This window comes from Vibrio rumoiensis 1S-45, from assembly GCF_000286955.2.
Classification (GTDB): Bacteria; Pseudomonadota; Gammaproteobacteria; order Enterobacterales; family Vibrionaceae; genus Vibrio; species Vibrio rumoiensis_A.
On record NZ_AJYK02000096.1, the window covers coordinates 1 to 52,127 of the forward strand.

50 protein-coding genes and 1 pseudogene are annotated in these 52,127 nt (G+C 40.1%); 33 read left to right on the forward strand and 18 right to left on the reverse strand.

All coding sequences use genetic code 11. The features are described from left to right. Positions 1–109: 109 nt before the first annotated feature. Positions 110–385, forward strand: coding sequence for a helix-turn-helix domain-containing protein (locus tag A1QC_RS13370; protein ID WP_017025266.1), 276 nt, complete (start codon positions 110–112; stop codon positions 383–385). Continuing rightward, positions 378–1,619 carry a type II toxin-antitoxin system HipA family toxin gene (locus A1QC_RS13375; protein WP_017025267.1) on the forward strand — a complete coding sequence of 414 codons (1,242 nt, stop codon included), beginning with the start codon at positions 378–380 and terminating at the stop codon, positions 1,617–1,619. Before A1QC_RS13370 ends, A1QC_RS13375 begins: the two co-directional genes overlap by 8 nt. 126 nt (positions 1,620–1,745) lie before the next feature. Here A1QC_RS13375 and A1QC_RS15785 read toward each other — a convergent pair whose 3' ends face one another. The 7 genes from A1QC_RS15785 to rbsD form a co-directional block, all read right to left on the reverse strand. After that, positions 1,746–1,931, reverse strand: coding sequence for a tyrosine-type recombinase/integrase (locus tag A1QC_RS15785; protein ID WP_141706021.1), 186 nt, complete (start codon positions 1,929–1,931; stop codon positions 1,746–1,748). A 108-nt stretch (positions 1,932–2,039) separates the two neighbouring features. Beyond that, the gene (locus A1QC_RS13380) at positions 2,040–3,044 is read right to left on the reverse strand and encodes a substrate-binding domain-containing protein (protein WP_017025268.1); all 1,005 of its coding nucleotides are present in this window, start codon (positions 3,042–3,044) and stop codon (positions 2,040–2,042) included. A 26-nt stretch (positions 3,045–3,070) separates the two neighbouring features. Continuing rightward, positions 3,071–4,018: a ribokinase gene (gene rbsK / locus A1QC_RS13385; protein ID WP_017025269.1), complete on the reverse strand. Its 948-nt coding sequence runs from the start codon at positions 4,016–4,018 to the stop codon at positions 3,071–3,073. A gap of 166 nt (positions 4,019–4,184) precedes the next feature. Next, positions 4,185–5,063, reverse strand: a complete 879-nt coding sequence (rbsB, locus tag A1QC_RS13390; protein WP_026025838.1) for a ribose ABC transporter substrate-binding protein RbsB — start codon at positions 5,061–5,063, stop codon at positions 4,185–4,187. 73 nt (positions 5,064–5,136) lie between these two features. Continuing rightward, the gene (gene rbsC / locus A1QC_RS13395; RefSeq protein WP_017025271.1) at positions 5,137–6,156 is read right to left on the reverse strand and encodes a ribose ABC transporter permease; all 1,020 of its coding nucleotides are present in this window, start codon (positions 6,154–6,156) and stop codon (positions 5,137–5,139) included. Further along, positions 6,153–7,658 carry a ribose ABC transporter ATP-binding protein RbsA gene (rbsA, locus tag A1QC_RS13400; RefSeq protein WP_017025272.1) on the reverse strand — a complete coding sequence of 502 codons (1,506 nt, stop codon included), beginning with the start codon at positions 7,656–7,658 and terminating at the stop codon, positions 6,153–6,155. Before rbsA ends, rbsC begins: the two co-directional genes overlap by 4 nt. A 13-nt stretch (positions 7,659–7,671) precedes the next feature. Next, positions 7,672–8,091 carry a D-ribose pyranase gene (gene rbsD, locus A1QC_RS13405; RefSeq protein ID WP_017025273.1) on the reverse strand — a complete coding sequence of 140 codons (420 nt, stop codon included), beginning with the start codon at positions 8,089–8,091 and terminating at the stop codon, positions 7,672–7,674. A gap of 273 nt (positions 8,092–8,364) precedes the next feature. On the opposite strand from rbsD, the gene A1QC_RS13410 reads away from it, so the two are divergent. The 3 genes from A1QC_RS13410 to A1QC_RS13420 all read left to right on the forward strand — a co-directional run bounded on the left by A1QC_RS13410 (position 8,365) and on the right by A1QC_RS13420 (position 11,054). Beyond that, positions 8,365–9,315, forward strand: a complete 951-nt coding sequence (locus A1QC_RS13410) for a histone deacetylase family protein (protein ID WP_017025274.1) — start codon at positions 8,365–8,367, stop codon at positions 9,313–9,315. Beyond that, the gene (locus tag A1QC_RS13415; RefSeq protein ID WP_017025275.1) at positions 9,302–9,820 is read left to right on the forward strand and encodes an NUDIX domain-containing protein; all 519 of its coding nucleotides are present in this window, start codon (positions 9,302–9,304) and stop codon (positions 9,818–9,820) included. Before A1QC_RS13410 ends, A1QC_RS13415 begins: the two co-directional genes overlap by 14 nt. A gap of 73 nt (positions 9,821–9,893) precedes the next feature. Then, complete coding sequence (locus tag A1QC_RS13420; RefSeq protein ID WP_017025276.1) at positions 9,894–11,054, forward strand: BamA/TamA family outer membrane protein; 1,161 nt, start codon at positions 9,894–9,896, stop codon at positions 11,052–11,054. Between the two features lie 3 nt (positions 11,055–11,057). Here the strand turns inward: A1QC_RS13420 and A1QC_RS13425 are convergent, their stop codons facing one another. The 4 genes from A1QC_RS13425 to tesA form a co-directional block, all read right to left on the reverse strand. After that, positions 11,058–11,570, reverse strand: coding sequence for a M48 metallopeptidase family protein (locus A1QC_RS13425; protein ID WP_017025277.1), 513 nt, complete (start codon positions 11,568–11,570; stop codon positions 11,058–11,060). A gap of 92 nt (positions 11,571–11,662) precedes the next feature. Continuing rightward, on the reverse strand, positions 11,663–13,312 hold the full coding sequence (locus A1QC_RS13430) for an ABC-ATPase domain-containing protein (RefSeq protein ID WP_017025278.1): 1,650 nt from the start codon (positions 13,310–13,312) through the stop codon (positions 11,663–11,665). A gap of 399 nt (positions 13,313–13,711) precedes the next feature. Continuing rightward, a complete protein-coding gene (gene fabV / locus A1QC_RS13435; protein ID WP_017025279.1) occupies positions 13,712–14,908 on the reverse strand; it encodes an enoyl-ACP reductase FabV in 1,197 nt (398 codons plus the stop codon). A gap of 223 nt (positions 14,909–15,131) precedes the next feature. Continuing rightward, positions 15,132–15,746 (reverse strand): multifunctional acyl-CoA thioesterase I/protease I/lysophospholipase L1, encoded by a 615-nt coding sequence (gene tesA / locus A1QC_RS13440; protein ID WP_017025281.1) that lies wholly within the window; start codon positions 15,744–15,746, stop codon positions 15,132–15,134. A gap of 67 nt (positions 15,747–15,813) precedes the next feature. On the opposite strand from tesA, the gene A1QC_RS13445 reads away from it, so the two are divergent. The 3 genes from A1QC_RS13445 (at position 15,814) to A1QC_RS13455 (ending at position 20,883) form a co-directional block, all read left to right on the forward strand. Then, a complete protein-coding gene (locus tag A1QC_RS13445; protein ID WP_026025840.1) occupies positions 15,814–16,512 on the forward strand; it encodes an ABC transporter ATP-binding protein in 699 nt (232 codons plus the stop codon). Continuing rightward, positions 16,509–18,959: an ABC transporter permease gene (locus A1QC_RS13450; protein ID WP_017025283.1), complete on the forward strand. Its 2,451-nt coding sequence runs from the start codon at positions 16,509–16,511 to the stop codon at positions 18,957–18,959. Before A1QC_RS13445 ends, A1QC_RS13450 begins: the two co-directional genes overlap by 4 nt. Before the next feature lie 445 nt (positions 18,960–19,404). Next, positions 19,405–20,883 carry an NAD(P)-binding protein gene (locus A1QC_RS13455; protein ID WP_017025284.1) on the forward strand — a complete coding sequence of 493 codons (1,479 nt, stop codon included), beginning with the start codon at positions 19,405–19,407 and terminating at the stop codon, positions 20,881–20,883. Positions 20,884–20,904: 21 nt separating this feature from the next. On the opposite strand, the gene A1QC_RS13460 is transcribed toward A1QC_RS13455, so the two are convergent. Further along, positions 20,905–21,816: an endonuclease/exonuclease/phosphatase family protein gene (locus tag A1QC_RS13460; protein ID WP_017025285.1), complete on the reverse strand. Its 912-nt coding sequence runs from the start codon at positions 21,814–21,816 to the stop codon at positions 20,905–20,907. 331 nt (positions 21,817–22,147) lie between these two features. Between A1QC_RS13460 and nrdD the strand changes: the two are divergent. The 16 genes and pseudogenes from nrdD (at position 22,148) to A1QC_RS13535 (ending at position 38,098) form a co-directional block, all read left to right on the forward strand. Beyond that, a pseudogene (nrdD, locus tag A1QC_RS13465) lies at positions 22,148–24,285 on the forward strand (anaerobic ribonucleoside-triphosphate reductase). A gap of 64 nt (positions 24,286–24,349) precedes the next feature. Further along, positions 24,350–24,814 carry an anaerobic ribonucleoside-triphosphate reductase-activating protein gene (gene nrdG, locus A1QC_RS13470; protein ID WP_017025287.1) on the forward strand — a complete coding sequence of 155 codons (465 nt, stop codon included), beginning with the start codon at positions 24,350–24,352 and terminating at the stop codon, positions 24,812–24,814. A gap of 119 nt (positions 24,815–24,933) precedes the next feature. Beyond that, the gene (locus A1QC_RS13475) at positions 24,934–26,118 is read left to right on the forward strand and encodes an amino acid aminotransferase (RefSeq protein ID WP_017025288.1); all 1,185 of its coding nucleotides are present in this window, start codon (positions 24,934–24,936) and stop codon (positions 26,116–26,118) included. Positions 26,119–26,193: 75 nt separating this feature from the next. Further along, on the forward strand, positions 26,194–26,925 hold the full coding sequence (locus tag A1QC_RS13480; RefSeq protein ID WP_017025289.1) for an ATP-dependent zinc protease family protein: 732 nt from the start codon (positions 26,194–26,196) through the stop codon (positions 26,923–26,925). Positions 26,926–27,077: 152 nt separating this feature from the next. Beyond that, on the forward strand, positions 27,078–27,461 hold the full coding sequence (gloA2, locus tag A1QC_RS13485; RefSeq protein WP_017025290.1) for an SMU1112c/YaeR family gloxylase I-like metalloprotein: 384 nt from the start codon (positions 27,078–27,080) through the stop codon (positions 27,459–27,461). A 74-nt stretch (positions 27,462–27,535) separates the two neighbouring features. Beyond that, entirely contained in the window at positions 27,536–29,050 is a 1,515-nt protein-coding gene (locus A1QC_RS13490; protein WP_017025291.1) for a cobyric acid synthase, read from the forward strand. A gap of 12 nt (positions 29,051–29,062) precedes the next feature. Beyond that, on the forward strand, positions 29,063–29,830 hold the full coding sequence (gene modA / locus A1QC_RS13495) for a molybdate ABC transporter substrate-binding protein (protein ID WP_017025292.1): 768 nt from the start codon (positions 29,063–29,065) through the stop codon (positions 29,828–29,830). Positions 29,831–29,854: 24 nt separating this feature from the next. After that, the gene (modB, locus tag A1QC_RS13500; protein WP_017025293.1) at positions 29,855–30,574 is read left to right on the forward strand and encodes a molybdate ABC transporter permease subunit; all 720 of its coding nucleotides are present in this window, start codon (positions 29,855–29,857) and stop codon (positions 30,572–30,574) included. After that, positions 30,571–31,668, forward strand: a complete 1,098-nt coding sequence (modC, locus tag A1QC_RS13505; RefSeq protein ID WP_017025294.1) for a molybdenum ABC transporter ATP-binding protein ModC — start codon at positions 30,571–30,573, stop codon at positions 31,666–31,668. Before modB ends, modC begins: the two co-directional genes overlap by 4 nt. 179 nt (positions 31,669–31,847) lie before the next feature. Beyond that, positions 31,848–32,009, forward strand: a complete 162-nt coding sequence (locus A1QC_RS15560) for a hypothetical protein (RefSeq protein ID WP_017025295.1) — start codon at positions 31,848–31,850, stop codon at positions 32,007–32,009. Continuing rightward, positions 32,002–32,847, forward strand: coding sequence for an HAD-IIB family hydrolase (locus A1QC_RS13510; protein ID WP_017025296.1), 846 nt, complete (start codon positions 32,002–32,004; stop codon positions 32,845–32,847). Before A1QC_RS15560 ends, A1QC_RS13510 begins: the two co-directional genes overlap by 8 nt. Before the next feature lie 114 nt (positions 32,848–32,961). Next, positions 32,962–34,248 carry a glycosyl transferase gene (locus A1QC_RS13515; protein ID WP_017025297.1) on the forward strand — a complete coding sequence of 429 codons (1,287 nt, stop codon included), beginning with the start codon at positions 32,962–32,964 and terminating at the stop codon, positions 34,246–34,248. Next, positions 34,245–36,053 carry an alpha-amylase family glycosyl hydrolase gene (locus A1QC_RS13520; RefSeq protein WP_017025298.1) on the forward strand — a complete coding sequence of 603 codons (1,809 nt, stop codon included), beginning with the start codon at positions 34,245–34,247 and terminating at the stop codon, positions 36,051–36,053. The genes A1QC_RS13515 and A1QC_RS13520 overlap by 4 nt, the downstream gene beginning before the upstream one ends. Positions 36,054–36,198: 145 nt before the next feature. Beyond that, a complete protein-coding gene (mog, locus tag A1QC_RS13525) occupies positions 36,199–36,732 on the forward strand; it encodes a molybdopterin adenylyltransferase (protein WP_017025299.1) in 534 nt (177 codons plus the stop codon). 365 nt (positions 36,733–37,097) lie between these two features. Continuing rightward, on the forward strand, positions 37,098–37,469 hold the full coding sequence (locus A1QC_RS13530) for a hypothetical protein (protein WP_017025300.1): 372 nt from the start codon (positions 37,098–37,100) through the stop codon (positions 37,467–37,469). Positions 37,470–37,591: 122 nt separating this feature from the next. Continuing rightward, positions 37,592–38,098 carry a GNAT family N-acetyltransferase gene (locus A1QC_RS13535; protein WP_017025301.1) on the forward strand — a complete coding sequence of 169 codons (507 nt, stop codon included), beginning with the start codon at positions 37,592–37,594 and terminating at the stop codon, positions 38,096–38,098. Between the two features lie 75 nt (positions 38,099–38,173). Here the strand turns inward: A1QC_RS13535 and A1QC_RS13540 are convergent, their stop codons facing one another. The 3 genes from A1QC_RS13540 to A1QC_RS13550 form a co-directional block, all read right to left on the reverse strand. After that, positions 38,174–38,719: a nucleotidyltransferase family protein gene (locus tag A1QC_RS13540; RefSeq protein WP_017025302.1), complete on the reverse strand. Its 546-nt coding sequence runs from the start codon at positions 38,717–38,719 to the stop codon at positions 38,174–38,176. A 126-nt stretch (positions 38,720–38,845) separates the two neighbouring features. Beyond that, entirely contained in the window at positions 38,846–39,322 is a 477-nt protein-coding gene (locus A1QC_RS13545) for a DUF3069 domain-containing protein (RefSeq protein ID WP_017025303.1), read from the reverse strand. 74 nt (positions 39,323–39,396) lie between these two features. After that, positions 39,397–40,848 carry a protein adenylyltransferase SelO gene (locus tag A1QC_RS13550; protein ID WP_017025304.1) on the reverse strand — a complete coding sequence of 484 codons (1,452 nt, stop codon included), beginning with the start codon at positions 40,846–40,848 and terminating at the stop codon, positions 39,397–39,399. A gap of 189 nt (positions 40,849–41,037) precedes the next feature. On the opposite strand from A1QC_RS13550, the gene A1QC_RS13555 reads away from it, so the two are divergent. From A1QC_RS13555 to A1QC_RS15395, 8 genes are all read left to right on the forward strand, one after another. Next, positions 41,038–42,015, forward strand: a complete 978-nt coding sequence (locus tag A1QC_RS13555) for a Solitary outer membrane autotransporter beta-barrel domain (protein WP_017025305.1) — start codon at positions 41,038–41,040, stop codon at positions 42,013–42,015. A 207-nt stretch (positions 42,016–42,222) separates the two neighbouring features. Further along, positions 42,223–42,495: an HlyU family transcriptional regulator gene (locus A1QC_RS13560; RefSeq protein ID WP_017025306.1), complete on the forward strand. Its 273-nt coding sequence runs from the start codon at positions 42,223–42,225 to the stop codon at positions 42,493–42,495. 238 nt (positions 42,496–42,733) lie between these two features. Continuing rightward, entirely contained in the window at positions 42,734–44,287 is a 1,554-nt protein-coding gene (gene pntA, locus A1QC_RS13565; RefSeq protein ID WP_017025307.1) for a Re/Si-specific NAD(P)(+) transhydrogenase subunit alpha, read from the forward strand. A gap of 9 nt (positions 44,288–44,296) precedes the next feature. Beyond that, complete coding sequence (gene pntB / locus A1QC_RS13570; RefSeq protein ID WP_017025308.1) at positions 44,297–45,676, forward strand: Re/Si-specific NAD(P)(+) transhydrogenase subunit beta; 1,380 nt, start codon at positions 44,297–44,299, stop codon at positions 45,674–45,676. Positions 45,677–45,954: 278 nt separating this feature from the next. Then, entirely contained in the window at positions 45,955–47,400 is a 1,446-nt protein-coding gene (gene vxrA, locus A1QC_RS13575) for a sensor histidine kinase VxrA (protein WP_017025309.1), read from the forward strand. Beyond that, positions 47,375–48,031: a response regulator transcription factor VxrB gene (vxrB, locus tag A1QC_RS13580; RefSeq protein WP_017025310.1), complete on the forward strand. Its 657-nt coding sequence runs from the start codon at positions 47,375–47,377 to the stop codon at positions 48,029–48,031. The genes vxrA and vxrB overlap by 26 nt, the downstream gene beginning before the upstream one ends. A gap of 1 nt (position 48,032) precedes the next feature. Further along, on the forward strand, positions 48,033–48,902 hold the full coding sequence (locus A1QC_RS13585; RefSeq protein WP_017025311.1) for a DUF2861 family protein: 870 nt from the start codon (positions 48,033–48,035) through the stop codon (positions 48,900–48,902). 12 nt (positions 48,903–48,914) lie between these two features. After that, a complete protein-coding gene (locus tag A1QC_RS15395; RefSeq protein WP_017025312.1) occupies positions 48,915–49,073 on the forward strand; it encodes a YoaH family protein in 159 nt (52 codons plus the stop codon). A 77-nt stretch (positions 49,074–49,150) separates the two neighbouring features. Here A1QC_RS15395 and A1QC_RS15565 read toward each other — a convergent pair whose 3' ends face one another. Then, positions 49,151–49,327, reverse strand: coding sequence for a hypothetical protein (locus A1QC_RS15565; RefSeq protein WP_017025313.1), 177 nt, complete (start codon positions 49,325–49,327; stop codon positions 49,151–49,153). A 102-nt stretch (positions 49,328–49,429) separates the two neighbouring features. Next, positions 49,430–50,293, reverse strand: a complete 864-nt coding sequence (gene hdfR, locus A1QC_RS13590; RefSeq protein WP_017025314.1) for an HTH-type transcriptional regulator HdfR — start codon at positions 50,291–50,293, stop codon at positions 49,430–49,432. A gap of 173 nt (positions 50,294–50,466) precedes the next feature. On the opposite strand from hdfR, the gene maoP reads away from it, so the two are divergent. Continuing rightward, complete coding sequence (gene maoP, locus A1QC_RS13595; protein ID WP_017025315.1) at positions 50,467–50,814, forward strand: DUF413 domain-containing protein; 348 nt, start codon at positions 50,467–50,469, stop codon at positions 50,812–50,814. Positions 50,815–51,192: 378 nt separating this feature from the next. Here maoP and A1QC_RS13600 read toward each other — a convergent pair whose 3' ends face one another. Beyond that, a complete protein-coding gene (locus tag A1QC_RS13600) occupies positions 51,193–51,951 on the reverse strand; it encodes a DsbA family protein (RefSeq protein WP_017025316.1) in 759 nt (252 codons plus the stop codon). Positions 51,952–52,127: the final 176 nt, after the last annotated feature.

Consider the following 52,127-nt stretch of genomic DNA (forward strand, 5'->3'; position numbering starts at 1 on the left):
TGTTTTAATAAATCAATGACTACAATTACTCATTTTTTGCTACAATAGTGACATTAATTTCGATTTTTGTGCTATTATCGTTACAGTAGTAGCAACTTTTGAGGCATCTATGTTATCTCTTTATACCGCTTATGATCTGCAAATGGAGCTCAAAGAGTTTATTAAATCCGCTCGGAAAAAAGATAAACTCAGTGTTCAGAAGCTGGCTGATCTCTCTGGCGTGCCTTATGCGACGATCCGAAAGTTTGAGTCAACTGGCAATATTTCATTACGTCAATTCCTCATGCTTTATGAGACAGTCGGTGACTTGAAAAAAGTCAAAGAGCTGACAAAGCCGTCTGAGCCTGAATTTAAATCAATAGAGGATGTGCTCAAACATGCTTAAATCAGCCTTGACCGTAAAACGAACGCTTAGTACTGGTGAAAAGGTACTTGTCGGCAAGCTCGTTGAAAATAGTAAGCAAAGCTTTTTTCAATTTGATGAGGCTTATTTAGGTACTCATTCAAGTTCTCTGGCTCCGTTCAATTTAGAGGCGGATACAAGTCTGCAAGTTGCCCCTAAAGAACCGCATTACGGTATTCATGGCGTTTTTGGAGACAGTCTTCCTGATGGTTGGGGCCTTTATCTTATGGATCGTGTATTTAGACAGAATGGCCATAATCCTAAGGAAGTCACTGCCTTAGAGCGCTTAGCTTATCTAGGTGACAGATGTATGGGGGCGTTGAGTTACGAGCCTGAATTAAATTTACTTGATGAGTCCAAAGAGTCGATTGATATCATTACCCTTGGCCGAGCTGCAATTGAAGAGTTTGAAGGCACCGAGTCTGCTTTGCTTGAGCATTTGATGAATACAGGGGGATCGGGTGGTGCAAGGCCGAAAATGAACGTAACGCGTTTATCAAATGGGCAATATTCCACATTAAATGAGGCACAAGGAACCAAGCTTATCGTAAAGCTGACATCTGAAAAGTTTGACTTGAAGCACTCAGAGTCATTAGTCGAATATTGTTACATGAAAATGGCACGTAATGTCGGTATTGAGGTTTCTAACTTTGATTTAATTGATGCGGGTAATGGACGATTTTGGCTAGAGCAGGAACGATTTGATTGCACTGAGCAAGGCGGTCGAATTCATATGATTTCTGCGTGTGGGCTATTAGATGCACCTTTTCGAGAGCCTTCTTTGGACTATGTGGATTTAATTAAAGCTACGCGTATCATGTGTAGTGTCACTGAGTCACAGAAGCTCATTAAGCGCTGCATATTTAACTACCTGACGGTCAACCAAGATGATCACAGTAAGAACTTCAGCTTCCTTGCTAGTGATACTGATAACTGGTCACTATCACCTTTTTACGACATTGTTTACAGTCCAAGCCCCTACAAAGAGCATATGACGGCATTTGGTGGATATGGTCGAACCCCAAAGAATGTGCTAGACCAGTTAGCTGCTCAATCTGGGTTGTCTTCGAAGAAAGAGATTATGGTGATGGCTGAAGAAATATTCGAAACAACACGCTTGTTTAGTCATGAAGCTAAACATCTAGGCCTATCACCAAATCTAATCAAGGAGATTGATAAAGATATGGTAGAAAAGTTTAATGCGCTGCAAGTATAGAGTGGGATCCTTCTTAACATCGGAATTTGTGACCTTTAAGATCTTTATATTGAAAAGCTTCTTATTTAATCCTACTACAATGGTTGGTTACCCTGTAACTTTTGTGATGTAATCACTCCACCAGCATTAATTCTTTCCTTTGTTCAAAAAATCTGTCCGTAAATAACTTGCTCTTGTTTCATTTTGATCTAAGTGAGACAAATAAGCTTTTATCTGAAGCGAATCAAATCCTTGTTCATGTAACGCTGTTGCAGCAATGGATCGTAGGCCGTGAGCTACAAGTTGATCTTTGAAATTTAAACTTCGCTTCAGTGCTGCATTGGCAGTAAATACGCTGAGTTAGCCAAAGCTGATTTCATTGAACCGATTAAAGCGTTGATGGAAAATCATTTCTAATGTCAGGAGGCATCAAAGATAAACTCAGCCTTGAGCAATCACTGAATGGCGTATCACTAATGTGGGCTCAAGTTGGATCACTTGTTGCGGTGCTTGTGGCTTTTCAAGGCGAGCGAGTAGTGTATCGACAGCTGTTTTGCCGAGTTGATGCTTCGGTTGGTGGATGGTGGTTAGGGAAGGGGTGATATATTTCGCTAAATGAATGTCATCGTAACCAATAACCGAAAGATCACTTGGGATTGTTAAGCCATCTTCTGTCGCAGCATTAATTAACCCCATTGCCATCATATCGTTGCAAACAAAGAGTGCCGTAGGTAGCGTACCATTGGTTTTTAACGTTTGATAAGCGTCATAACCCCCATCACACTCAAAGTTACCTTCAATGATCCAATCATTATTTACATCGATCTTGGCATCTTGTAGTGCCTGTATAAATCCATTAAAACGAGATGAGGCTTGATTTCGGTGGAGTGGGCCTGTGATACAGCCAATATTGGTATGGCCATTATCAATTAAATATTGAGTTGCGAGATAACCACCTTTGTATGAGTTATCTTGAATTTTATCACTGGCATACGCCATTGGCCCCCAATCCATTACTACAACCGGTAATTCTGGATAACGTTCAAAAATCTCAATTTTCTCGCCTTCTAACGTGGAACACATCAGCATTAGGCCATCCACTCGTTTTTGTAAAAGCGTATCAATAGAAGCTTTCATACGCTCACTGTCGCCTTCGGTATTACATAAAATGAGGTTATAACCTTTTTCATAGCAACGACGTTCAACCCCTTTTAGTACTTCACCAAAAAAAGGATTGGTGGAGGTTGTTACTAACATTCCTACCGTTTTGGTGCATTTCATTTTTAAGCTACGAGCAAGAGCAGAAGGGGCATAGTTAAGATCGGTGGCGGCTTGTTTAACGCGCTTTTCAATATCTTCGCTAACGAATCGCGATTGATTAAAAACATGGCTTACCGTCGAAGTTGATACTTGGGCTAATCGCGCTACATCTTTCATGGTGGCCATGTTTCTTTATTCCTTTTTAGGTGCGGTTAATTGGCTTGTGATGCTAAAAAGGCATCGGTTTGCTGTCTGGTTGGTATCGAGGTTTGTGCGCCAAATTGAGTGACCGATAATGCTGCTGCAGCGTGAGCAAAAACAGTGGCTTGTTTGATTGCCATACCTTCTATTAACCCTGTGACTAATGCGCCATTAAATGTATCGCCTGCGGCGGTGGTGTCAACGGCTTTTACTCTAAAGCCTTGAATAAGTTCACCATGTGAGTTTTGACTAAGCCAAACGCCTTTCGCACCAAGTGTGATCATTACGATGGCAATACCTTTGCTGTGCAATTGATCCGCAGCAAGTTGAGCGGTTTTTTCATCAATCACATGAATACCAGTAAGCACTTCGGCTTCTGTTTCATTTGGAGTAATGATATCGACTTGTGAAAGTAAAGAATCAGGTAAAGCTTGAGCAGGAGCCGGATTTAAAATTACTTTACTATTTGAAACGTGTTTTTGACCGGTTGGGCTTGTTTTTGCTAATTGAATGGCAGCTTCAATGCCCGCAAGAGGTGTTTCAAGTTGTAGCAGTAAATATTCACATGCTTGAATGTCTAGTTGGTGTTGAGACACTAACTCTGCAGTTACGTGGTTATTGGCTTCCGGGGATAAACAAATACTATTTTCGCCATCATCGGAGACCTGGATCATAGCGATCCCAGTCGGTGTGTTCTCGGTAATATGGACATATTCAGTATTGATACCATCTTGTTTGAATTGCTTAATGATATTATGGCCAAAGCTATCGGAACCCACACAAGCAATAAAACCGATATCGGCCCCTAAACGTGCAGCGGCAACGGCTTGATTTGCACCTTTACCACCTGCAATAACTTGGTAGTTTCGCCCCATTAAGGTTTCACCAGGACGAGGAAAATAGGGGACTTGCAGCACATGATCCGCATTGACACTGCCTAAAACCATCAGTTTGTTCATTGATAAATCCTTAGTTGATGAGTGCAGAATAGTGATGACATTATTGCTGTATAAACCACAAATTAATTTATAAGTTGATTTACATAGCGATAATACATTATGGAAATTATGGTGAGAGTAAATGGAACTCTCACCATGTGAATATTACTTAGCGAATCACTAAATATTATTTAATGATGACTTTTAATGGTACCGGGATGTTCTTTTCAACGGTTTGACCTTTCAATACTTTGTCTGCCGTTTCTACTCCTAATGCACCAATCAAAGCTGGTTGTTGTGCAATGGTGGCACCTAACATGCCACGTTTAACAGCTGCAATACCGTCGTCAGTACCATCGAAGCCAACAATCAATACATCTTTACCAGAAGCTTGAACAGCACGTAACGCACCTAATGCCATTTCATCATTTTGAGCAAATACCGCTTGTACGTCACCGTTTGCAGCAAGCAGGTTTTCCATCACGTTTAAACCTTTGGTTCTGTCGAAATCGGCAGGTTGGCTAGCAAGAAGCTCAAGGTGTGAGCCTTTAACTGCATTCATAAAGCCTTCGCCACGCTCACGAGCTGCAGAAGTACCGGCAATACCTTCTAATTGAATGACTTTGGCTTTTTCGCCTACTTTTTCAATGATGTATTTACCCGCCATTTCACCACCCGCTACATTATCAGACGCGATATGGCTAACCACTTCACCACGGCTTGCACCACGGTCTAAAGTTAGTACGGGAATCTTGGCACGGTTTGCAATGCGAATTGCATTAGAAACTGCGTCAGAATCAGTCGGGTTAATCAAAATGGCTTTTACACCACGAACCGATAAATCTTCTACATTGGAAAGTTCTTTACTTGGGTCATTTTGTGAATCTAAAACAATCAGTTTATAACCAAGCTCTTTTGCTTTGTCCTCTGCACCATCTTTCATGCTCACAAAGAATGGGTTATTAAGGGTCGATACAACGATCGCCATGGTATCTTGTGCTTGAGCGGCAACCGATATCGTACTGGCTAACATGGCAGCAGAAAGTAAATTAGTGAGTTTTTTCATTTTCATGTTGTTATTCCTTTAATGTAGGGGGGAGCCTATCAACTGGCCCTTGTTAGTTATTACTTTATTTAAATTACTTATTTTTGTTGTCGACCATTACTGCTAATAAGATCACGACCGCTTTGGCGATCATTTGGTAATAAGAGGAAACGTCTAATAGGTTCAATGCATTGTTTAAGAAACCAATGATCAGCGCACCGATTAAGGTGCCCATGATGCGCCCACGACCACCCATTAAACTGGTTCCGCCCACGACAACTGCAGCAATGGCATCAAGCTCGTATCCCATACCGGCGGTTGGTTGAGCGGAAGAAAGGCGAGAAGTCACAATAATACCGGCTAGGGCAGATAACAGACCACAGATTGCATAGACACCAATTTTTACTCTATCGACATTAATGCCAGATAAACGTGTGGCTGATTCATTGCCACCAAGTGCATAAATGTAGCGTCCAAAACGCGTATGATTTAGCAGGTACCAAACTGCTGCAAAAACAAATACCATAAGCCAAACTGGAACTGGAATACCAAGTGTGTAACCAGTGCCAAACCATGCAAAGTTGTCGGCTACATCAGTAAACCCAGTTGAAATAGGGCGACCATCGGTGTAAACCATAGTGACACCACGTAATAGTGTCATGGTCACTAGGGTTGCAATGAATGCTTGAACTTTGCCTTTAGCAATAATAAGGCCACTAATACCACCTAAAATGGCACCAGCAAGTAAAGCGGTAGGTACGGCAATCAGTACTGGAACTTCCATGGCAATTAAGCTAGCGGCAAATGCGCCACATAAAGCCAAGACAGAGCCGACACTTAAGTCGATTCCAGCGGTTAGGATAACTAATGTCATACCTACAGCAATAATGGCGCTGACGGAGGTTTGTCTTAATATATTGAGTATGTTGTCTACAGTGAAGAAATTCGGGTTTAAAAAAGACACCACCATAATTAAGAAAATTAAGGCAATCAGTGATTTTTGTTCAATTAGCCATTCTTTACTTATGAATGGTTTCTTCTTATTTTCAGGTGACTTCTTCTCTGGTGAAAGGTTTTCTGAAGCGTCTGGTTGCTTGATTGTTTTACTGCTCATGCGACATCCTTACTGATATTTTTACCGACTGCACAAGCCAGTAGTAATTCTTGATTTGCTTGTTTGGCACCAAATTCGCCACTGATTTTACCTTCATGCATTACAAAAATTCGGTCGCTCATGCCAAGTACTTCTGGCATTTCAGAAGACACCAAAATAATACTCATGCCTTCAGCTTTAAATTTATTGATCAACTGATAAATTTCTTTTTTCGCACCAACATCAACCCCACGAGTGGGTTCATCTAAAATCAGGACATTAGGACGAGTCATTAACCCTTTCGCAATAGCAACTTTCTGTTGGTTACCGCCAGATAAATTGCCAATGAGTTGTTCGCGGGTAGGGGTTTTGATATTGAATAATTCGATAAAATCATCCACCGCCATTACTTCACTTTTATGTTGAATTTGGGCTCCTTGACTAAAGTGCTTTAGGGCTGATAGGGTCATGTTATCTTTAACGGATAACCCTAAAATTAAGCCGTCACCTTTGCGGTCTTCTGAGATATAAGCAATGCCATTGGCAAGGCCTTCTTGAGGCGTTTTTGAATGGATGGATTCACCTTCAAGCAGAACATCACCACTTTGATAAGGTAGAGCCCCATAAATCATTTTCATTAGTTCTGTTCTGCCAGCACCCATTAAGCCTGAAACACCAACAATTTCACCGCGCTTTACATGAAAGCTCACACTGTGAATACCTTTTCCGGTTAGGTTTTTTACTTCAAGGCGAGTATCACCAGATTGAACCGCAATTCTTGGGTATTGTTCTTCCAGCTTTCGGCCAACCATCATTTCTATTAAGGTATCTTCATTAGTGCTTTTCACCGTGCATTCACCAATGAATTTCCCATCACGTAAGACCGTAATATCATCACAAATTTCAAAGATCTCTTTTAAACGGTGTGAGATATAAACAATGCCACAACCTTGGTCGCGCAATTCGTTGATTACCTTAAATAAGAATTCGGTTTCTTTATCGGTTAATGCATCGGTTGGTTCATCCATGATGATGACTTTCGATTCAAAAGAGAGTGCTTTGGCAATCTCGACCATTTGCTGTTCACCTAGGCTAAGCTCGCCTAATAGCGTATTGGATGGTCGTTTAACATTTAAACGGGCCAGCAATTTATCTGCTTTTTCATGCATTTTATCCCAGAGGATCCGCCCAAATCGATTGGTGATTTCGCGGCCTAAAAAGATATTTTCAGCAATACTAATCTCAGGAATGAGGTTAAGTTCTTGGTGAATAATACTGATCCCAGCTTGCTGAGAATCACGTGGTCCTTTAAATGCAGCAGGTTGACCTTGGTAATGAATCTGGCCCGCATCCATAGAATAAATACCAGTTAACACTTTCATTAAAGTTGATTTACCGGCGCCATTTTCACCCATCAATGCCATTACGCGGCCTGGGTAGACATTTAAACTGGCTTGATCAAGTGCTTTTACACCTGGAAAGGCTTTTTCAATGCGCTGAAGTTCTAATATGGCTTGTGTCATAACAGCTTCCTTTTTAAAAGGTCACGCCGGTTTGAAAGATAACATTGGCATATGGAGTACATTCACCAGTACGAATGATGGCTTTGCTTTGATGCGTTCGTAATTTGAAGTCTTCGTGTGAAAGATAAGTAATAGATAAGGTTTTACCTGTTTGCAATTCTTCCGATTTTAAACATTCAAGTAATGCTTGATGATGTACCGGGCTGACTTGTTCAAACTCATTGGCAATGATGACGCCTTCAATTTGAGATTCTTTCAGTAACACGTCAACGGTTTGTATAAAGCTTGGTACACCGTGGGTAAGTGCAAGATCAATCCGTTTAACTAAAGAGGGGACAGGCAAACCTGCATCACAAATAGTGATCTCATCAGTGTGGCCTAATGTTGCTACCAAATACGAAAGATCAGAATGTAGCAAAGGGCTTTTTTTCATAATGGTACAACCTATATTAGAAATAAATCCGACTTCATCGAAACGTTTCGATAGATAATAGTAACAAAAATGAAGAATGCATTCTTGTAGTGAATAAATTGTGAAATGGATCATCGAAACGTTTCGATTGGGAGTTATGTGAGTGATCAAACTCACAGGGATAAAGAAGACAAAACAAGAGTGAGGCTGTATTTTTATTATTAAGCTGATAGCATCCATCTATCTCGATAAGCCATGCCTGTGCTTTAAATGTTAAGAGTACCAACCCGTATTATGATCCCACTTATTTATCATCCCATTTACTCTGCTTTGGAATTACCAGCTAAACATCGTTATCCAATCAACAAATATCGACTTTTGTACCAAGAGATTGTTTCGGCTATTCAAGTGAATGAAACTTGGCAAGAACAATTGAAATTTATTAAGCCTAGTGCGATTGTTATTGAGCAAGTTAAAGCGGTGCATGATTCGGATTACGTGGATGCTTTAATACAAGGCAATTTGCCCGCGGCTAAAATGCGACGTATTGGTTTCCCCTGGAGTGAGGCATTAATGGAGCGAACCTTGATGTCGTCAGGTGGCACTTGCAAAACCGTAGAGATGGCAGTGGAGTGCGGCTTAGCGATTCATTTAAGTGGTGGGTATCACCATGCTCATGCCGATTTTGGCAGTGGATTTTGTTTATTCAATGATTTGGTTTTAGCGGCGAAGTACGCATTAAATATTGATAATATAGATAAAGTTCTCATCGTGGATAGCGATGTGCATCATGGTGATGGCAGTGCGACATTAACAGAAAATGAAAGTGACATTGTCACATTATCGTTTCATTGTGAGAAGAATTTCCCGGCAAGAAAGCCGAATTCTACAATGGATATCGCCATGCCAAGAGATACCAACGATGCTGAGTTTCTTGATAACTTTACTTCAATTGTTGAAATGGCGATTAATCTGCACCAACCAGACTTGATACTTTATGATGCTGGCGTGGATATTCATATTGACGACGAACTGGGGTATTTTCAGGTATCGACGGACGGTATTTATGAGCGCGATAGATTTATGTTTGAATTAGCCAAAAGACAGAGCTTACCGATTGCTTGTGTCATTGGTGGTGGCTATCGCACTGAACATCGTGATTTAGTGCCGATTCATATGCAACTCATAAAAGCGGCTATGGATTCTCGAAGCCAGATTGAAAGGAAAAGTTATGGAACAGACTAAGGTGAACCATTCAAGGCAACAGCATCGAATTCGAGCCGCTGGGATCGCAGTTAAAAAAAATGCGGTGCTTTTATTGAGAGTTAATGATTTTAGTGGTGAATATTGGATACCACCGGGGGGTGGCCTTGAGGAAACGGATATTCACACCCAAGGATGTCTAAAGCGAGAGTGTTATGAAGAAGCTGGCATCGATGTCGAAGTGGGTGAATTATTGTGCGTTAGAGAGTTCTTAGAAACCAGCCGTAATATTTACCATGCGGAATTCTTCTACAAGATCACTGATTTTTCTGGTGAGCCACATATTAATAATTTAGAAGGGCTGAATGATGCTCAATTTATACAAGAAGTGAAATGGATCCCGATTAAGCAGTTAAATGAAATGCGTACATTTCCTACCGATTTAAATCAAGTTGTTACGCTAGCGCTGCATAATCAATGTAGCGTTCACCTTGGAAGTTATGTGCAAGGTGATGATGAAATGTGTAATCAAATGATTTTAAATTAAATTTTATATTCTGTGCAGTAATGGTTTACGCTTTAAAGAATTTAAATAGTGAGCCAACTCAAAGGAACTGAGTGTGACAATATTTTCTAAAACCCTCTTTATTTCTTCATTAATTTGCTCCCCAAGTTTAATGGCAGCTTCCTTTACCGATCCTATCGATGGAAAGTTGGATATGGGAGAGATGATTGCAGAAAATCCTTACGCTTTTTTACCGATTCCGATCATTTTAACAGAACCAGCTATTGGATATGGTGGGGGATTTATGGGGATGTTTATCCATGAATCGAAAGAAGCGAAGGAAAAAAGGAAAAAGCTTGCATTGGAATCGGTTGATGGTGGTGCGAAATTGATCCCGCCAAACTTTACAATTGCAGGCGGTGCGGCAACAGAAAATGGTACTTGGTTTGCAGGCGTAGGCCATCGACATACTTGGTTAAATGACCGTATTCGTTACCTTGGCGCACTGGGCTATGCCAACATCAATATCGATATTTATAAAGGTGTTGACCAGTTTTCTTCTGATTTAGAATTTGAAAGCCAAACAAAAGGATATGGTGGCTTACAGAAATTGCAATTTAAAGTAGCAGATACTCATTTATACCTTGGTATTTCTCAGTTGTGGTTTCGAACTGAAATTGGTGCCAAAGAGCCCGTGGTCGATAATGTTATTCAAACTTTATTAGGGGATAAAAGTACCTCTTCTGCATTAGGCTTTATTGCGCAATACGATTCCAGAGATAACTTGTTTTATCCTAAAGAAGGTGGAACAGCCAAGATTGAGTATTTATTTTACCGCAGCGCTTTTGGTAGTGATTATGAATTTAATACTGCTGAAGTCGATGGGGAGTATTACTTCCCACTTGCCGATACATGGACATTAGGGGTCGCAGCTAGTTATCAATCACTAACGGGAGAAGATGAAACCTTACCACCACTTGCTCGCCCTTATATAGAGATGCGTGGTATTGCTCGTTACCGTTATCAAGGAGATTATATTTTAACAACACAAGGCCAATTAATGTGGCAAGTCACCCCTCGCTGGTCTTTACAAGGTTTTGTCGGGGCAGGTTCTGCAACCGACGATGCACAAGATTTATATCAAGAGACAGAAATAGCTTATGGTGTTGGCTTTCGTTATATGATCGCTCGCCGATTTGGTCTTCATACTGGAGTTGATCTTGCATTTAGCGATGAAGATACGGCATTTTATTTCAATATGGGGTCGGGTTTTTAAATGTTACTGGTTGGCTTGAGCTAACTCTTTATAAGTGAGGAATAATCTCGCATCAAACTCTAACTGATGATAATCCGGTTCCATGTGGCAACATAGGGCATAAAAGGCTTTGTTGTGCTCTTTTTCTTTAATGTGTGCTAATTCATGTACCACTAACATGCGTAATAATGATTCTGGGGCATCTTTAAAGATCGAAGCAATGCGAATTTCATTCTTGGCCTTTAATTTACCACCATGGTTACGAGAAACGAAGGTGTGTAAGCCTAAAGCATGATTGACGATGTGAATTTTCGGGTCATAAATCACTTTGGATAATGGTGACGACTTTTTCAAATAACGATTCTTTATCGCCATGGTGTAATCGTAAAGCGCTTTTTCAGTGGTCAAATTATGCATGGTTGGGTATTTATTATTGACCCATGCCGCGAGCTTGCCTTGTTCTATCAAGCTTTGAACTTGAGATAGAACATGGTCTGGATAGCCTTGTAAGTACTTTAAAGAATGATTATTTTTCATCGATTTGAACCTTGAAAATCTGCTTGAGCTTAGCGGTTTGTATTTAAAATAAAAGCGATCCTAAGATCGCTTTTTTACATTCTATTGGTAAATTAAATTTTAAATTGAGCTTTACGAAGTCGGTTCAACACCGCCATTACATCAAGAGTACGAGGTTTGGCTAAGTCACCATTTTTTGGCATAGCTTGATACCAGTCGCGTTGTAGTGCTTTGTCAAAAATATAGGAAGGGTTATCACTCCAACCAGGTTGTTGTGATAACTGAAACCATAACCAACCAATAGCATTCAGTTCACTGGTCGATTCGATTTGTTCCAGTGCTGAAACATCAATATGCTCTTTACCAAAGCGCAGAGTGTGGGTGCCTTTACCTTGAATTCGAAATTTCCCTTCCGCTAAGATTTTTTGCAAACACAAGTTATGGAATGAACGAGCAGGGTGCTTAACCAGCGGTGTTTCAGTTTCTTGATTACGTTGCGTTGGATGTTGTTTGATTACTTCTTTTGCTTTAGCTGTGACATCGAGGGCTTGATAATCGTGCATTTGAATTACAGTATCGGCAACATCAAAATAATCACCAGAACCACCCATTACGATAATCGAAGATACACCTTGTTCATTACGCAATTGGCCAATACGATCCACCAATGGAGTAATCGGCTCATCGCCTTTGCTCACTAACGCTTGCATGCGCTCATCACGGATCATGAAATTGGTGGCTGAAGTATCTTCATCAATAAGCAGAGTTGTTGCGCCAGCTTCAAGCGATTCTTGTAACCAAGCGGCTTGTGATGTTGAGCCAGATGCATCTTGTGTGGAGAAATCGTATGTATCTTTCCCCATTGGTAAATGGTTAATGTAATTCGATAGGTTTAGATGATGGACACTACGACCATCTTCGGCACGAATTTTCATTGCTTGTGGATCTGTGACAATATATTCACGGCCATCGGTTGGAATGTGATCGTAAATAGAACGTTCAATAGCGGTTAATAAGGTTGATTTACCATGGAAGCCACCGCCAACAATTAAGGTAATACCTTTCGGAATCCCCAACCCACGAACTTCACCTTTGTGCGGGGTTTTTAAGGTATACGCTAAGGATTCTGGTGCGTTAAATGTGATGGCATTTTTCATTGGTAAATCACAATCACCGGCTACTCGTGGTAATACGCTACCATCGGCAACAAAGGCTACAAGGTTGTTTTCAGCAAGTTGATTACGAAGTGCTACTTGATCTTCAACGACTTCACAATGGCGTTTTAAGGCTTCTATGTCTATCTCACGGGCGATGGTGGCGCGTCGAATAAATTTCGGCAAATGGAAGGTCAAAATATTAATCGCTTTCTTGCCTAAAATTTGGCGGCCATCTGCAGGTAAATTGACCCGAAAACGCAGTTCGATCCCTTCTTCATCAAAAATAACGGCAGTATGGTCTAAAACACTTTGACCATTGAAAGCGATGTCTACTGAAAGTTCTGGCTGTGCTAATTGAGAAAAATAGCGTGCAATATAATCACGAGCCGCACGTTGATAATCTTCTGATTTTTCAAGTAACCATTGCAGATCAGTGAGCGACCAAGCACGACGAGCACGTAAGCGAGAAGCGGTCGCATGAGGGTCACCTTGAACGGAATCGATGAAAAGGTCGAAATCGGTGAAATCATACTGACCTTTAATTTGTTGGTAAGAACGATAATTTTGCTTTTCGATGTTTTTCAGTTTGAAGATCAGCGTATCCATAGGAATTTCGTATCGCTTTTGGTGAGAGTGAAGGCTAAAGCGGGATTATATACCCAAGTAACTTCAAGATGCGAGTTTCAGCGAGAATAAAACAAGCTTTAAGCAAGGCAAATAGAATACGATGATAGTCTTTATACCTATATTCAATTTAATGTAAGAGGCAGCTTGTTTTGACTGGCCTTTTTATACGTCGTGAAATTATTGAGGTACATACATTCTGATTTTTGGTTGAAGGTAGATAATAGGAAGGATCTTGATGAAAAAACCTCTCTAACGAAAATAATTCGTCATCTAATTAATAACATTAGGTGATACCGCTAATCATTAGCTGTATCACCTAGTTAGAGAGGTGGTGAATTACGTCATACCCCAACTAGCGGGGTAGTAAGCTAAGTGAACTTATGGTTTTAATGAAGTCAGTGTTTCAAAATCAATATCCTGTTGATAATCCACACCCTCAATATCAAAACCGTTTAGCTGCATAAATGCTTGCTTATAGCCTTGGTAGTCGCCGAGTTGTTTGAAATTTTCTTGATTCATATTTTGCATAATTTCATATACACGTTCTTGAACGCTTGGTTTTAATTCCCATTCATCCATACGAATCAAACGTTCTGCATCCACCGGCGGTTGTGCTTGATTGAATTTGCTTGAAAACAAACGCTGCATTTGTTCGATACAGCCTTCATGATTACCTTCTTCTTTCATCGCTTGATAGAGCGCAATAATGTACGGCGTAAAAGCTGGAATATAAACACTGGCTTTGGTGACGAGCGCTTTACATACGGTTGCATACGCAGAGCCATTGAAGTTCGCTAGCTTTAAGTTCAAAGAATGGCTTGCTTGATGTAAATCGACCTTTGCCCAACCCAAAGTGCCATCTCGGTAAATCGGATAGTTGGCTTCGGATCCAATGTAAGAAAATGCAATGGTTTGGCAGCCTTGCGCAATAGATTCAGAATTAATGAGAGTATCGACCCATGACTCCCAATCAGAGCCACCCATGACTTTAATCGTAGATTCGATTTCATCATCCGTGGCTGCTTCAACGGTGGTTTCGACCCATAGATCGTTGTCCAGTAATACGGTTGCTCCAGTGACGCTGTTACCAATAGGTTTGATACTTGAAACCCAGTTTTCACCAGTGTTTGGATTCGGTCGGATGCCTGTCGCTAAACTGTAAATGATCAGATCAACTTCACCTTCAAAGTAGGTTTCAATTGCTTCAATGACTTGATCGCGAGTCTCTTGTGCAAACGCATCACCAATGATATTGACTGCAATACGTCCTTCTTTCTCGGCTTCTTGTTTAAAGAAGACATTGTTGTACCAACCTGCAGTGCCTACTCCTTTTTCAGAGGGACCTCGTTCAAATGAAACACCAATGGTATCGGCTTCACTTCCTCCGAAGGCTAAAGCAATGCGAGCCGCGAGCCCGAAACCTGAAGATGCACCTAGAATTAGAACGCGCTTAGGGCCATTTTTGATTTGTTCAGCATTTTTTACAAATTGAATGTGTTGTTGTACTAATGCCTGACATCCATATGGGTGAGCGCTTCGTGCAACGACGCCTTTGATGATTGGTTCAATAACCATGCGATATCCTGCCTATCGTGATAAGGAATAATCTTCACAGGATAGAAATAAGTGGTAAGAAAAATATTGAGCAAACAGGGTATTAAGGTCAAATTTACAAATTATGTGAAGAAAATTTGTTTCAGATCATGAATGAAAGGTAATAAATAAGAAAAAACGATCCGTAATTTGGACCGTTTTTGTATGATTTATTCAGCGCGTGAAATTGTATGGAAAGAAGTATTTATAAGATGGATTGAATCTGAGACGCCATGTACTCTGCGATCCAAGGTTGAGCTTCCGCTTTAGGGTGAAGGCCATCTTGTTTCATCCATTCAGGTTTAACGATGACATCTTTAAGGAAAAATGGCAGAAGAGGAATGTCTTGCTGTTTAGCAACCTCTGGGTATAAATTGGCAAAAGCTTGTGTATAGCGTTTACCATAATTAGGTGGCACCATAATTTGCATTAACGCGACATGGCTATTTTTAGCTTTGGCCAGTGAAATGATTTGGTCTAAATTTTGCTTGATGGTGGCAGGTGGAAAACCACGAAGACCATCATTTGCGCCGAGTTCTACAATGACCCAATCAGGGTTGTGCTGTTTAAGTAGTGCGGGTAGGCGCTGTAAGCCATTACCAGATGTATCACCAGAAATGCTACCGTTTATGATTGTTGCGTTAATTCCTTTTTGTTTTAACTGGTCTGGCAATAAAGAAGGCCAACTTTGCTCAATAGGCATTTGATAACCGGCACTAAGGCTGTCACCTAGAATTAAAATCGTGGTCTTAGCGTTATCAGCAGCATGCGTAATAAAAGAAAAGCATAACACTAGAATTAAGGATAAAGATCTCATCATGTCACAATCACCTACAGAAAAAGTTATTAGTGAAAAAACAGCAACTCAAGCTGACGAATTTGGTTCTATGCCCACAGAGCCTTCTGTATCAGCCAATATTGTTATTCAAGCTGAAGATATCGGCAAATCAGTTTTGGCCAACAAAGAACATTTAACCATATTAAAGGGTGTGAACCTAGCAATTCACGAAGGAGAAAGCGTTGCTATTGTTGGAACCTCTGGTGCGGGGAAGTCGACTTTAATGACGTTACTGGCAGGGTTAGACAGCCCAACAAAAGGTGAAATCAGTTTATTGGGTAAGCCATTATCTAAAATGGATGATGAGGCTCGTGCTGCACTTCGTAGTGACGCTATAGGATTTGTATTCCAAAGTTTTCTTTTGATCCCAACGCTTACCGCCCTTGAAAATGTGACTCTACCTTGTTTATTGAAAGGTGAAAAAGAAGACATTGAAAGAGCCACTCATTTATTAACCGAAGTAGGGTTAAAAGATCGTTTAACGCACACTCCGAGTCAACTTTCTGGTGGTGAACAACAAAGAGTCGCCTTAGCAAGAGCTTTTATGATCAAGCCTAAAGTGTTATTTGCTGATGAACCGACAGGGAATTTAGACCAAATTACTGCGGCTAAAATTATTGAACAGTTATTTGAATTGAATAAAGCTCACAATACAACCTTAGTCTTGGTCACGCATGATAATGATTTGGCTAAACGCTGCGATCGTACACTGCACATGCAGGCGGGTGAGTTGGAGGAGCAAAGATGAATGATACTCCCAAGGCGTTACCTAACAAAGCCTTATTGAATTGGAGTTGGCGTGAAATAAAGCATGGTCAGTTATGGCCCATTGCCATGGCTTTAACCTTAATTATTGCCTGTGTGTTTGGCTTGGCTGCGTTAGCTGATCGAATGGATCAAGTGGTGGTTACACAAGGAAAAAATGCCCTAACGGCCGATACAGTTTTTCGCTCATCTAACCCTTTACCTGAAGCATTATTAAATACAGCGAAAACAGAACATGTTGAAACCTCGACATTAACCCGTTTTGCGACCATGGCATTCAGTGATAATGGGGTGCAATTAGTCACGGTAAAAGCGGTTGATAGTGCTTACCCATTACGTGGAGATATGATCCTTTCGGATAAATCGCAAACTTCACATCACGTAAGTGGCAATGAATTATGGCTTGAACCTAGAGTTATGCAGCAATTAGTTGTTAAAATAGGTGACAATGTCACTATTGGTGACGCTGATTTCAAAGTATCTGGTGAAGTTCTGCAAGAGCCTGGATTAGCGTTTAATCCATTCCAACAAATGCCTAGCGTGTATATTCACCAAAGTGATGTCGAAAAGACTGGTGCAATACAAGTGGGAAGTCGCGTTAGCTTTCGTTTATTTATCAATGCGCCACAAGATAAAATCGAACAGTTAAAAAAATCGGTCGAATTGACACCAAGTGATCGTTGGGTCGATGAAGATTCGCAAAGCCGCACCTCTGAAGTGTTTGAAAAAACAAAACAATACCTGTCTTTAACCGTCGCCATTGTTGTAGTAATGGCAGCGATAACCTTAGTGTTAACGTGCCAACATTATGTCGCAAGTCGCCGACAAACCATTGCCATGCTTAAAAGTTTAGGGGCGCAAAAGCCGTGGTTAATTCGTTGGCTCAGCATTCAAATTGGTAGCCTATTTACTATTGGGATAGTGTTAGGTTCGGTGATTGGTGTGTTATTGGAAATGGTATTACGCATTCCATTAACCGATGTATTGCCCGATCCACTGCCAAGCTATGGCGTGATGCCATTATTGCTTTCAATAGGAACCTGTTTAGCGATTGGTATTCCTGCTTTAGGCTTACCGTTAATTGGTTTGTTAAATACCTCTGCTGCTTCGGTGATGCAACCGAATCAAGCGAGCATTCCTAAGAAAGCGTGGCTGTTAATATTACTACCATTTGCCTTATTAATGGCCATTTATGGTAATAACCTACTCGTATGGATTGTACTGGCGAGCATTATTGTATTGTTCGCCATCTTAGGTGCGATCAGCTTACTGTTGGTTCGTGGCATGCAGAGTTTACCCGTATCTCCAGCTTTAAAGTTAGCATTGAGCCGAATTAACCGTTCCTCGATTGCCAGTGGTATTCAGTTCGGTGCTTTATCGCTGTCTTTAATGTTGATTGCGATTATTTGGTTAGTAAGAAGTGATTTATTGAGTGATTGGCAACAAACTTTACCAGAAGATGCACCGAACGTGTTTGCGCTAAACATTGCCTCTTATGAAAAAGACAACTATTTAACAGAAATCGACAATGCCAATTTAAACCGTTCAGAAGCGTACCCAATCATTCGCGGACGTTTAAATGAGATTAACGGCATTGAAGCGAAAGATTATGCACACGGTGAAGATAAAAGTGACTCTTTACGCCGAGAGTTAAACTTTACTTGGGCAGATACGCTGCCGGCTCGCAATGACCTGTTAGAGGGTACTTGGGGGGAAGTAGGTAGTGTGTCCGTTGAATCGGATGTCGCGAATGATTTAGGGCTTAAAATTGGCGATACGCTAACGTTTGTGATCAGCAGCCAAACAGTCACAGCCAAAGTGAATACCATACGTAAAGTTCATTGGCGCGAAATGAAACCTAATTTCTACTTCATCTTCTCACCGGATGTATTAAAAGATATTCCGGGGACATGGTTAGTGAGCTTTAAAGCACCAGAAGCAAACAAACAACAAACCGATGCTTTCTTAAATAAAATGGCGCGTGATTTTCCAACAGTGAGTTTGATGGATATTCGAACCATGGCAGGGAAGATCCAAGTGTTACTCACACAAATTGTTTGGTCGATTACCGTGCTTGCTGGATTAGCGGTGATTGCTGGCTTGCTATTAATCTTCACACTTTTGCGTTTAAGCCTTTCACAGCGCCAACAAGAGATCCGTTTGTATCGAACTTTAGGGGCAAGTAAAAAGCGCATTAGTAAAACGGTTTGGTATGAATATGGAATTATGGCATTTATTGCTGGAATTGTAGCAAGTGTGGGGGCTGAAGCCAGTGTTGCGAGTTTAATGAAGTGGGGATTTGAGCTTGAGCCAAGTTGGCATATTGGCCTGTGGATTATTCTGCCTCTCTTAGCGTTTGTGACCTTAGCGCTCGTGCTTCGCACATTAATTAAGCAACTTCTTATCCCTGTTAACAAAGCGGCTTTTTAGTGAGGTATTGAATAAAAAGTTTAGTTATCCACAAAAACAGTGGATAAATATTGGGATAACTCAACGACGAAAAATGACCTATTCGCTTGCAGGCCGCGACAGGGATTGCTTACAGCAAATAGGTTATTCACATAAAGGCATTTTTTGAAAATTGAATAGAAACGGTCAAGACATTTTTTCGTTTTTTTTGATATTTATAACTTGAGCATAAGAAGTGGATAATTGCACTAAAAGTGCGCATGAAACTTTGATATTGCTGTCTTTTTGTACATTTAAAAACAAATTAACTTGCATGTAAGAAAAGATTGAAAATTTTTCTCGAAATATCTGACTTAGATGGTAGGGTATTGGCATTAACGTATTGTGTTTGATGATATTCGCCTAGTCTTTACTGGCATTTTATACACATAAACTTATTAATCGTTGTAGGAATTATCGATTACTCATGGCTTCTCCTCATATTGGTATTATTGGTGGCGGGATTGCTGGCTCAACCGCGGCATTACATTTCGCCGAACAAGGCCTAAACGTTTCTATTTTCGAGCAAGGACAAAGCCTTGTTGATGGGCCACCTATTTGCCATTTGCATGCTGGTGGGAATTTATATCGTGAAATTTCTGAACAGCAATGCATCCAATTGCTTAAAGAATCGATTGATACTGTTAAGCTCTATCGACATACCTTAAATGTAAGGCCAACAGTGATAGCTGTGCCGACGCAAGATAACGGCCAGCCAGAAGAGTTATTGCCGCGTTTGCAAGTGATCCAAAAAGCCTATCAACAACTGGTTGCACAAGATTCAAGTAACCAAGTGTTAGGTGAGCCTCAATATTATTTTAAGCTTTACTCAAAAGATGAGTTAATTAATTTAGCCCAGCAAAACACGCCTGAACTCAATTCGATGACAGAACAAAGCTTGGATGAATGGATGATCCCATTTGCCCAACATACCGATCTCGATAAATTAAAATACCCAGTGGTATTGGTTCAAGAATATGGTTTAAGTGTTTTTCGACTATCGGCGACCGTCAATCTTGCTTTAGAACAACTTCCCAACTGCCAAGTGCATACTCAAACTCAGGTCATGGGTGTCGAACCAAAGGGAAAACAATGGCAAATTGCCTTCAAACCAACGGACACACAAACATCTCAAGCTGAGCAAACCATAAAAGTCGATTATTTGATCAATGCTTCTGGTTATAAAACAGGCGTAGTGGATGATTGGGTGAAAATGCCTCGCTCGCGTTTAGTTGAGTTTAAAGCGGCTTATGTGACGCATTGGCAAGCCGGCTCTGCAATGTGGCCAGAAGTTATCTTTCATGGAGAAAGAGGCACCCCGCAGGGCATGGCGCAGTTAACACCTTATCCTGATGGTTTCTTCCAGTTACACGGTATGACAGAAGATATTACCCTTTTTGAAGATGGGGTCGCAGAGTCGACAGAAGAAAGCTCGCAACCTAAGCTTCCGATGTATTTAGTGAATAAAATTATTCACGGTTGGGATGAGCAACAACAGATATTACGCACCAAGAAAGCTATTGATCACATGGCTCAGTTTATCCCAAGTTTTGCCACTGCAACTTTTGGTGGTCGGCCTCTTTTTGGTGCTCAACAGGTGCCTGGTACGGATATTACGTTACGTGCCGCCAGTGTTTCATTTGCCGGTGATAACTATGCTCGGTTAGAAATCGTGAAAGCGTCCTCGGCTATTGAAGCGGCAAGACAAGTTGAAGCCGATATGCGTCAAAAGGGGTATATCGTCGGACAGCCTGATCAATTTGAAGGTCATGCTGAGAAAAAAGTAACGCCATCTTCTCAATTAGGTATGCAACAAATCTTACAAAAAGCCAATATACTCGCCAAACAGCGCAATTACCCAACGGCCTTAGCCAAGGTTGGCGGCATTAGACGAAACGAAAAGTAGCTTCAAGCTGAAAATAAATGCTTATTCTACTGCTCGCACATCAACATGACTCACCACTGGGCAATGATCGCTCAAGTGGTGATGTAATGCTTCTTCCCGAGTAAATAAAACTTGTTCACCTTGTTGGCCTCGACTGGGCTTACTGATGATAATGTGATCAATTAATCGAGGGTATCGATACCATTCATTCTTATCTTTATTCGATTGGACTTGGCATAATGCCGGAGTAGTTTCGGTGACCAACTCAACTTGTTTTTCAATTCCTTTCTTTAACACCTGCCACAACCAATCATTATGAAATGATAAATTATGATTAAAGTCGCCCATTACAATGAAGGCATCGTTATTTGTTAAGCGTTTTGTCATCCATTGGTTTAATTCTTTGGCTTGTTGTAATACTTGAGTACAAGCGGTTTTTTTGGTTTTCTGACCCACACATCCTTGCTTTAAATGTACGGAAAGTAAGTGTACATCAGGCTCCCCGATTCGATTTAATACCACGTAACTTGCAAAGCGCAGTTTTGAATTTTTAGTCAGTTCAAGATCTCGAGGATCAGTGACTTTAAAACGACTTGAAATAGCAAAGCCTGTGTATTGATTGATATCACTAAATTGTTGGTCTTTATTGCTTGAGAAAGAGCGATCCGATAAATAAATACGATAGAAAGGCCCCACCACTTTTTGAATAGCGGCTTTAGAATCGACTTCTTGAAAGGCTAAGATATCTGGATTGATGTTTTGGATCTTACTATTAAGTAACGAAAAATCTTGACCGTCTCGGCGGCTTTCTGGGATTGAAGCGACAGGTCTTATGGTTAACCATTCCATGTTCCACGTGGTTACTTTTAAGCTGTCAGCCAATACCGACGTCAGTGGTAAAGCGAAAAGCAAGCACGCGAGGCTTATTTTCTTAATAGAAGAATTATTGAACATATTTAAGGTTAATATCCTTTACATTTTGATCACGGGTCGAGTCAAAATCATAGCTTTTCATTAACAGACTACATAGAGAAAAAATTAAAATCTCAAGCTTTATTTGTATTTATGCGACACAAAACCATGGCCTTTTACTAACTTTATTCTGGCATCAAGATCCTTTGATATAGATCAACTCACCTTAGGTATTTAAAACGATAATGCACAATATATTGTATTTATTGTTAGAAGATTGTCTATATATGCTTTTCTGAGAGCGTGACTTGATGATGTTCGAGTTTTTAAAAGAAGAGTTAGGCAATCAATTTCTTTAGGAGGCACAGTTAGGATGGCGACGTTAATAGTAATAAAGCGAGATGGCTCAAAAGCGTTATTTCAACAACAACGCATTATTGCGGCGGTACTGAGCGCGGCAGAACAGGCCGATGAAGCTCTGACCGATTATGCACACCAACTAGCGAGTTGTGTTGAGCAATTATTGACGGACCGTCAGCATGACTACCTTGATGGCATTCATATACAAGATATTCAAACTATGGTCGAAAACATCTTAATGCAGGGTGAATACAAGGGCTTAGCTCGCCATTATATTGAATATCGCCATGACCGAGATTTGGCCCGTGAAAAAACGAGCGCTTTAACCAAGGAAATTGAAGGTTTAATTGAGCAAAACAATACGGATTTATTGAATGAGAATGCCAATAAAGATGGCAAAGTTATCCCTACTCAACGTGATTTGCTGGCGGGCATTGTGGCTAAACATTATGCGAAACAACACATTTTGCCGCGTGATATCGTACAAGCTCATGAATTGGGAGATATTCATTACCACGATTTAGATTATGCACCGTTTTTCCCAATGTTTAATTGTATGCTGATCGATTTAAAAGGCATGCTGACGTGTGGGTTTAAAATGGGCAATGCCGAAATTGACACACCTAAATCGATTTCAACAGCAACGGCGGTGACAGCTCAAATCATCGCACAAGTTGCTAGCCATATTTATGGTGGCACCACGATTAACCGAATTGATGAAATTCTCGAACCTTATGTATTAGCCAGCCATGATAAACAGCTTAAATTAGCGCAAGAATGGGGTATTCCACATCCTCAAGAGTTTGCTCGCAAACAAACAGAAAAAGAATGTTATGACGCCTTTCAATCGTTGGAATATGAAGTTAATACGCTCCATACTGCGAATGGCCAAACTCCTTTTGTAACTTTTGGTTTTGGTTTAGGGGAATCGTGGGCAAGTAAATTGATCCAAACTTCTATTTTACGCAATCGCATTGCTGGGTTAGGTAAAAACCGTAAAACAGCGGTATTCCCTAAATTGGTATTTGCCATTAAAGATGGGTTAAACCATAAATCGAGCGATCCTAATTACGATATCAAACAACTGGCCTTGGAATGTGCAACTAAACGTATGTATCCAGACATTCTCAACTATGACAAAGTTGTGGAAGTAACGGGATCGTTTAAAACGCCTATGGGGTGCCGTAGTTTCTTAAATACTTATGAAGAACATGGTGAATTGATCCACGATGGTCGAAATAACCTCGGTGTGGTTAGCCTTAACTTGCCGCGTATAGCAATTCATGCTGAAGGTAATGAAGCACAATTTTATGCGTTACTTGAGCAAAAACTAAAGCTGGCTAAGCGCGCATTGGATACGCGTATTCATCGATTAGAAAATGTAAAAGCACGAGTCGCTCCGATTCTGTATATGGAAGGAGCGTGTGGCGTTCGGTTAAAGGCCGATGATTATATTGCTGATATTTTTAAACACGGACGTGCATCCATTTCACTTGGTTACATCGGGATCCATGAAACCGTGAGCGCATTATATGGTGATTCAAACCATGTGTATGATGATGAGGTTTTGCGTCTAAAAGCCATCAAAATCGTTGATTTTATGAAAAGTCATGTCGATCTATGGGCAAAAGAAAGCGGTTATGCGTTTAGTTTGTATGCCACGCCAAGTGAAAATTTGTGTAGCCGTTTTTGTCGTTTAGATGCCAAGGAATTTGGCGTGATCAAAAACGTAACGGACAAAGGTTATTACACCAACAGTTTCCATTTAGATGTAAAAAAAAAGCCACACCATACGATAAGATCGATTTTGAAATGCCATACCCATCATTATCAAGTGGTGGCTTTATTTGTTATGGCGAATTTCCCAATATGCAACATAACGTTGAAGCATTAGAAAATGTCTGGGATTACAGCTATAGCCGAGTGCCTTATTACGGTACGAATACGCCAATTGATGAATGTTATGAATGTGGTTATACCGGTGAATTCGAATGTACCAGTAAGGGGTTCACATGCCCTAAATGTGGCAACCATGATTCTGCGAAAGTGTCCGTAACGAGGCGAGTGTGTGGCTATTTGGGAAGCCCTGATGCACGGCCATTTAATGAGGGTAAACAAGAAGAAGTGAAACGACGTGTTAAGCATTTATAAGGCGTGATCAAACATCTATAAGCCATGCTTAAGTCAGATCGCCCGTTAAGTTAGGAGAAAGGTTTTGAATATTTCTCAATATTATTCTGTGGATGTTATTAATGGCCCTGGTACGCGGTGCACATTGTTTGTTTCAGGGTGCGTTCATCAATGTAAAGGCTGTTATAACCAGAGCACTTGGTCATTAAATTCCGGGGTTGAATTTACCCAGAACCATGAAGATACCATTATTCGAGATTTACAAGATGATCGAATTTATCGCCGTGGCTTGTCTTTATCTGGAGGTGATCCATTACACCCTCAAAACGTGTCAGCGGTTTTAAAGTTGGTTAAGCGAGTCAAGGCAGAATGCCCTGATAAAGATATTTGGATGTGGACAGGGTATGTACTCGGTGGCTTAAGTGATTTGCAAAAACAAGTTATAGAAAATATCGACGTGTTAATCGATGGAAAATTTGAGCAAGCACTTGCAGATCCAAGTTTACAGTGGCGAGGTAGCAGCAACCAAGTTATCCACTATTTAAAATAGATGTTAAGAAATTGAATTGAAATCAACACAAAATCGACGAGTTAGAGAAAATCTCGTCGATTTTTTTATGGGGGAGTGGTAATTTGAATTTTTATCACTAAACACAGGGTTGTGTATTCATGCTTTCTCATCTTTCTGCCCCTCAACAAGATCCAATCTTGTCTTTATCTGTTGCTTATCGAAGTGACCCTCGTGCTGAAAAAGTCGATTTAGGTATCGGTGTTTATAAAAACAGCGAAGGCCAAACGCCAATCATGGCAGCAATTAAGCAAGCGCAACTTCAACAAGCAGAGCAACAAGCAACCAAAGCTTATGTTGGTTTAGCCGGTTGTGAAGAATTTAATCAATGCATGATCGATTTACTGCTTCAAGATACATCAGCCTATTCGCGTGTGTCTGCGGTTCAAACACCAGGTGCAAGCGGCGCGCTTCGTATGTTGGGTGATTTAATGAAGATCGCCCAGCCTGATACTACAGTTTGGATCAGCAATCCAAGCTATGTTAACCACCGTCCTGTTATGGAAGCGGCTGGGTTAAAAGTGCGTTATTACCATTACTTCAACCCTGAGACGCGACAAGTTGATTCGGCTAAAATGCTGGAAGAATTATCTCAAGCAGGCCCAAGTGATGTTGTATTGCTTCACGGCTGCTGTCATAACCCAACAGGTGCTGATATCAGTATTGATGATTGGAAAGCAATTACGGAGCTATCATTAAAGAATGGTTTTACACCATTTGTTGATATCGCATATCAAGGTTTTGGTGATGGATTAGAGCAAGACATCATTGGTGTTAAGCACATGGCCAATCATGTTGAAGAAATGCTGATCACGACCTCGTGTTCTAAGAATTTTGGCTTATACCGTGAACGTACTGGCGCAGCCATCGTCGTAGGTAAAAATCTACAAGAAGCTAATAATGCTAAAGGTAAACTACTTACTTTAGCTCGTTCAACTTATACTATGCCGCCCGATCATGGGGCTGCTCTAGTGAAGACAGTTTTGCAAGATCAATCGTTAACGGCATTATGGAAGCAAGAATTGGTTCAAATGCAGCAACGTTTGGTTGGTTTACGGACAGCACTGTGTCAAGAATTAGTCAATGCACACAATAATGAACAATTTGAGTTTATAAAGTCACACAAAGGCATGTTCACTGTGCTAGGATTTTCAAGTGACCAAATGATGCAATTACGTGAAGACTATGGAATTTATGGTGTTGGCGACGGCCGTATTAACATTGCAGGTTTGCAAGAAAAAGACATACAATACGTCGCAAATGCAATTCATACACTTGCGCGGTAAAGTATTCTTTAGCAATAGATAAGTGTTGAACAATAAACATAGTTTTATCTAAACGAATAAAAAAGGTTAGTAAACATGAAGAAATGGGGTTTTTTCCTTCCGGCTATTATGTCTGTGGCAATAGTAGGCTGTGCAACGTCACCTGAAGTTGCAACAACCGATGCGAAAGCGAACACGACAGAAACAGCGACGGACACCAGCAAAACGACCACGACGACAAGCAAGGAAACGGCGAGTCAAACGGCAAAGACAGATGGAAAAGACACATCAACACTTTCACCGATGGAAAAACATCCAAATGTGAAACCTAAGCCAATGCCAACCGTTAAGCCAAAATCATCAGCGGCAACTACGGGTGAAAAAAGCGCAGATGGGAAATTGATCTTAGGTCAAACGGAATGGGTTCATCTAGAAGGTTTAGATGTCAATGTTGTTGCGCGTATTGATACCGGTGCAACGACATCTTCCATCAGTGCTATTGATATCGTACCTTTTGAGCGCGATGGAAAAAAATGGGTGAAATTCAAACTTGCCCATGACAAACGTCAGTCAAAAGAAATTGAATTGCCGGTTGTTTCAACTAAATTTATTCGCCAATCTAACTCAGATAAAACTTTTGAGCGTTATGCCGTTGAAGGTTGGATTCGTGTTGGTGACTTAAAAGTGAAAACACCTTTCACACTTGCAGACCGTACACACATGGATTATGGCTTATTATTAGGTCGTAGCTTCTTCCGTGATGTGGCTATCGTCGACGTAAGCCGTAAGTTTGTACAACCGAAAGTTGCGGTTGAAAAGAAAAAATAAGCGCTATTTTGAAAGCCTCCTTAATAGGGGGCTTTTTTAGAACTCTCTGATTAAGATCCATTTATCCATATCAACCGCTCTAAATCGACTTAACCTGAAATTACTCGCTTCTATCACATACCAACCTACTCACGAAACTAAGGCCATTTCTCATGTTTAAGTCGATTCATCACATCGCGATCATTTGTTCTGATTATCAGCGTTCAAAAATCTTTTATACGCAAATCCTCGAGTTTAAAGTGATTAATGAGACTTATCGAGCTGAGCGCGATTCCTATAAGTTGGATTTGGCGGTTTCAGAGCACAGTCAAATAGAACTTTTTTCATTCCCACATCCACCTAAGCGTGTGAATCAACCAGAAGCTTGTGGCCTGCGTCATCTGGCATTTTCTGTTGATGATGTACAAGCAACCGTCGCTCAATTAACGTCAAAAAGTGTGGAATGTGAGCCAATTCGTATTGATGCTCTTACAGGTAAAGCTTTTACTTTCTTTCAAGATCCCGATGGGTTACCAATTGAAATTTATCAAATTTAATGACCTGTTAGTATTAACCTCGGCCACTCGGTTGATTTCAATGAAGAATGTAAAACAAGATACAGAGAATTTTTATGCTTAAACCTATTCAAGCCTTAATGATCCAAGGGACAACATCAGATGCTGGTAAAAGTGTGCTGGTGGCGGGACTTTGCCGTGTTCTACACCGTAAAGGTGTCCATGTTGCTCCATTCAAATCGCAGAATATGGCATTAAACAGTGCTGTGACTAAGGATGGTGGAGAAATCGGCCGCGCCCAAGCCGTTCAAGCATTCGCCGCTGGTATTGAACCGACGGTTCACATGAATCCGGTATTGCTCAAACCTAACAGTGATATTGGAGCTCAAGTTATCGTTCAAGGTAAAGCACTGCAATCTATGGATGCAATCGGATTTCATGGTTATAAAACAGTGGCAATGCCCTATGTGATGGATTCTTTTGCCAAGCTACGCTCGGAATTTGAATCGATTATGATTGAAGGTGCGGGCAGCCCTGCTGAAATCAATTTACGTGAAAATGATATTGCCAATATGGGCTTTGCCGAAGAAGCCAATGTTCCAGTGATCATTGTGGCCGATATCGACCGTGGCGGTGTATTTGCCCACCTGTATGGCACACTTGCTTTGCTGTCAGAATCAGAGCAAAACAGAGTCATTGGTTTTGTGATTAATCGTTTTCGTGGTGATATAACGTTACTTGAACCCGGCTTAGACTGGCTAGAAGAGAAAACAGGTAAACCCGTTATTGGGGTTTTGCCGTATCTTCATGGTTTGAATATTGAAGCGGAAGATGCGATCACCAGCGAGCAAGTTCTGAGTGACCGTAATAGTGATAGCGAAAAAGCGAAATTCACGGTTCGTGTTCCTGTGTTAACTCGCACCAGTAACCATACCGATTTCGATCCCTTACGTTTGCATCCTGATATTGATTTTCAATACGTAGGTAAAGGGGAGTCTTTACAAGGGGCTGATTTAATTATTCTTCCCGGCTCTAAATCTGTTCGTTCTGATCTTGATTACTTACGAAGCCAAGGTTGGGAGAAAGATATCGAACGTCACCTTCGTTTTGGTGGTAAATTGATGGGGATTTGTGGCGGTTACCAAATGTTAGGTAAAACCATTAATGATCCTAAAGGGCTAGAAAGCGAAGCAGGTTGCTCGGCAGGGCTTGGTTATTTGAACATTGAAACCGTTTTAGCTGATCAAAAGCAATTACAACAAGTGATAGGGCAGTTACAATTTCCTAATCAAGTACCTGTGAGCGTCACCGGTTATGAAATTCATGCTGGCGTGACAACCGTGAATGGCTATCAGCCTCTTTTGATCAAAAATAGCAATATAAGCCAGGATAATAATGCAGAAGTTGCCGATGGTAACTTGAGTGAATGTGGTCAGATATTTGGTAGTTATCTGCATGGTATCTTTGAGCATGCCGACGCCTTTAAATCGATTCTTCACTGGGCGGGAATGAATGATTTCAATACGGTTTATAATCATACGGATCAAAAACAGCATGGAATTAATCTGATAGCAGATGCAATTGAAGAACATCTTGATCTTAAAAAGCTATGGCCCGACTTATCTTGGTAAAGAGAATGAATAATGAAATATTTCAATAAATTAGCATTGATAATGATGATCGGCGTATCGTCATCTAATGCGATTTCAGCCGACACAATACATGTTTATGCGGCTTCATCCATGACCAATGTGCTTGATGAGTTGGGCGCTGCCTTTAAAAAACAAACCGGTGATGAAGTCGTGTCGGTTTATGCTGGATCGTCAACACTTGCACGTCAAATTGAACAAGGTGCACCGGCAGATGTGTTTATTTCGGCAAATCCTAAGTGGATGGACTACCTTCAAAATCAAGGGATCACCACCAAAGATCAAGTGATCAATCTTGTCGGCAATAACTTAGTTTTGATTGGTTCTGGCAATGAAAATAATGCACAAGTGAATGCTGGAACGTTTGAAGAATTACCTCAATTGTTGGGAGAGCAACGTTTAGCTATCGGTGAAACCAGTAGTGTACCTGCTGGTATGTATGCCAAAGAAAGCCTTGAAAATATGGGATTATGGAAGGTTTTACAACATAAAACCGCGCCAAGTAATAATGTTCGTCTGACACTTTCATTAGTCGAGCGAGGGGAAGCGCCATTTGGCATTGTGTATAAAACCGATGCATTAATGAGTCAAAAAGTCACCATCGTACAAACGTTTCCAGAAAGCACTCATTCCCCGATTATTTATCCCGCTACAACACTTAATGATAAAGAGGCAAGTAAAGCTTTCTTCGAATTTTTAACCAGCCAAGAGGCGAGTCAAACATTTATAAAATATGGATTTACTCCACTCGTGGCGCAATAATGCTCATTAAAAGGAAGCCCAGATTTGATTCTGTCGGATTATGAAACTCAAGCGTTACTGTTAAGTTTAAAGGTATCTGCTACTGCTGTGTTATGGCTTCTTCCTATTGGGGTTTTTCTCGCGTGGTTGCTGGTAAAAAAAGAGTTTTGGGGCAAAAAATTGGTCGATAGTGTTATCCACCTCCCTTTAGTTTTACCTCCGGTTGTGATCGGGTATTTATTACTTTTAACCATGGGTAAACAAGGAGTAATCGGTAAGTTTCTATTTGAGCAATTCGGGCTAGTGTTTAGTTTTAACTGGAAGGGTGCTGCATTAGCATCGGCCGTTGTTGCCTTGCCGTTAATGGTACGAGCCATTCGTTTAAGTTTGATGAACGTAGACCCTAAACTGGAACAAGCGGCACGAACGCTTGGTGCTTCGCCCATAAAAGTCTTTTTTACCATAACATTGCCATTAGTTCTGCCCGGCATCATCACGGGAGCCATGCTTTCATTTGCGCGTAGTTTAGGCGAGTTTGGTGCAACCATCAGTTTTGTGGCTAATATTCCTAATCAAACTCAAACATTACCGCTTGCCATGTACAACTTCATTCAAACTCCGGGTGCTGAGTTTCAAGCGGCTAGGTTGTGTGTAATATCCATTATCATTGCATTGCTGTCATTACTTTGCTCGGAATGGTTAACACAAAAAACGCAGAAAAAACTGGGCGTTTCTACGGGTAATGCTAAAGGAGGCAACGCATGATTAAGTTAGCCTTCAAGCAACAACTCGAACAATTTATGTTAGATATCAATGTGGACATTCCTCAGCATGGCATTACTGCTATTTTTGGGCGTTCTGGTGCTGGAAAAACTAGCATTATCAATGCAATAAGTGGCTTAAATAATCCTGATTCTGGAAAGATCATTGTGGGTGAGCGTGCCTTATATGATTCGAATAAGAATATTAATATTGCTATTGATAAACGTAAAATTGGTTATGTGTTTCAAGAGGCTCGCTTATTTCCACACTATAAAGTGAAAGGTAATTTACTTTATGGTGCGAGTCGTCATTACGATAGAAATCATTTTGATCAAATTGTTCAGCTCTTAGATTTAAGTACTTTATTGGATCGTTATCCAGTGGATTTGTCGGGTGGAGAAAAACAGCGTTGTGCGATTGCCCGCGCGTTATTGTCCGAACCAGAAATGTTATTAATGGATGAGCCATTAGCATCGCTTGATTTGCCAAGAAAACAAGAAGTGATGCCGTTTCTTGAAAAACTCTCACAAGAAATCAACATTCCAATTTTATACGTCACACATAGCTTAGAAGAAATTTTGCACCTCGCTGATCACATGTTGTTAATTGAAGATGGACAAATAAAAGCGTCAGGTGATATTGAAACCATGTGGCGGTCAACTGCATTTCAACCTTGGCAGAAAAATAGCGAATTAAGCACCTTATTCAAAGGTATGCTAACGGAACATCACCCTAAATATGCTTTATCTTATGTGGAATTGGCTCGAAATATCGGTGTGTGGATGTCTGGGATCCAAGTTAAGAAAGGGGAATCGTTACGTGTTCGGATCCATGCGAGTGATGTATCCATTACTCTATCGCAAGCCAAAGATACATCTATGCGAAATATTATACCTGCAACGATCGTAGAACTGGCTAAAGTGACCGATCCTACTCAACCCGTTTCATTACGGTTATCTTTAGGTTCTGGATTAAGCCTTTGGGCAAATATTACCGCTTGGGCTTACGACGATCTTCAACTTAAAACAGGTCAAAAGGTATTTGCTCAGATAAAAGGTGTGCGATTAACTAATAAAGATATGGCCCGCAAGCCTTAGCATTTCAAGATTTTAAACGGCATCAATGTTAATAAAGGGCCTTGGATGAATAGTATTTCTTCAAGGCTTTTTTGATCCTTTCTTAAACATAAAACCAAAATTATTCATTCCTATGGCACGTTTCTTGATTGATCTATTTTAGAGAAAGCGAATTGTTCAATGCACAAGGAGTGTGAATTATGTGGTTATCTTTAATTTTCAGCTTGTTAGAAGAAAGACCAGAAACGAAAACGACCATTTTTAGCACTAGTCCATATGGTATGCCTATCGTTTTGCACCATATTGATGCAAGTGACAATGTAAAACCCACGATTAACCAGAGTTTCCATTTTGATGCTTAACCGCAACCAACTTCCGATTATTTTTACCGATTTGGATGGCACCTTGCTTGATCATGATGATTACAGCGCAAAACCGGTGGAAGGCTTGCTAAAAGAATTAAAGCAAGCCCAGATTGATGTGATTCCAAACACCAGTAAAACGTTTGCTGAGCTTATCGAACTGAGAACAAAGCTGGGATTAACCTGTTCATTTGTGATTGAAAATGGTGCGGCGGTCTATTTCCCTATGTCGTCATTTCCAGAGCAGCCGCGAGATTGTGTTGCTAAGGGTGAGTATTGGGTGAAGTACTTTTCTTTACCACGTCCACATTGGCAAGCGTTGTTAGAAAAAGCCTCTTTAGATTTTAATGGGCTATTTCGTGCGTTTTATCAAATGACGACAAGCGAGTTGTGCAAGCTTACTGGCTTAACCTATGACAATGCGATGAAAGCCAATCAACGTGAATGTGGTGAACCTGTTTACTGGCTCGGTGATGATGTTCAAAAAGTCGCATTTATTCAACATTTAGAAAAACAAGGCGCACAAGTATTACAAGGCGGTCGCTTTTTACATATTTCAGATCACAACGATAAAGGCCAAGCCATGTTGTGGCTACTTGAACAATATCAAATAGATATGCCGAATCAATCGATGGTTAGCATCGCGTTAGGAGATAGCCAAAATGATGTGGCGATGTTAGAACGTGCTGGTATCGCCGTTAGAATCGCATCAAAACATCACGACAAACCAATCTTGGAACGTACTGAAGGCGTTATCGATAGCCAAGCATTTGGCCCTAGAGGTTGGGATCAAGAAATACGAGCACTACTTTCTAATCACCTATTACACTCCAGTTAGCGTATTGAAATTAATAGCTAATCACGAAGAACTCAGACCCAAGGAAAACAAAAATAGAATAAATAAAAGCATAACAGCAGGGATTAAACCTAAACATGAACGGCAGGAGGCAACATGGCGGATTTTTATCAAAATGGAATAGTGACCACCTTACATAACTTATCGGAGAGGCCGATTGAAGAACTCGAAGCTGAACTGGTGAGTTTTTCAAAAGAACGTCCAATGGCTTTGATCTTACCTTCCTTATTCTCTGAGTTAGAAGGGGAAGCCTTACCCAATATCGTAAAAAACCTCAAAGAAGTGCCTTATCTTTCACAAATTGTTATTGGCTTAGACCGAGCTGATTTAAAACAATATAAACATGCTTTGTCCTTTTTTAACGAACTGCCGCAGCATCACCGAGTGTTATGGAATGATGGCCCACGTTTACAAGCATTAGATAAAGAATTAGCCGAACTTGGTTTAGCACCTAAAGAGCTTGGGAAGGGCCGTAATGTCTGGTATTGCATGGGTTATGTATTAGCGACAGGTAAAGCAGAATCGGTAGCCTTACATGATTGTGACATTGTCACTTATGAACGTGATTTATTGGCTCGCTTAATCTACCCAGTGGCCAATCCACGCTTTAATTACGAATTTTGTAAGGGCTATTATGCTCGTGTTGCCAATGGAAAAATGAACGGTCGGGTTGCTCGGTTATTAGTGACGCCTTTACTCAAAGCACTAAAACGAGTGACCGATCAAACTGCTTATTTAGATTATATGGATAGCTTTAAATACTCTTTGGCAGGTGAGTTTTCGTTCCGTCGTGATGTGCTAAACGATATCCGTATCCCTAGTGATTGGGGGCTTGAAATCGGTGTCTTATCTGAAATGCAGCGTAACTATGCCAGTAACCGTTTATGCCAAGTCGATATCGCCAAAACCTACGATCATAAACACCAAGATTTATCTTTAGATAACACTGATGGCGGTTTATCTAAAATGTCGATAGATATTACAAAATCACTATTTCGTAAACTGGCCACGCAAGGGGAAACCTTTAATACCGAACGTTTTCGATCATTAAAAGCCACCTATTATCGTATCGCTCTCGACTTTGTTGAAGCCTACCATAACGATGCTTTAATGAATGGTTTATCGCTTGATGTTCATATGGAAGAAAAAGCCGTTGAAATGTTCGCCCAAAACATTATGACAGCAGGGCAAAGCTTTTTAGATAACCCGATGGAAACTCCTTTCATTCCAAGTTGGAACCGAGTGGTGAGCGCCATGCCAGATGTGATGGAGCGCTTAGTTGAAGCCGTAGAGTTAGATAATGAAGAGTTTAATCAGCACACGATTCAAAAAGCTAACATAAACAGCGAACTGAAAGGTGAAAAGCAAGGAGTGGCTTTATGACAGTAGATAATACCATCAAAAAAACGCCAATACTCAAGGTACAGGCAGCCAATGCACACACCTTACTTGCGGAAAAAATACAGCATCATTTAGCTGTGATCTACGAAAGCATTGAGTTACCACAAACGATAGAAAGCTTAACCGATGAACTATTTGCCATCATGCGACTAGATGATGCGAATGTGAGTGAGGGTACACTCAAAAACTCACCAGAATTATGGTCGGAAAAAGACACGATCTTAATTACTTATGGCGACAGCCTTCACAACGATGATGAACCGCCATTAAGTACTTTGCATCAATTTATGCACAAATACTGTTACCCAACCATTAATAGCGTGCATATTCTACCTTTCTTCCCATACAGCTCTGATGATGGTTTCTCGGTGATTGATTACTCAAGTGTTAATGAATCACTGGGTTCTTGGAAAGATGTTGAGGCGATTTCGAGCGAGTTTAATTTGATGTCAGATCTCGTCATTAATCATTGTTCAGCGCGAAGTGCATGGTTTGAAAACTTTAAAAAATCTGAAGGAATAGGCTGCGATTATTTTTATACCGCCTCACCAGAAGATGATCTTACCGGTGTTGTTAGACCAAGAACATCCGACTTACTTAAAGAAGTTGAAACACCTGAAGGTATGAAATATGTGTGGTGTACCTTTAGCCCTGATCAAGTTGATTTTGACTTCCGTAACCCTGCAGTTTTAAAAGCCTTTGTCGAAATTATTCGCCAATATCTCGACCACGGTATAAAGATCTTTCGTTTAGATGCCGTTGCCTTCTTGTGGAAGCAAATTGGCACTAGCTGCATCAATTTAGAACAAACCCATGAAGCGATTCGCTTATTAAGAAGCTTAATAGAACAAGCAGAACCTCAAGCCGTTATTATCACGGAAACCAACATTCCCAACCATGAAAACTTAACTTACTTTGGTAATGGGAATGAAGCACATGCTATCTACAACTTTTCACTACCGCCGTTATTACTCAACACATTGGTGACCGGAAGTTGTGATCACCTAAAACGTTGGTTAATGGGCATGCCACCAGCACAACGAGGCACAACGTATTTTAACTTTATTGCTTCCCACGACGGTATTGGCTTACGCCCAGCAGAAGGGCTTTTAAGCGATAAAGAAATTAATAACTTGCTCAATACCATGCAATTATTTGGTGGTCGTGTGTCATGGCGTACTGGTGAAAATGGAGAACAAAAGCCTTATGAAATTAATATCGCTCTATTTGATGCCTTGCAAGGTACCAATCAAGGGCAAGATAAATATGGCACCGAACGTTTTATTTGCGCACATGCGATTATGCTCGGGCTAGAAGGTATTCCGGGAATTTACATTCATAGTTTGTTAGCCACCAGTAATGATTATGAAAAGGTAGAAAATACCAATCAAAACCGTTCGATTAACCGTCACCGTTGGGATTATACGGCATTGACCGAAGCGTTAGACCAAAAGCATACCCAAAATAGTCAAGTGCTGAACCGAATGTTGGCCTTAATTAACCTTCGTACCAATCAACCGGCTTTTAATCCTAATGCCACGCAGTTTACTTTGCATTTAGGTGGGCAATTATTTGGCTATTGGCGTCAAAGTGTTGATAGACAGCAAAGTATCTTTTGTGTCAGTAACGTAAGTTTAGAAGCACAAAATTTGAATTTGGCAGACATGAATTTGATCACCACGGATAATTGGAAAGATATTATTTCAGGCAATGTAATCGATAGCCAAACTCATAATATTACTTTGCAACCATATCAAACCGTTTGGATCACAAATCTCTATGAATAATGGGGAAGTTGCAGCAAGGTAGTTTCTATTTTAATGCGCAGAATCAAAGCCTAGCTATGTTCATTTAACCCATGAAACGGTATCTTAACCAATATGATATAAGCAAAAATATGTTGTTGAATTAAGCAATGGTTAGGAGTTAGGAATGAGCAAAGCAAAAATCGGTATTGTGACGGTAAGTGATCGTGCAAGTAAAGGGATCTATGACGATCTTTCAGGTCAAGCCATCATCGACACGTTAAACCAATACTTAACGTCAGAGTGGGAGCCGGTTTACCAAATCATTCCTGATGAACAAGATCAAATTGAAGCCATGCTAATCAAAATGGTTGATGAAGAAGGGTGCAGCTTAGTCGTCACCACTGGCGGTACAGGCCCTGCAAAACGCGATGTGACACCTGAAGCCACTGAAGCAGTATGCGATCGCATGATGCCGGGTTTTGGTGAGTTAATGCGCGCCGAATCGCTCAAGTTTGTACCTACCGCGATCTTATCTCGCCAAACCGCAGGCTTACGTGGCAGCAGCTTGATTGTGAATTTGCCGGGTAAGCCGAAATCGATCCGTGAATGTTTAGACGCAGTATTCCCAGCCATTCCTTACTGCATCGATTTAATGGAAGGTCCATTCTTAGAGTGCGATGAAAGCGTGATCAAGCCGTTTAGGCCGAAGGCGAAGTAAGCCTTTCTATTAAAACCTACTCTCACCTCAATGGAACTCACGTGAAAGCGAGATCCCGCATCTTCTTCGCTTAGGCTCATGTGCGGGATGACGTTGCGTTGTTATTCAACCTGTTGATTATCATAAGTAATAGTCCATTCGATACATCGACATTCCGGAAACGAAGCACAAGTTATCTGGAATCTCTCACACCAATAAAACTCACGTGAAAGCTCATCACTGTAACAATTGGCGCGTTACATCCATTTCTTGTTTTCTCCATCACATCAAATCTTCACAATGCTTTTAAAAATGGATAGTTGAAGTATTTTATGGTGATCATGTATTAAAAATATCTATTTTTTGATAAAAAAAGGAGTATTTCAATGTTAGATAAAGTTAAAGGTATTGTTGAAAAGAATGATTTAGAACATGAGTTGTTTGGAAACCTTCTTACTATTAAATATGGAAGAATAGGGGCAAGAGTCAAAATCAAATATGATTATGCTTCTAACTCATATGTTTGTAACTGTGGGGAATACGGTTTGGTGTTTTCTAGTCTAATTTTCTTTGCTTTAGGATTTCATACGATGCATCAAACTAATCTAAGTTGGGTGTGGGGTTCGGGTTATGTTGCGGGTTTAATGTTTGGTGGAGCCATCTTAAACCTGTTTATAATCGTGCTTGCCCATATGCAAATATTGGACTTGAAAGTGCAGCTTAGAGAAATTGGTGTTTATCTAAAAAACGGTTCATAGCAAGCTGCTCTAAAGGGATTTATTTAATGTGGCATTTACTATGCGTAAGCTTTAGCGGTTAAGGTAATATGCGGGAGCATGGGTATTGAGTGCCTCACACATTAATGAAACGGAGTTTTTACATGAAAGTAGTATGTGAAACAGACAGGTTGATTATTCGACAGTTTGAGCTGCACGATACTGAGTTTATTATTCGGTTATTAAATGAAGAGTCATTTATCCGCTACATATCAGATAAAAACATTCGTACTCAAGATGATGCGGTTTGCTATCTTAAGGATGGGCCGATGGCGAGTTATGACCAATATGGTTTTGGCTTAAATTTAGTGTATTTAAAAAATGACAATATTCCAATTGGTATGTGTGGAGTTCTGAAAAGAAACGAACTTGAATTCCCCGATTTAGGTTATGCATTTCTAGCTGAGTTTGTTGGTAAAGGCTTTGCCAGTGAAGCGGCTGAAAAGACATTAAAAGTGACGATGGAAAATCATTCACTCGATACTGTTTATGCTGTAACGCTTCCGGATAACTCAAGATCTAATAAGCTGTTAAAAAGTATCAACTTCCGCTTCAAAGAAAGAATAGAACTGTATGGATTGCAAAATAACCTGTATGAGTATCGAGGTTAAATGACCGAGATGAGCAAATGATGAAGATTTTGATGGAAGGCTAATGTGTAAAAGCGAATAAGTTAAAATTTCAAGCTAAACACTGTGATTTTTTATTGTTAACAATGGCCATGTTACTAACCAATTTTTTGATGCGATACGTTGTTCAAAGGTTGCTCTTTGCCTTTTAGGATTGTGCGTTATTGTATTTGCAAATAAACACTCAAACCCAAATGCAGAAAGGCATTCGTATTGATTGTTGGCGATTTGACGAATGGCGACGGCTGTTTCTTTTTCTGGCCAGTAACGCATAGCATCTAGTGTGTTTAAATAGGGTTGGTCATCATTGCGAATGTGCATTAAAGCTTGGTTACGTACTTGCCAATTTACTTCTGGCATCCTTGTGTGCAGTTTGGCTTCAAGCTTGAGGGATAGTTCAGGATCGGTTTTCTCAGAATCGAAATAGATAACATCGACATCATTTAAGGGAGTAGGGCTGTTTTTTTGATGAGTATGATCCCAGACTAAATTTCTCACAAAGCCTGCGGCAATATAACATTGTGGTAGGTGAAGAGAATAAACACAGTTTAATGCCTTTACTCTTAATGGATCTTGTTTAATCAGCGATATGACTCTTTCCATAGCCGTGTGTGGTTATATCCCTTTCAATGATTTAGGCAGGGTTGATAAAACGCCGACAAATTCGCCGGCGTTTTTATACTCTCACGAAATAAGCTTAATACTTAATCGCTACTTACTTGGTATGACTTATTTCGCTTCCGCAAAGATTTCCATAAAGTCACGTTTTAAAATAGGGTCACGACGCGCTTTTTTAAGCTGTTTCACCATATCTTTTACGCAGTTCTGTAAGACTTTATCTAATAAGCTTGCACGATAATCTGCTTGACCTGCTTCATCCATATCGGCTGGCATATTCAGTGTTTCAAACTCTTGCATAAAGTCGATAGCGGCAAAAGTTTGGCCGATTGAGATCAAAGCATGAAATTGTTCAAAGTTGTCTAAGATGTTTTGAGCACTGGCAGGCAGTTCATCCCACACATCACGAACCGGTTCTTCTGAAACTTCATGTATTGAGGTCACCATCGGAATCGCTTGTTCAGGGACTTGTTCAAATTCAATCAAGTGACGTAACTCTGGAGAGTATGTGCTTAAATCAACACTTTCTAGAGCATTGTTTTCTGTATCGATTTCTTCCACTGAAACGGGTTCTTGTTGTTCTGACATAAGGAAACCTCAATTTATCCTGTACACAAATGAGCGTGTACTTCTATTCGTCTTTGCCATTATGTATAAGCTGGTTAGGAAGAGCAACTGATCTCAAGCTCTTCTGCCCAAGAAGGCGGCAGATTTGAATAATGATCATACTTTGGTTGCTCATCATACGGGTTTTGGAGCAAATTGAAGAGAGTATTCACTTCTGAATAGTCGCCATCTTCCGCTTTATCAATGGCAATTTGTGCTAAGTGATTTCTTAAAATGTATTTAGGGTTCACTTTTCGCATCGCTTCGCAACGTTCATCAGCGCAGGTGTGTTCTAGAGTTAATCGCTGTTGATAGTCATTTAACCATTGCTGTGCACTTTCTCTGTCTATAAATAAATCGATAATAGTTTGTTCATCTTGCTTATCTAGCATGGAAAGTTGGCGGAAGAAGCGGGTGTAATCGACTTTGTTTTTTGCCATTAAACGAAACAACTCTCCGAATAATTCACTGTCTTGGGGTTGCTTTCTGAGTAAGCCGGTTTTGTCTCGCATCAATCGGCTGTATTCTTGATTAACTTCGTCTTCATACAACCCTAAAGTGACATCGAGATCGTCACGTTCGATGAAAGGAGATAAGGCATGCGCCAATGCAGTTAAATTCCATAACCCAATATTAGGTTGATTGGAGAAAGAATAGCGCCCTTGGTAATCTGAATGGTTGCAAATGAAGTTTGGGTTATACGAATCTAAAAAGCCAAAAGGACCAAAATCAAATGTTTGGCCAAGGATAGACATGTTATCGGTATTTAATACGCCATGAGCAAAACCGAAAGCATTCCATTTGGCAATCAGTTGCGCGGTGGATAATACAACGCTTTTCAGAAACGCTACATAGGGCTTCGCGTGCTGTTGGCATTCTGGAAAATAGTGATTGATCGTGTATTCGATCAATTCTTGAAGCTTCTCGTGTTGGCCGGTATAGAAGAAATGCTCAAAGTGACCAAATCGGATATGACTATGAGCCAAGCGGATACAAATCGCCCCTGTTTCTGTCTTTTCTCGATAGACCAGAGTATTGCTATTGATTAATCCGAGTGCGCGGCTCGTTGGGATACCTAAATGAAATAACGCTTCAGAGCATAAATACTCACGAATACTGGAACGTAATACGGCCCGACCATCACCTTGGCGAGAAAACGGAGTGAGCCCTGCGCCTTTTACATGAATGTCGTACGTTTGGTTGTCCTTGGATTCAATTTCTGCCAGTAATAATCCACGTCCATCCCCGAGTTCAGGGTTGTATTGGCCAAATTGATGTCCGGCATATTTCATGGCAATAGGATTGAACTCTGGTGGTAATTCAATGCCCGAGAAAGCATTAAGGATTTCTGAATTCGGTTGTTCAGGTAAATTTAAGCTGTCAGCAAAATCACTATTCCAATGAACCCAGTGAGGGTTTTCTAAAGGCATAGGTTGAATTGAGCGATAAAATCCATCACTTAACTGGTGAAAATGTTGGCTAAGTTTCACTTTGGACCAAACAGACATGAATAAGGCCTTTTGAAAGTATTTACGATGCCATAACAGTAGCATGAATTCAGAGGGTTAAATACGGACGGTTAAAGAGGGTTTACAGATCAAACTTTAACCATTTAACTGCGCTTTTGAATGATAGGGTATAGGCAGAGGTGATGAACTTGTATAACATCATAAGCCTTGTCAATTTAGGGATGATGAATGACATTTTTAACGACAACCATTGCCGTTATGTTGAGCTGGGCAATTTGCACACTTCAGGCTAAGGCTGAAAATAGTATTCAATCACGAGCGGAACAAAGTTTTGCTGCCTCTGTTATTTTGTCTGACAGTGATGTGATTACTTTTGGTATCCAAGACTTCAACCCAAACTCAGTCACGCCTTTTGATGATGATAATTTTGGTAATGACGAATCGTTAGACTTGCGTAATCGTGTTTCGGTTACTGCTATTCCTTATTCTTTTGAACTTGAAAGTCCAAGCCCATTATTTCAACATGAGCTGGATTTTCGAGCTTCTTTTATACATTTCGATAATGAAACTCGCCTAAGCAATAGACCTGATTTACCTGCTGATTATGATACGAATAAAGTGTATGCAGGTTTTGTAGAGTACAAATTGTCTTACGATATTAGTGATACTTGGAAGTTAGTTTATGGGGTGGGTAACCACTTAATGTATTACCAAAACGACCATAAATATAACAGTGTTGAAAGTAAGCAATTTGAACCGGTATTGGATGGCAACGTCTATAACACATCAAGTTACAGCTACATTATTGAGCCTAATTTAGCCTTTGAGTATAAATTGAATAAAGATTGGGGGTATTGGAAGTACACGACCAGTTTTAACTACTTCAACGGTGTGATGTGGGGGGAGTCGAAAAATAGCGGTAACCCAAATGGTTGGTACTTAATGAATGGTGTAAAAGTCAACTATGACGTGATCAACTGGGGTGGATACATTCCATCGGTGTACGGTAGCGTTAAACGGGTCGATCTCGGGGGCGATCCTATCGATTCTTTTGGTACAGACAGCTATTATGAACTTTCAATCGGATGGTTATTAACGCCACCTATATTTCGTGATTATATTGATAATGTAGGCATTGGATTAAATATGAATTATGGCAGTGCATTGAAAGGAGGAAGCATTGTTTTCTTCTTTAATGAAGGTTAACTTAACCTAGTAGACAAGAACACATAGTGAGTATGTCTAAGATATTAGTTCTGATTTGTTAGGGTTAGATTTAACTAGTTGATTGATATTTCCTATTACTGAAAGTGGTCAATACTTGGTATTAGTAAACAGAACTTTACGTTAAGCTGAAGTCGTTCATTTCATTGGTGAATGACTTTTATTTTATGAAATTATAAGGAAGAACCAGTGGGATTTTTATCTAAACTTTTTGGTGCAAAAGAGGTTGAAGCAAAGAATGTTGAACCTGTTGAGTATAATGGTTATTTAATTTATCCCGAACCGATGGCCGAAGGGGGGCAGTTTCGTATTGCCGGCCGTATTGTTAAAGATATTCAGGGGGAAATGAAGACATATCAATTCATTCGTTCAGATGTTTTAGCGTCAGAATCTGATGCTAATGAGCTTATGATAAAAAAAGCAAAATTGTTTATAGACCAATCAGGAACGACCATTTTTTAATGAAATAATGCCTGAAAGAGTCAATGTGGTGTATTTATAAACAACATGAATATGATGCATATCAGGTATGACCTGTTTTTCATCACAATCTGTTGTTTTTTTACGTTACAAAGGTGAGAATCACCTAACTTCGAGTTATATGTCATGAAAAATTGTTTTTTTATTACATGAAACTTCCAGTTACTATCGGTTTGATAGTTAACTTCAAATTTATTGTGCCAATGTTCAAGGAATTGCTATGCAGATTGGTGTACCAAGAGAAATACTTGCGGGTGAATCGCGAGTTGCTGCCACGCCGAAAACGGTTGAGCAGCTTTTAAAACTAGGCTTTACTGTTTCAATTGAATCAGGGGCGGGGGTTCTAGCCAGTTTTGATGATACTGCATTTGAAGCAGTGGGAGCTTCTGTCGTGTCGACAGAGGATGTATGGAAATCAGACATTATTCTGAAAGTAAATGCACCTCAAATTAATGCTGAAACAGGCGTTGATGAGATCGAACTCATTCAAGATGGTGCAAGCTTAGTCAGTTTCATTTGGCCTGCTCAAAATGAAGAGCTGCTGAAGAAACTTTCTACTAAGAATATTAATGTAATGGCGATGGATTCCGTTCCTCGTATTTCGCGTGCTCAAGCCCTGGATGCATTAAGTTCTATGGCCAACATCGCGGGTTATCGTGCAGTGGTTGAAGCCGCTCATCAATTTGGTCGTTTTTTTACCGGGCAAATTACTGCCGCAGGTAAAGTTCCACCGGCTAAAGTGTTGGTAGCTGGTGCTGGTGTTGCGGGCCTTGCCGCTATCGGTGCAGCAGGTAGCTTAGGTGCTATTGTTCGTGCTTTTGACGTTCGTCCTGAAGTGAAAGAGCAAGTGCAATCGATGGGCGCAGAATTCTTAGAAGTTGATTTCAAAGAAGATACAAGCGCTGGTGATGGTTATGCAAAAGAAATGTCGGATGCTTTTAACAAGAAAGCTGAAGAACTTTACGCAGCCCAAGCAAAAGATGTTGATATCATCATTACCACGGCTTTAATACCAGGCCGCCCTGCGCCGAAATTAATCACCAAAGAAATGGTTGATAGCATGAAAGCGGGTAGCGTTATCGTTGACCTTGCAGCGGCTAACGGTGGTAACTGTGCTTATACAGAAGCGGATAAAGTTATCACGACCCCAAATGGTGTTACGGTGATTGGTTATACCGATATGGTTGGGCGTCTTCCAACACAATCTTCACAACTTTACGGTACTAACTTAGTTAACCTGCTAAAACTACTGTGCAAAGAAAAAGATGGCAATATTAACATCGATTTTGATGATGTCGTTTTGCGTGGTGTAACGGTAGTTAAAGAAGGTGAGATCACATGGCCTGCGCCAGCGATCAAAGTGTCTGCACAACCACAAGCTACCGCTAAACCTAAAGTGGCCCCAGCGCCAAAAGTGGAAGAGCCTACATCTCCTGTGAAAAAAGTGGCTGGTATGGCGATTGCAGCAGGTGCTTTTGCATGGATTGCAAGTGTTGCTCCTGCAGAATTCTTATCACACTTCACGGTGTTCGTTTTAGCCTGTGTAGTGGGTTATTACGTGGTATGGAATGTGTCGCATTCTTTGCATACGCCTTTAATGTCAGTAACGAATGCTATTTCAGGCATTATTGTTGTTGGTGCTCTATTACAGGTTGGTCAAGGAAATGGCGTGGTGTCTTTCTTGTCTTTCATCGCGATTTTAATTGCAAGCATAAATATCTTTGGTGGCTTTACTGTGACCAAACGTATGCTTGAAATGTTCCGTAAGAAGTAGGGGTAACATATGTCTGCAGGATTAGTACAAGCGGCATACATTGTTGCTGCCATTCTTTTCATCATGAGCCTTGCTGGTCTTTCTAAGCAAGATTCTGCTCGTGCTGGTAACTATTACGGTATCTCAGGTATGGCGATTGCTTTAATCGCTACTATCTTTGGCCCTGAAACGGGAGGAATCATCTGGATCATTCTTGCAATGGCAATTGGTGGTTCCATTGGTATTTTCTACGCTAAAAAAGTAGAAATGACAGAAATGCCTGAACTGGTTGCAGTGTTGCACAGTTTCGTTGGTATGGCAGCGGTTTTAGTTGGCTATAACAGTTACCTTGATCACGGCATGCTAACAGGTGTGTTATTGAATATTCACCTTGTTGAAGTGTTCTTAGGTGTGTTCATTGGTGCGGTAACCTTTAGTGGTTCTATCGTGGCATTCTGTAAGTTGCGCGGTTTAGTGTCATCTTCTGCCATGAATATTCCACATAAGCATAAGTGGAACTTGCTGGCGATTGTTGCTTCATTTGCCTTAATGATTTACTTCGTTCAAAACGATGGAAGTATGTTTGCTCTGTTAGTGATGACAGCGATAGCCTTAGTATTTGGTTATCACCTTGTATCATCTATCGGTGGGGCTGATATGCCCGTCGTTGTATCAATGCTTAACTCTTATTCAGGTTGGGCTGCAGCGGCAGCTGGCTTCATGCTCGCTAACGACTTGTTGATCGTTACTGGTGCCTTAGTTGGTTCTTCTGGTGCAATTCTGTCTTACATCATGTGTAAAGCAATGAACCGTTCGTTTATCAGTGTTATTGCTGGTGGTTTTGGTGCTGCGCCAACGTCAACATCGAGCGATGATGAAGAACAAGGTGAACACCGTGAAACGACAGCAGAAGATGTCGCTGAAATGCTGAAAGATTCAAAATCAGTGATCATCACACCAGGATACGGTATGGCAGTTGCTCAAGCTCAGTATCCAGTTTACGAGATTACTGAAAAGTTACGCGCTCAAGGTGTTGAAGTTCGTTTTGGTATTCACCCTGTTGCGGGTCGTCTACCGGGACACATGAACGTGTTGTTAGCCGAAGCAAAAGTGCCTTACGATATCGTGTTAGAGATGGATGAGATTAATGATGATTTCTCTGAGACTGACACAGTATTGGTTATTGGTGCAAACGATACGGTTAACCCAGCAGCATTAGAAGATCCAAACAGTCCAATTGCAGGTATGCCTGTATTAGAAGTTTGGAACGCGAAAAACGTGATTGTCTTTAAACGTTCTATGAGTACCGGTTATGCCGGAGTACAAAATCCATTGTTCTTTAAAGAAAATACGCAAATGCTATTTGGTGATGCGAAAGCCAGTGTTGACGCAATATCTAAAGCGCTTTAATACACTTTTGTAACCGAACAAAAACCAGTCTTCGGGCTGGTTTTTTTATGCTTGAAGTTTAATTCATATTATCTATTTTTGATACAGTGTCACTTTTTTGCTTTAGTATGATGCAAAGATCACATTATAGCTCTATGATTAAAGACACATTTGTATACATTTATGATTAAAAGTTGCTCAAACGTTAAATAATGACTTAAAAATGACATGGATGCCGATTGGCATGAATTGATATGTAGTATGATGTTGATATCTGGAACGAATATGGATTGTCACCTTTGAAGCTTTCGACCTTTTTCTTTTTATTGTCTACATTTTGGGTAGGGCAACTTCAAGCTGCTACATTGCCTGAACGAATAGATCAATTTAAAAAATCGTTTGATAATTCAAGTGCAGTTGCAATCTATGATCTTCGTGTGATTCAAACTGATTTCCCAACCAGCCTTATATCACCAGAATCGCTTTTACCTCAAACATCCAAGTACCCATTAAAAGATCTACAGTCAATTTATCGCCTTGCAACGACGTGTACTGGCAAATATCCCTTAAGCCCTGCGGTAACCGAGCCATTGGTATTTACACGTGCAATATGTAAGAAAACTGCACTGCCTATTAAGTGGTTTATACGTTCTGGCTTAATTCACCCAGGTGGTGGGACTTATGCGGCGCGTTATGCTGAACTTCATCCAAGTAAGTATAAACAGCTCGTTGCTTTCATGCACATAGAAGAAAGGCCGAAAGCGGCTGAAAATACTTTATTAGGTCGTTTGCAGTTAATGCCTTATGATTCTATTGCCGCGCTTATTGCAGGTTCGGAAACCATTATTTCAGGTAATGAATTATGGTTAAGAAGAGGAACGCAATATTATGTGTTCAGTGGGCCTGAATGGAGTAGTGCACTCAGCGATGCAGATTTAATTGCTAAACCATTATCTCAAAGTGATCATTGTTATGTTCGAAGTGGGAATGTTTGTTGGGATACGCGAAGTAATTCCGACACATTATTCTATAGCATATTAGCGCTTGGTATTGCCAATGTAATCCTTGTGTGTAGCTGGGGCTATTCTCGTTGGTTGAATAAGCGGAAGGAACTTCGCAGCCGGATGTTGGTGTTGCAAATATTAACACACGAATTGCGAACACCGATCGCAAGCTTGTCTTTAACTGTAGAAGGTTTTCGGCGAGAGTTCGAACATTTACCCGATACTGTTTACGACGAATTTAGACGTTTATGTGAAGACACAAGACGACTGAGACAATTAGCAGAAGCAAGTAAAGATTACTTGCAATCTGATACGCAAACTTTAGCGACAGAATGGATTCCGTCTGTTGAGGAGTGGCTAGAATACCGATATGTACAAGGTGAATTTTCTATTGATATTGACATCAACCAAGATTTAGCAGTAAAAGTTAATATTTATTGGCTTGGCACCTGTATTGATAACCTAGTGAGAAACGCCTGTAAATATGGCGAAGCACCTGTACTATTAAAAGCAACAACGTATTCAAAAAAATTAGTTCTTGAAGTTATTGACCAAGGACAACTTACTAGAAAGGATTGGGCAAGACTACGTAAACCATTCGTGAGTAAAAGTGGTTTAGGCTTAGGCCTTACTATCGTTGAATCGATGGTTGCACGAATGGGAGGCAAAATGAGCCTTAGTGGCCCACCAACAACTTTTAAATTGGAGATTCCCTGTGAAACAGACATTGCTACTCGTTGAAGATGACCGAAATCTAGCAGATGGCCTATTAGTCAGTTTAGAGCAAGCAGGTTATGAGTGTTTGCATGTTGAGCGAGCTGCCGATGTAGCCGCTTTATGGGATAAAGCAGACTTAGTTATATTAGATCGTCAGCTACCTGATGGTGACTCTGTTACGTTTTTGAATGATTGGAAAAACATCAAGCCAGTGCCAGTTATCTTATTGACCGCTTTAGTTTCAGTTAAAGATAAAGTTTCTGGCTTAGATGCCGGTGCGAGCGACTATTTGACTAAACCTTTTGCCGAAGCTGAATTGTTTGCTCGAATTCGCGCTCAATTACGCTCTCCAGATTCAGAGGATGATGGAAACATTGTTACTGTGGGCGAAATATCTATTGATAAAACAACACGCGAAGTAAAATTTGGTGAAGAATTCATTACTATGACTCGTACAGAGTTTGATCTATTAGTTTTTCTCGCCAGTAACTTAGGACGAGTATTTACTCGAGATGAGCTACTTGACCATGTTTGGGGTTACAATCATTTCCCAACGACACGTACAGTAGATACGCATATCCTTCAATTACGTCAAAAGATCCCAACCATAAAGATAGAAACACTGCGTGGTGTTGGCTACAAAATGAAAGCTTAATATGCCTCATCTGAAATTTAAAATTGCAGTAATTACATTGTCACTTTTAGCCGTCCCTACGTGGGCGGCCGATGATTGGTTTACAGAAAAGTCATCATTAACCAATGCTCATAAAGCTCTTTTAGAAGGGAATTTGGAGCAAAGCTTCAACTCAATGATTCAAACTTGGCAAAAAGAGCCACATGATCAACTAAAAGTCCATTTAGATAATTTACTTACTAAGGCATTAGACATAGATTGTGGTCGTTCTTTTGACAGCTCAGGTTATCCTGCGTGGTTAGATAAAGTCACGATAGAAAGACAAACTATTCAAAGCCCAGGGCGATTAAATTACCGCCTTCGAATCTTAGTGCAATCAAATAATAAACTTACCGATGTGTCTCTTACCAAATGGCCTGATATTGTTATGATTAATAATGAAGGCTTAAGTGAAGAGCAGGATAAAGAACATTGGTTATATCAAAATCGAATTGATATGAATGCACAAATAGACAGTGGCTTGTATAAAATAAAACTGAAAGATCAAAGTGGAGAAGAATGGGAAAATTGGGTTATCCTTTCTAAACCTGATAACAAGCAAACGGTTCGTTGGAATTCAAAAGACAGCTGGATCGTGGATAAAACGGCATTATTGAACCGATTTTGTCCATTACCGGTACTCGAAGTTGCCTTATATGGCAATGTAAACGGAGAGTACAAAGAGCTCTGGAAAAAAGAGTACGAAACGGACTATCCAATATCACTTTCTGATACGAACTTACCACCTAGTCGATATTTGTTAGGTGTATCTATTACCCATAAACGTTGGCAAGGTTTGATGACAATTGAAGATAAACAAATTATCAACAAAGCCTACGATATTTCTGAATGATTAAGGTTCAATATGTTTGATGATTTACCTACACTGACACATGGTGAACAGCAAGAAGCTGTTGAAGAAATTCAAAAACTAATGCAAGAAGGGATGAGTACTGGCCAAGCCATTCAAATAGTGGCACAAAAAATCCGCGCACAAAAGGCAGCAGAAAAAAAAGGAGAGTAACTTCTCTTTTTTACAGCATTACGCACTATAACTAAATATCTTGATGAAATTAAAAGGGGAGTTATGCTCCCCTAAAATTAGTATAAACGGTCTTCGAAATCCTCTGAACGTTGATTAGTTCTTTCTCTATGAGTTTTTCGTTTAGATTTACTTTTTTCGATCATTTCACCATCGTAGTCATCAAAATCACGTTTGTTCTTTTTACTGCCTGTACGAGATGTATCGTTTTTTAACCACTTATCCCAGTTGCTCATTTTCCTATCCAAACATCATTATTGTTTATGAGTCACAGTTAAGATTATGCAAATACATTGTGACAGTAAAACGAACTTTTTTTGATGTGATGATGAAAGTTATTAATCGTCGGACGGCGTTCTTAATTCTAATGATATATCACTCAATTGATTAATATACTCGACCTTTTCATTTCCTTCATTCCAACAAAGATACAATGACTGCTCCATAACGGGCGCATCTTCCACAATGAAAAGTTTTCCTGAATCAACACTTTTAGATATAACTGGCTCAGGAAGATAAGCCATTCCTGTATTTGCCATTAAATATTTTAGAATCACATTACTTGATGAAGCATGCACTATCGGTGTTTTTTGTAACTCACCAATGCGAGCATGTTCAATAGAAAAACGAGTGCTCCAATCCAAATAAGCTAATGGAATAGAGGGTAGTTGTGAAAATTTTGTATCTGGAACTGTTGAAACCAATTTAAACTCAAAATTAGCAACTTGTTTTAAATTGAATCCTTCAACTTTAGGTGGATCGCCCAGGAGCGCCATATCGATACTTTTTTCAAGAAGCGCCCGGACAATATCTTGACGGCTAACCGATTCCATCCGAAAAGCAATTTTAGGTAAGACTTTATGGCTATCATTAATCCAATCCGAAATACCACTTAGTTCCCAAACACTCGATGAAGCACCTATGGAGATCTGCTCCATATAATTTTCACTGAGTAAAACATCCTGGCGAGCGCGGCCCCATGTCTGCAATATGGATTCTGCATAGGGAAGAAGACGTTCTCCAGCTGGGGTTAAATGAACATTACCACGCTGACGAGAGAATAGGGGACTACCTAACTGCGATTCTAGTTGCCTAATACGAAAGCTGACTGCTGACTGGGTTAGATATAGACTTTCTGCTGCACGACCAAAATGGCGAGTCTTGCCGACTTCTAAAAATGTGCGTAATAGCTCAGTATCCAATTTACACCTCAAAGCATTAAATAAATGGTTAAGTTCTTAATCAACTAAGATGACAAGAATAACCTAAAATGATAAAAAATTTTTATTAAATTGAATAAAATTTTTTGTTGTACAGAAACGTAATAAAGACCTATTTTCGGACGAGTCTAAGTACCATTGTAAAAGAGTAGAAAATGAGAAATTTAGGAAAGTTTTTTGATAATAAACATTTTGCCCGAGGCTTCAGTCGCTCAGGTGAATTCACTATTAACGAAGCTAACATCCTTGAAAACTTCGGTCGAACCATGCAAGGTTTGTATGAAGGAAACCTTACACCAGAAGATTCAGATGAGCATGAGTTTATCTCTGCCTTTCAAGAAGAAAGGAACTCAGTTAACAATCATTATGCCAATTGTTGGAAAAAATACCTAAACAAGACTCAAAGAAAGAGAAGCTACACATTATGTAGCACAGTCAAACCAACAGGTTCATCTTATGACGATGATAGTTCAGACAGTGATGATCTGATTATGGAAGACTAAAATTTATCAAATTTAAGAACCCGCCTAGATAGCGGGTTTTTTTATACCTGTATAACGCTATCACAGTACAATTAACTGGATTATTGTACCAATAATTGATTTTAAAGTAAAAAAACACAAAGGATGCATTAGTAAGGTGATCGAACACCACTGATATAAAACTTACGCACAGCTTAGTCACATTTTGTAATTAAGCTACAATCATGAAAACTCGAACTGTAAGCCTCTCTGTTATTTTATTACAACTTTTAAGTTCTAAATTGTTCTGGCTATAAGCCGTTAATAACAACAAATACAAGGTTACAGTGTGACTTTTGTGGATAAAAAAACGCAGCCATAGAGATGACTGCGTTTTTGTTCTTTTATTTTCTATAGCACTTATTTAGTCAGTATTTTCAGTGCATTAGTTAAAGTAGGAACATCAGCACCATTGATAATATATGTATTATCAACAGTAGCACCATTTGTTGGCATAACAACTAATGCTGGTGTCCCTTTAAATCCAAGCTGAGAAAATAGCTGTAGGTTTTTTTGGTAGTTTTCTGTAGGTTTGAATTTCTTTATATCAATCCCTGCAGATGTAGCTGTAGAATCCACCACATCTTTTGTTAACTTACCTTCATTTAAACCACTTGCGTAGATGCCGTTATGGTATTGATTATAAGCATTCGATCCTTTTTGAGCAAAGACCTCAAGCCCCATTTGTGCGGCATATTTGGATGGCTCCCAACGACTCCCAAAGATAGGGGTTTCTTTAAAGATAAATCTTACATTAGGATATTCTTTTTGAAGTTTTTCAATAGTTGGTGAGATTTTGAAGCAATAAACACATTGGTAATCAAAAAATTCGATTACATTAACCTTTGCCGTTTTCGGGCCGGTAAATGGTGTTGTTTTATCATTTAATAGTGCATCTTGATTTGCAAGAACTGCACTTTTTTGAACATTAGCTTGCTGGTCGAGTTGTTGTTGTTGTAATTTCTGACTCGCTTTAATCAAAAACTCTGGGTTATCTACCAAGTATTGCGCCGCAATTTCACCAATTTTAGCTTCTTGCTCTGGAGTGAATGTTGTATCCGCTGCAAATGCACTATGCGCACCTAAAGTCAGCGCAAGGGGTAAAATTAGCTTTTTCATAGATTTCCTATTAACGATGGTTTTTAAAAAAAGAATTATTTAAGTCTGTAAGAGTGATACAAATATATTTAGTTCCATTAACTTATCAGACAATGTCTAATCTGTGTAACTAGTACTAATGCATGATCATAAAATCCAACATAAACTCAAGATACTATGGGTATGTGAGTTTATTT

Coding starts and splice junctions, on each gene's coding strand:
- A1QC_RS13555 (WP_017025305.1), top strand. CDS start 41,038: ATGACATTTTTAACGACAACCATTGCCGTTATGTTGAGCTGGGCAATT.
- rbsK (WP_017025269.1), bottom strand. CDS start 4,018: ATGAACAAACTGATGGTTTTAGGCAGTGTCAATGCGGATCATGTGCTG.
- A1QC_RS13430 (WP_017025278.1), bottom strand. CDS start 13,312: ATGGATACGCTGATCTTCAAACTGAAAAACATCGAAAAGCAAAATTAT.
- A1QC_RS13375 (WP_017025267.1), top strand. CDS start 378: ATGCTTAAATCAGCCTTGACCGTAAAACGAACGCTTAGTACTGGTGAA.
- A1QC_RS13545 (WP_017025303.1), bottom strand. CDS start 39,322: ATGTCAGAACAACAAGAACCCGTTTCAGTGGAAGAAATCGATACAGAA.
- A1QC_RS13425 (WP_017025277.1), bottom strand. CDS start 11,570: ATGAAAAATAATCATTCTTTAAAGTACTTACAAGGCTATCCAGACCAT.
- A1QC_RS13460 (WP_017025285.1), bottom strand. CDS start 21,816: ATGTTCAATAATTCTTCTATTAAGAAAATAAGCCTCGCGTGCTTGCTT.
- A1QC_RS13540 (WP_017025302.1), bottom strand. CDS start 38,719: ATGGAAAGAGTCATATCGCTGATTAAACAAGATCCATTAAGAGTAAAG.
- rbsB (WP_026025838.1), bottom strand. CDS start 5,063: ATGAAAAAACTCACTAATTTACTTTCTGCTGCCATGTTAGCCAGTACG.
- A1QC_RS15560 (WP_017025295.1), top strand. CDS start 31,848: ATGTGGTTATCTTTAATTTTCAGCTTGTTAGAAGAAAGACCAGAAACG.
- A1QC_RS13455 (WP_017025284.1), top strand. CDS start 19,405: ATGGCTTCTCCTCATATTGGTATTATTGGTGGCGGGATTGCTGGCTCA.
- A1QC_RS13535 (WP_017025301.1), top strand. CDS start 37,592: ATGAAAGTAGTATGTGAAACAGACAGGTTGATTATTCGACAGTTTGAG.
- A1QC_RS13445 (WP_026025840.1), top strand. CDS start 15,814: ATGCCCACAGAGCCTTCTGTATCAGCCAATATTGTTATTCAAGCTGAA.
- fabV (WP_017025279.1), bottom strand. CDS start 14,908: ATGGTTATTGAACCAATCATCAAAGGCGTCGTTGCACGAAGCGCTCAC.
- A1QC_RS13380 (WP_017025268.1), bottom strand. CDS start 3,044: ATGGCCACCATGAAAGATGTAGCGCGATTAGCCCAAGTATCAACTTCG.
- A1QC_RS15565 (WP_017025313.1), bottom strand. CDS start 49,327: ATGAGCAACTGGGATAAGTGGTTAAAAAACGATACATCTCGTACAGGC.
- rbsC (WP_017025271.1), bottom strand. CDS start 6,156: ATGAGCAGTAAAACAATCAAGCAACCAGACGCTTCAGAAAACCTTTCA.
- A1QC_RS13480 (WP_017025289.1), top strand. CDS start 26,194: ATGAAGAAATGGGGTTTTTTCCTTCCGGCTATTATGTCTGTGGCAATA.
- A1QC_RS13370 (WP_017025266.1), top strand. CDS start 110: ATGTTATCTCTTTATACCGCTTATGATCTGCAAATGGAGCTCAAAGAG.
- A1QC_RS13530 (WP_017025300.1), top strand. CDS start 37,098: ATGTTAGATAAAGTTAAAGGTATTGTTGAAAAGAATGATTTAGAACAT.
- A1QC_RS13515 (WP_017025297.1), top strand. CDS start 32,962: ATGGCGGATTTTTATCAAAATGGAATAGTGACCACCTTACATAACTTA.
- A1QC_RS13415 (WP_017025275.1), top strand. CDS start 9,302: ATGGAACAGACTAAGGTGAACCATTCAAGGCAACAGCATCGAATTCGA.
- A1QC_RS13520 (WP_017025298.1), top strand. CDS start 34,245: ATGACAGTAGATAATACCATCAAAAAAACGCCAATACTCAAGGTACAG.
- A1QC_RS13510 (WP_017025296.1), top strand. CDS start 32,002: ATGCTTAACCGCAACCAACTTCCGATTATTTTTACCGATTTGGATGGC.
- A1QC_RS13600 (WP_017025316.1), bottom strand. CDS start 51,951: ATGAAAAAGCTAATTTTACCCCTTGCGCTGACTTTAGGTGCGCATAGT.
- rbsD (WP_017025273.1), bottom strand. CDS start 8,091: ATGAAAAAAAGCCCTTTGCTACATTCTGATCTTTCGTATTTGGTAGCA.
- mog (WP_017025299.1), top strand. CDS start 36,199: ATGAGCAAAGCAAAAATCGGTATTGTGACGGTAAGTGATCGTGCAAGT.
- pntA (WP_017025307.1), top strand. CDS start 42,734: ATGCAGATTGGTGTACCAAGAGAAATACTTGCGGGTGAATCGCGAGTT.
- A1QC_RS15395 (WP_017025312.1), top strand. CDS start 48,915: ATGTTTGATGATTTACCTACACTGACACATGGTGAACAGCAAGAAGCT.
- tesA (WP_017025281.1), bottom strand. CDS start 15,746: ATGATGAGATCTTTATCCTTAATTCTAGTGTTATGCTTTTCTTTTATT.
- rbsA (WP_017025272.1), bottom strand. CDS start 7,658: ATGACACAAGCCATATTAGAACTTCAGCGCATTGAAAAAGCCTTTCCA.
- pntB (WP_017025308.1), top strand. CDS start 44,297: ATGTCTGCAGGATTAGTACAAGCGGCATACATTGTTGCTGCCATTCTT.
- gloA2 (WP_017025290.1), top strand. CDS start 27,078: ATGTTTAAGTCGATTCATCACATCGCGATCATTTGTTCTGATTATCAG.
- modC (WP_017025294.1), top strand. CDS start 30,571: ATGATTAAGTTAGCCTTCAAGCAACAACTCGAACAATTTATGTTAGAT.
- A1QC_RS13475 (WP_017025288.1), top strand. CDS start 24,934: ATGCTTTCTCATCTTTCTGCCCCTCAACAAGATCCAATCTTGTCTTTA.
- modA (WP_017025292.1), top strand. CDS start 29,063: ATGAAATATTTCAATAAATTAGCATTGATAATGATGATCGGCGTATCG.
- A1QC_RS13450 (WP_017025283.1), top strand. CDS start 16,509: ATGAATGATACTCCCAAGGCGTTACCTAACAAAGCCTTATTGAATTGG.
- A1QC_RS13490 (WP_017025291.1), top strand. CDS start 27,536: ATGCTTAAACCTATTCAAGCCTTAATGATCCAAGGGACAACATCAGAT.
- maoP (WP_017025315.1), top strand. CDS start 50,467: ATGAGAAATTTAGGAAAGTTTTTTGATAATAAACATTTTGCCCGAGGC.
- A1QC_RS13410 (WP_017025274.1), top strand. CDS start 8,365: ATGATCCCACTTATTTATCATCCCATTTACTCTGCTTTGGAATTACCA.
- A1QC_RS13585 (WP_017025311.1), top strand. CDS start 48,033: ATGCCTCATCTGAAATTTAAAATTGCAGTAATTACATTGTCACTTTTA.
- A1QC_RS13550 (WP_017025304.1), bottom strand. CDS start 40,848: ATGTCTGTTTGGTCCAAAGTGAAACTTAGCCAACATTTTCACCAGTTA.